The sequence below is a fragment of the Pararhodonellum marinum genome, from assembly GCF_015354735.1.
Lineage (GTDB): Bacteria > Bacteroidota > Bacteroidia > Cytophagales > Cyclobacteriaceae > Pararhodonellum > Pararhodonellum marinum.
This window is the reverse complement of sequence record NZ_JACEFJ010000001.1, coordinates 519,043-576,713: the sequence shown is the minus strand read 5'-3', so window position 1 is coordinate 576,713 and position 57,671 is coordinate 519,043. Positions and strand designations below refer to the sequence as shown.

The 57,671-nt window shown below is 39.8% G+C and carries 58 protein-coding genes (1 of these 58 running past the window's edge); 51 read left to right on the top strand and 7 right to left on the bottom strand.

All coding sequences use genetic code 11. From position 1 onward, the window contains the following. Positions 1-190 precede the first annotated feature (190 nt). Both H1A14_RS02465 and H1A14_RS02460 read left to right on the top strand, forming a co-directional pair. Complete coding sequence (locus tag H1A14_RS02465) at positions 191-412, top strand: antitoxin VbhA family protein (protein WP_194774604.1); 222 nt, start codon at positions 191-193, stop codon at positions 410-412. 195 nt (positions 413-607) lie between these two features. Continuing rightward, positions 608-1,012 carry a Fic family protein gene (locus H1A14_RS02460; protein WP_228527507.1) on the top strand — a complete coding sequence of 135 codons (405 nt, stop codon included), beginning with the start codon at positions 608-610 and terminating at the stop codon, positions 1,010-1,012. A gap of 299 nt (positions 1,013-1,311) precedes the next feature. On the opposite strand, the gene H1A14_RS02455 is transcribed toward H1A14_RS02460, so the two are convergent. Further along, positions 1,312-1,659, bottom strand: a complete 348-nt coding sequence (locus tag H1A14_RS02455) for a YciI family protein (RefSeq protein ID WP_194774603.1) — start codon at positions 1,657-1,659, stop codon at positions 1,312-1,314. A 98-nt stretch (positions 1,660-1,757) separates the two neighbouring features. Between H1A14_RS02455 and H1A14_RS02450 the strand changes: the two genes are divergently transcribed. From H1A14_RS02450 to H1A14_RS02410, 9 genes are all read left to right on the top strand, one after another. After that, positions 1,758-2,147, top strand: coding sequence for a winged helix-turn-helix transcriptional regulator (locus H1A14_RS02450; protein WP_194774602.1), 390 nt, complete (start codon positions 1,758-1,760; stop codon positions 2,145-2,147). Between the two features lie 547 nt (positions 2,148-2,694). After that, complete coding sequence (locus H1A14_RS02445) at positions 2,695-2,988, top strand: transposase (protein ID WP_194774601.1); 294 nt, start codon at positions 2,695-2,697, stop codon at positions 2,986-2,988. Between the two features lie 247 nt (positions 2,989-3,235). Further along, positions 3,236-3,451, top strand: a complete 216-nt coding sequence (locus H1A14_RS02440) for a hypothetical protein (protein WP_194774600.1) — start codon at positions 3,236-3,238, stop codon at positions 3,449-3,451. 224 nt (positions 3,452-3,675) lie between these two features. Then, entirely contained in the window at positions 3,676-3,846 is a 171-nt protein-coding gene (locus tag H1A14_RS23130; protein ID WP_317174843.1) for a putative toxin-antitoxin system toxin component, PIN family, read from the top strand. A gap of 183 nt (positions 3,847-4,029) precedes the next feature. Then, complete coding sequence (locus tag H1A14_RS02430) at positions 4,030-4,473, top strand: hypothetical protein (protein WP_194774599.1); 444 nt, start codon at positions 4,030-4,032, stop codon at positions 4,471-4,473. A gap of 171 nt (positions 4,474-4,644) precedes the next feature. Next, on the top strand, positions 4,645-5,283 hold the full coding sequence (locus tag H1A14_RS02425; RefSeq protein WP_194774598.1) for a SanA/YdcF family protein: 639 nt from the start codon (positions 4,645-4,647) through the stop codon (positions 5,281-5,283). A gap of 467 nt (positions 5,284-5,750) precedes the next feature. After that, on the top strand, positions 5,751-6,257 hold the full coding sequence (locus tag H1A14_RS02420; RefSeq protein ID WP_194774597.1) for a hypothetical protein: 507 nt from the start codon (positions 5,751-5,753) through the stop codon (positions 6,255-6,257). Positions 6,258-6,339: 82 nt separating this feature from the next. Continuing rightward, on the top strand, positions 6,340-7,047 hold the full coding sequence (locus tag H1A14_RS02415) for a hypothetical protein (RefSeq protein WP_194774596.1): 708 nt from the start codon (positions 6,340-6,342) through the stop codon (positions 7,045-7,047). Positions 7,048-7,679: 632 nt separating this feature from the next. Further along, positions 7,680-8,759 (top strand): methyltransferase, encoded by a 1,080-nt coding sequence (locus H1A14_RS02410; protein WP_194774595.1) that lies wholly within the window; start codon positions 7,680-7,682, stop codon positions 8,757-8,759. 312 nt (positions 8,760-9,071) lie between these two features. Here H1A14_RS02410 and H1A14_RS02405 read toward each other — a convergent pair whose 3' ends face one another. Next, positions 9,072-10,607 carry a DUF5060 domain-containing protein gene (locus H1A14_RS02405; protein WP_194774594.1) on the bottom strand — a complete coding sequence of 512 codons (1,536 nt, stop codon included), beginning with the start codon at positions 10,605-10,607 and terminating at the stop codon, positions 9,072-9,074. A gap of 413 nt (positions 10,608-11,020) precedes the next feature. On the opposite strand from H1A14_RS02405, the gene H1A14_RS02400 reads away from it, so the two are divergent. After that, positions 11,021-11,578, top strand: coding sequence for a cupin domain-containing protein (locus tag H1A14_RS02400; RefSeq protein ID WP_194774593.1), 558 nt, complete (start codon positions 11,021-11,023; stop codon positions 11,576-11,578). Positions 11,579-11,725: 147 nt separating this feature from the next. Here the strand turns inward: H1A14_RS02400 and H1A14_RS02395 are convergent, their stop codons facing one another. Beyond that, positions 11,726-12,415, bottom strand: a complete 690-nt coding sequence (locus H1A14_RS02395; protein WP_194774592.1) for a hypothetical protein — start codon at positions 12,413-12,415, stop codon at positions 11,726-11,728. Between the two features lie 485 nt (positions 12,416-12,900). On the opposite strand from H1A14_RS02395, the gene H1A14_RS02390 reads away from it, so the two are divergent. The 17 genes from H1A14_RS02390 (at position 12,901) to H1A14_RS02310 (ending at position 30,876) form a co-directional block, all read left to right on the top strand. Continuing rightward, positions 12,901-13,545: a DNA alkylation repair protein gene (locus H1A14_RS02390; RefSeq protein ID WP_194774591.1), complete on the top strand. Its 645-nt coding sequence runs from the start codon at positions 12,901-12,903 to the stop codon at positions 13,543-13,545. A gap of 90 nt (positions 13,546-13,635) precedes the next feature. Beyond that, on the top strand, positions 13,636-14,028 hold the full coding sequence (locus H1A14_RS02385; RefSeq protein ID WP_194774590.1) for a hypothetical protein: 393 nt from the start codon (positions 13,636-13,638) through the stop codon (positions 14,026-14,028). A gap of 553 nt (positions 14,029-14,581) precedes the next feature. Further along, on the top strand, positions 14,582-15,628 hold the full coding sequence (locus tag H1A14_RS02380; RefSeq protein WP_194774589.1) for an OmpA family protein: 1,047 nt from the start codon (positions 14,582-14,584) through the stop codon (positions 15,626-15,628). A gap of 337 nt (positions 15,629-15,965) precedes the next feature. Next, positions 15,966-16,787: an AraC family transcriptional regulator gene (locus H1A14_RS02375; RefSeq protein WP_194774588.1), complete on the top strand. Its 822-nt coding sequence runs from the start codon at positions 15,966-15,968 to the stop codon at positions 16,785-16,787. Between the two features lie 69 nt (positions 16,788-16,856). Next, positions 16,857-17,351 carry a VOC family protein gene (locus tag H1A14_RS02370; protein WP_228527506.1) on the top strand — a complete coding sequence of 165 codons (495 nt, stop codon included), beginning with the start codon at positions 16,857-16,859 and terminating at the stop codon, positions 17,349-17,351. A 243-nt stretch (positions 17,352-17,594) separates the two neighbouring features. Beyond that, on the top strand, positions 17,595-18,290 hold the full coding sequence (locus H1A14_RS02365; RefSeq protein WP_194774587.1) for a cyclase family protein: 696 nt from the start codon (positions 17,595-17,597) through the stop codon (positions 18,288-18,290). A 164-nt stretch (positions 18,291-18,454) separates the two neighbouring features. Then, positions 18,455-19,129: a class I SAM-dependent methyltransferase gene (locus H1A14_RS02360; protein WP_194774586.1), complete on the top strand. Its 675-nt coding sequence runs from the start codon at positions 18,455-18,457 to the stop codon at positions 19,127-19,129. Positions 19,130-19,190: 61 nt separating this feature from the next. Beyond that, positions 19,191-19,913: a TMEM175 family protein gene (locus tag H1A14_RS02355; RefSeq protein WP_194774585.1), complete on the top strand. Its 723-nt coding sequence runs from the start codon at positions 19,191-19,193 to the stop codon at positions 19,911-19,913. A gap of 98 nt (positions 19,914-20,011) precedes the next feature. Further along, positions 20,012-20,461: an NAD(+)--rifampin ADP-ribosyltransferase gene (gene arr / locus H1A14_RS02350; RefSeq protein WP_194774584.1), complete on the top strand. Its 450-nt coding sequence runs from the start codon at positions 20,012-20,014 to the stop codon at positions 20,459-20,461. A gap of 139 nt (positions 20,462-20,600) precedes the next feature. Then, a complete protein-coding gene (locus H1A14_RS02345; protein ID WP_194774583.1) occupies positions 20,601-20,966 on the top strand; it encodes a DUF4180 domain-containing protein in 366 nt (121 codons plus the stop codon). Positions 20,967-21,174: 208 nt separating this feature from the next. Then, entirely contained in the window at positions 21,175-22,239 is a 1,065-nt protein-coding gene (locus tag H1A14_RS02340) for a mechanosensitive ion channel family protein (RefSeq protein ID WP_194774582.1), read from the top strand. Between the two features lie 532 nt (positions 22,240-22,771). Continuing rightward, positions 22,772-23,524, top strand: a complete 753-nt coding sequence (locus H1A14_RS02335; protein ID WP_194774581.1) for an SDR family NAD(P)-dependent oxidoreductase — start codon at positions 22,772-22,774, stop codon at positions 23,522-23,524. Positions 23,525-23,938: 414 nt separating this feature from the next. Further along, entirely contained in the window at positions 23,939-24,964 is a 1,026-nt protein-coding gene (locus H1A14_RS02330; RefSeq protein WP_194774580.1) for a YrzE family protein, read from the top strand. 279 nt (positions 24,965-25,243) lie between these two features. Then, the gene (locus H1A14_RS02325) at positions 25,244-27,505 is read left to right on the top strand and encodes a glycosyltransferase family 4 protein (RefSeq protein ID WP_194774579.1); all 2,262 of its coding nucleotides are present in this window, start codon (positions 25,244-25,246) and stop codon (positions 27,503-27,505) included. An 85-nt stretch (positions 27,506-27,590) separates the two neighbouring features. Then, positions 27,591-28,601 carry a glycosyltransferase family 4 protein gene (locus H1A14_RS02320; protein ID WP_194774578.1) on the top strand — a complete coding sequence of 337 codons (1,011 nt, stop codon included), beginning with the start codon at positions 27,591-27,593 and terminating at the stop codon, positions 28,599-28,601. 56 nt (positions 28,602-28,657) lie between these two features. Continuing rightward, positions 28,658-30,124, top strand: a complete 1,467-nt coding sequence (locus H1A14_RS02315; RefSeq protein WP_194774577.1) for a glycoside hydrolase family 130 protein — start codon at positions 28,658-28,660, stop codon at positions 30,122-30,124. 71 nt (positions 30,125-30,195) lie between these two features. Then, the gene (locus tag H1A14_RS02310; protein ID WP_194774576.1) at positions 30,196-30,876 is read left to right on the top strand and encodes an SAM-dependent methyltransferase; all 681 of its coding nucleotides are present in this window, start codon (positions 30,196-30,198) and stop codon (positions 30,874-30,876) included. Between the two features lie 177 nt (positions 30,877-31,053). On the opposite strand, the gene H1A14_RS02305 is transcribed toward H1A14_RS02310, so the two are convergent. Beyond that, entirely contained in the window at positions 31,054-32,397 is a 1,344-nt protein-coding gene (locus H1A14_RS02305; protein WP_194774575.1) for a ferredoxin reductase family protein, read from the bottom strand. 412 nt (positions 32,398-32,809) lie between these two features. Here H1A14_RS02305 and H1A14_RS02300 point away from each other — a divergent pair, with 412 nt between their 5' ends. From H1A14_RS02300 to H1A14_RS02265, 8 genes are all read left to right on the top strand, one after another. Further along, positions 32,810-33,871: an endonuclease/exonuclease/phosphatase family protein gene (locus tag H1A14_RS02300; protein WP_194774574.1), complete on the top strand. Its 1,062-nt coding sequence runs from the start codon at positions 32,810-32,812 to the stop codon at positions 33,869-33,871. A 124-nt stretch (positions 33,872-33,995) separates the two neighbouring features. Further along, positions 33,996-34,571, top strand: coding sequence for a Crp/Fnr family transcriptional regulator (locus H1A14_RS02295; protein WP_194774573.1), 576 nt, complete (start codon positions 33,996-33,998; stop codon positions 34,569-34,571). Between the two features lie 78 nt (positions 34,572-34,649). Next, positions 34,650-35,003, top strand: coding sequence for a DUF4406 domain-containing protein (locus tag H1A14_RS02290; RefSeq protein ID WP_194774572.1), 354 nt, complete (start codon positions 34,650-34,652; stop codon positions 35,001-35,003). After that, on the top strand, positions 34,996-35,583 hold the full coding sequence (nudK, locus tag H1A14_RS02285) for a GDP-mannose pyrophosphatase NudK (RefSeq protein ID WP_194774571.1): 588 nt from the start codon (positions 34,996-34,998) through the stop codon (positions 35,581-35,583). Before H1A14_RS02290 ends, nudK begins: the two co-directional genes overlap by 8 nt. Before the next feature lie 97 nt (positions 35,584-35,680). Continuing rightward, complete coding sequence (locus H1A14_RS02280) at positions 35,681-36,238, top strand: DUF2911 domain-containing protein (protein ID WP_194774570.1); 558 nt, start codon at positions 35,681-35,683, stop codon at positions 36,236-36,238. 444 nt (positions 36,239-36,682) lie between these two features. Continuing rightward, positions 36,683-37,066: a hypothetical protein gene (locus H1A14_RS02275; protein ID WP_194774569.1), complete on the top strand. Its 384-nt coding sequence runs from the start codon at positions 36,683-36,685 to the stop codon at positions 37,064-37,066. A 4-nt stretch (positions 37,067-37,070) separates the two neighbouring features. Continuing rightward, positions 37,071-38,630 carry a GMC oxidoreductase gene (locus H1A14_RS02270; protein ID WP_194774568.1) on the top strand — a complete coding sequence of 520 codons (1,560 nt, stop codon included), beginning with the start codon at positions 37,071-37,073 and terminating at the stop codon, positions 38,628-38,630. A 273-nt stretch (positions 38,631-38,903) separates the two neighbouring features. Further along, on the top strand, positions 38,904-39,416 hold the full coding sequence (locus tag H1A14_RS02265; RefSeq protein ID WP_317174842.1) for a VOC family protein: 513 nt from the start codon (positions 38,904-38,906) through the stop codon (positions 39,414-39,416). 11 nt (positions 39,417-39,427) lie between these two features. On the opposite strand, the gene H1A14_RS02260 is transcribed toward H1A14_RS02265, so the two are convergent. Further along, a complete protein-coding gene (locus tag H1A14_RS02260; protein ID WP_194774567.1) occupies positions 39,428-40,222 on the bottom strand; it encodes a DUF4198 domain-containing protein in 795 nt (264 codons plus the stop codon). A 438-nt stretch (positions 40,223-40,660) separates the two neighbouring features. Between H1A14_RS02260 and H1A14_RS02255 the strand changes: the two genes are divergently transcribed. The 6 genes from H1A14_RS02255 (at position 40,661) to H1A14_RS02230 (ending at position 44,404) form a co-directional block, all read left to right on the top strand. Then, positions 40,661-41,467 carry a helix-turn-helix domain-containing protein gene (locus tag H1A14_RS02255; RefSeq protein ID WP_194774566.1) on the top strand — a complete coding sequence of 269 codons (807 nt, stop codon included), beginning with the start codon at positions 40,661-40,663 and terminating at the stop codon, positions 41,465-41,467. Positions 41,468-41,595: 128 nt separating this feature from the next. Further along, a complete protein-coding gene (locus H1A14_RS02250) occupies positions 41,596-42,147 on the top strand; it encodes a YybH family protein (RefSeq protein WP_194774565.1) in 552 nt (183 codons plus the stop codon). A 193-nt stretch (positions 42,148-42,340) separates the two neighbouring features. Next, on the top strand, positions 42,341-42,793 hold the full coding sequence (locus H1A14_RS02245) for an ester cyclase (RefSeq protein WP_194774564.1): 453 nt from the start codon (positions 42,341-42,343) through the stop codon (positions 42,791-42,793). A 291-nt stretch (positions 42,794-43,084) separates the two neighbouring features. Beyond that, positions 43,085-43,624 (top strand): DUF2975 domain-containing protein, encoded by a 540-nt coding sequence (locus H1A14_RS02240; protein WP_194774563.1) that lies wholly within the window; start codon positions 43,085-43,087, stop codon positions 43,622-43,624. 2 nt (positions 43,625-43,626) lie between these two features. Next, positions 43,627-43,857 (top strand): helix-turn-helix domain-containing protein, encoded by a 231-nt coding sequence (locus H1A14_RS02235; RefSeq protein ID WP_194774562.1) that lies wholly within the window; start codon positions 43,627-43,629, stop codon positions 43,855-43,857. 142 nt (positions 43,858-43,999) lie between these two features. Next, entirely contained in the window at positions 44,000-44,404 is a 405-nt protein-coding gene (locus tag H1A14_RS02230) for a hypothetical protein (protein ID WP_194774561.1), read from the top strand. Positions 44,405-44,611: 207 nt separating this feature from the next. Here the strand turns inward: H1A14_RS02230 and katG are convergent, their stop codons facing one another. After that, complete coding sequence (gene katG, locus H1A14_RS02225) at positions 44,612-46,846, bottom strand: catalase/peroxidase HPI (RefSeq protein ID WP_194774560.1); 2,235 nt, start codon at positions 46,844-46,846, stop codon at positions 44,612-44,614. 298 nt (positions 46,847-47,144) lie between these two features. Between katG and H1A14_RS23125 the strand changes: the two genes are divergently transcribed. From H1A14_RS23125 to H1A14_RS02185, 8 genes are all read left to right on the top strand, one after another. Further along, on the top strand, positions 47,145-48,113 hold the full coding sequence (locus tag H1A14_RS23125) for a GNAT family N-acetyltransferase (protein WP_228527504.1): 969 nt from the start codon (positions 47,145-47,147) through the stop codon (positions 48,111-48,113). Positions 48,114-48,253: 140 nt separating this feature from the next. Continuing rightward, positions 48,254-48,859: a dihydrofolate reductase family protein gene (locus tag H1A14_RS02215; RefSeq protein ID WP_194774559.1), complete on the top strand. Its 606-nt coding sequence runs from the start codon at positions 48,254-48,256 to the stop codon at positions 48,857-48,859. A gap of 144 nt (positions 48,860-49,003) precedes the next feature. Beyond that, positions 49,004-49,996: a quinone oxidoreductase family protein gene (locus H1A14_RS02210; protein ID WP_228527502.1), complete on the top strand. Its 993-nt coding sequence runs from the start codon at positions 49,004-49,006 to the stop codon at positions 49,994-49,996. Between the two features lie 4 nt (positions 49,997-50,000). Continuing rightward, positions 50,001-50,876, top strand: coding sequence for an RNA polymerase sigma factor (locus H1A14_RS02205; RefSeq protein WP_228527501.1), 876 nt, complete (start codon positions 50,001-50,003; stop codon positions 50,874-50,876). Between the two features lie 252 nt (positions 50,877-51,128). Next, positions 51,129-52,226 (top strand): serine hydrolase domain-containing protein, encoded by a 1,098-nt coding sequence (locus tag H1A14_RS02200; protein ID WP_194774558.1) that lies wholly within the window; start codon positions 51,129-51,131, stop codon positions 52,224-52,226. A gap of 12 nt (positions 52,227-52,238) precedes the next feature. After that, positions 52,239-53,624, top strand: coding sequence for a S41 family peptidase (locus H1A14_RS02195; RefSeq protein WP_194774557.1), 1,386 nt, complete (start codon positions 52,239-52,241; stop codon positions 53,622-53,624). A 154-nt stretch (positions 53,625-53,778) separates the two neighbouring features. Then, positions 53,779-55,182 carry an ATP-binding protein gene (locus tag H1A14_RS02190; protein ID WP_194774556.1) on the top strand — a complete coding sequence of 468 codons (1,404 nt, stop codon included), beginning with the start codon at positions 53,779-53,781 and terminating at the stop codon, positions 55,180-55,182. Next, a complete protein-coding gene (locus tag H1A14_RS02185; protein WP_194774555.1) occupies positions 55,175-56,854 on the top strand; it encodes an FAD-dependent oxidoreductase in 1,680 nt (559 codons plus the stop codon). Before H1A14_RS02190 ends, H1A14_RS02185 begins: the two co-directional genes overlap by 8 nt. Positions 56,855-57,236: 382 nt before the next feature. Here H1A14_RS02185 and H1A14_RS02180 read toward each other — a convergent pair whose 3' ends face one another. Further along, positions 57,237-57,671: the 3' portion of a DUF4249 domain-containing protein gene (locus tag H1A14_RS02180; protein WP_194774554.1), read on the bottom strand. Its footprint extends 405 nt past the window's final position; 435 of the gene's 840 nt are visible here — the last part of the coding sequence; the start codon falls outside the window, past its right edge; the stop codon is at positions 57,237-57,239.

Genomic DNA, 57,671 nt, shown 5'->3' with positions numbered 1-57,671 from the left:
AAGCGGGCGGTTTACTGCTAATAGAAATTTATTATCTTTCAATTACTTTGGTTTCGGTGGGCAGTTCTGTGGGTGTTTAACGCCCGCCAGCTGGTAGTCTTGACCGTTATGCACTATTCTAAAAAAGAGGGACCTAAGAATAAAATGACGGGAATTTTGTAAATTCGTCGAAGGATTAAAACCAAAACATATGTTTGCTACAATCGAAATTGACAGGAATAACCTGACGATAATGGGAGTGAAATTTTCAGATTTAAAGACATTAGAAAGCACGGCAAATGCTTTAGGAAGCAACATGTTTGAAGGTTTTATACCTACACCCAAAGGGGTTGAAATAATCAGGGATTATGTAACAGGGAAAATTTCATTGAGTGAATTGGTGAAGTTTGCGGAAGAAAAGGCTTATGTCTGATTCCTATAAGGACATAGACTTTGATTATACTTATGTAGATCCAAAACAGGGATTTTAAAAAACATTCCGGGAATTACAGACCCGGATGTATTGCTTTTTGTTGAAAGTGGAGCAGTAACAAAACGACTTCAGTAACTTTACAACAATCCCATTAAGATTAAAGGAATTGAAAACCTTTTTGATATTCACAAGCATTTGTTTCAAGATATATATGTCTGGGCTGGCAAAAAACGGGTTGTGGAAATAAGTAAGGATGGAAAACAATTTTTTCCCACCACCCATTTTGATAATGCCAGTAGCTACATTAATTCTTTAATAGCTGACTACAAGAAAATTCGAAAAAACAGAAGAAAAGAATTATCAGAGAAGTTAGCCGAAATTTTAGATAATGCAAATTATTTTCATCCCTTTAGAGAAGGTGGTAACGGACGTGCTCAAAGAGAGTTTTTAAGGTTGTTGGCCTTGGAAAAAGGGTTGATTCTGAACCTAAACCCTCCTGACAATAAAAGTGTATTTGAAAGATATATGAAAGGAACAATAGAGAGTGATTTAGAAATATTGAAAGAATTGATTTTTGATCTAATTGCCTCAAAAAAATGAAAAAGAACAGTGCATAACATCACCTTGGAAGACAGCGGGCGGTTCAGCGTAAATTGAAAGTTTAGTATCTTTAAGAAGTTTGGAGTAGGCTTGAAGAGAACGGCTTCGAATGCCTGCCTGGCGTCAGACAGGCCCGCCGTCTCCAAACTGAATCCCGTTAGCGGTCATCCTATTGACAACACTGCAAACATTAAACAAACAGACAAATAATATGCGTTATAACAGAAACCATCTTTCCCGTCTTCTGGCGAAAAAGATGGTCAATCGTAATGTAACTTCTGAATTTTGAACATCAGAAATTAATTTTCACGTTTCTGAACTTGACGAACTTCTAAGCTTCCGTCTTCATTAAAAATCGGACAACCTTTTGAAATTTCCACGGCATCGTCAATGTCTTTTGCATTTACGATTAAGTAGCCGCCAACCATTTCCTTTCCTTCAGCATACGGACCATCTGAAACTACTTTTTTTGAACCATTCACATGCTTGCCTGATACTTGAAGTGCATCGCCTCCAGCAAGAATTCCTTTTTCGGCCAGTCCTTGCATCCAATCATTCCACGTTTGAATGATGTCCATTGCGGCTTGTGAATCAGCAGTGGAAATATGAGTATCACCACCTCTGAATATAAATACGAATTTTTCCATTTTGTTTTATTTTTTAATGTTAGTATTGTTTAATTTTATAGAACAAATTTTGAAAGTAATTTTTATTACTACAAGTAGGACAAATAAATTAAGTAAGTATGAAAAACAATACTATAATTGATAATCAGAGAATTAACATAGAAAAAAAAATCGTTTTTGATGAAAAATCTTGCCCAGTAACTGCAACAATGCAAGTTTTAGGTGGAAAATGGAAAGCCATTTTAATTAATGCTATCTATCATACCTCTCCCGCAAGGTTTGGGGAATTGAAGCGAAGTGTAAAAAGAATTACGCAATCAATGCTTACTAAGCAGTTGAGAGAATTAGAAGATGATGGGTTAATACGCAGGAAAATTTATGCTGAAATTCCACCAAAGGTTGAATACACATTAACCGAGTTTGGGCTTACGTTGTCGCCAATAATGCAATCTTTGGCAGAGTGGGGTAAACAATACAGACTTAACAGTGAAAGAAAAAAGAAAAAGTAATGTTTCATTTAAAAGTATATTTGCTTATAAAATAAAATCCAGCGCTTTTGATGGCACATTTGCAATTTGCACAGACCAACGGTACAAAGCAACAATTCCAAAAGAGTCACCAAGTCAATGCACCCCAACAGACTAAACCAATAGACAAATAACATATAGACAAAAAAGGCGAACCGCTAACACTAAATATAGGTCATTGAGCAAATCGTGATAAAGCTGAAAATAATTACCTTTAAGAAAATATGTAGGCAATTGGTAGTTTGGAGCCTTGAACCGCCCATCGCCCTATATTCTTAACGTCAGACTGTCTAAAAACCCCACCTTGTGGTAAGATTGAATTTCACATTTTTTCTATGGGATATATAGGGTAATTTTTGTAAATTCTAGCATGAAATTCATATAAGCCTGTCTGCCTTTGGCAGGGCACCGACCGCACCCAGCTTGCACTTTTCCCCACCTGCCTGGACGATTCCCTTGAGTTTGATAATGAAACACGCCTAATCGATCTGTTTGTGAACGCCTTGACCTAAAGTCTTTTGGTTTTGAGATGGACTTTGTCGACAATGGCAGGCCTGCCTACCATCCCGGCGACCTGCTAAGGCTTTTTATCTACAGATATCTTAACATGATCAGAAGTTCCAGAGCACTGGAAAGGGAACGCAGACGCAACATCGAGCTAAGAGGAACGTGGAGCAAAAGGACACCTCTACAAACGGAGGCAGGCCATCATCGAACACAACTACGGAACAATCAAAAGACAGTAGAACTTCCACTTCATCATCACCCAAAAGGGAAAGGACAGGGACTCTTCGGATGTTGGGTTCATGTTTGTGGCCTATAATACTTCGGCAGGCTCAGTACAGGTCCATATTGGACTTTATAAGCATCCGAAAAAAGCTTATCCATCGATTTGAAATTACAGATTCCATAACTGCCAATTTCTAAAGCTCCACCCAAATTCAAGGAAATGGGCTTATATTTAGTCTATGCGAAAAGATAACGGAGGTTTTTGGACAAACTGCCGTTGTGGTGCATGATAAAATGGTCACCGATTTAAAAATTTCGTATCTTTAAGAAAGATTAAAAATATGGAAACTATTGGAATTGAGATATTGAATCCCAAAGCCAAAGACCTTTTGAAAGACTTGGCAAATTTGGATTTGATAAGGATTAAGAAAGACAAATCTGAGAATGCTTTTTCTGAAGTATTGAAAAAATTCAGAAGTAGGTCAGATGAAACCCCAAGTTTAGAAGAAATTACAAAAGAGGTTGAAGCTGTTCGCAAAGCCCGATATGAAAAATAGAAGGGTAATTTTAGACACTAATCTGTGGATAAGTTTTTTGATATCAAAGAGACAAAAGGAATTGGAAGTGCTTCTTGAATCTGGCGCAGTAACACTGATTTTTCCCAAGAATTGCTTGAAGAGTTTTTAGAGGTTTCGGAAAGGCCCAAATTCAAAAGATTTTTTAAAAATCAGATATCAAGACACTTCTGGCCCAAATTGAAACCTTTGGGGAATTAATAAATGTGGAATCAAAAATCGATGAATGTAGGGATCCAAAAGATAATTTTTTATTGAGTCTGTGGATTGATGGTAAAGCAGATTTCTTAGTAACAGGAGATTCTGATTTATTAGTGTTAGGGAAGATTGAAAACACACAAATAGTCTCATGGGCGGAATTTATTTCACAAGAATAAAAATCACGACACCACAACATCACCTTGGATACAGCGGGCGGTACCGAATAACTATGAAAATCAGTATCTTTGAAGTTGGGAGTAGGCTGGAAGAGAACGGCTCCGAATGCCTGCCTGACGTCAGGCAGGCCCGCCGTCTCCAAGCTGAACCACGTTGTAGCTTATGCATAGGAAAATAAAACCATGAACAACTATCAAAAATTTGGACTCATTTCGGGACAAGTTCTTATGGGATTAATATTTGGATTTGGAGGAGTTTTAGTTATTGCACTATTGATAGCTCTGTACGGTGAACTTAAAGGAAATCATGTGGACATGTTTTACAGTGTTTTATTGACAGTGTTTGTTGGATTTATTGGCATGCAGACAGGAATTGGTTATGATGGTTACAAATATTTGAAAGAGAAAGGCGAACAGAAGAATTTTATTAGATTTTTGTTACAAAGTGTTATTGGACTATTTTTAGGACTACTGATATGGTACTATTTGACTTTCTTCCATGCTGACAAAATGAAGAACTCCTGGGTAACTTATTTTACATTTTTTCTACCGATGACAGGAGCAATAATTGGGTTTAACCTTGGTCTATTAAAAAGACCAAATGACAACAGAAAAAAAAGTGTTTGACGCTCATGAGCTTTACCATTGGGTTTGTTTAATAGCGGGCGATACAGTCGCCCGAAGTGTATTCAAATTTATTATATTCGTGTAAGCGGACAAATCCGCTGGATTTATCCCCTACAACCAAACACTAAAACGCTATGGGCCATTTAAAATGCATTTCCTAATTCAGCAACTATGTCAAAAAAAACAATAGGACAGATACTTTTTTTAGGATTTATCCTGCTTTTTATAATCGTTTTAAGCATTGATTACGGGGTTGAAAAGCAAACAGAGAAACATATTTTCACAAATACTGAATCCATTCCTGAGAATAGCGTTGCCTTATTGCTGGGTACTTCAAAGTATTTAAAGTCAGGAAGAAAAAATCAATATTTTGAAAACCGAATTATTGCGACTGAATTGCTTTACAAGGCTGGAAAAATCAGAAAGGTTGTCATAAGCGGTGATAATAGCAAAAATGACTACAATGAACCACAAGACATGAAAGAAGAACTCCTTAAAAGAGGAATTCCAGAAAACAGCATCTATCTTGATTATGCAGGATTTAGAACATTTGACTCAGTTTATAGAATGAAAGAAATTTTTGGACAAAATCACTTCACAATAATCTCACAAGAATTCCATAATCAACGAGCGGTTTACATTGCAAAAAGATTAAACCTGGATGCCATAGGTTTTAATGCAAAAGATGTTGATGTCTACAATGGTTTAAGAACAAAGATTCGTGAGAAATTTGCTAGGGTTAAGGTAATGGTTGATTTCATTCTTAACACGAAACCTAAATTCTTAGGAGAAAAGATTACAATTGAATGACATTTTAACGGCTCATAACACCCGTTTGGCTGCAATGGGGGTTGTCTAGTAAATTGAAACTTCATTCCTATCTTGGTCTGTAAACTAGTTTGATAATGCTCCTGTCATTTTACTCGGACGACTAGCAAGAGACATAATTGCAAAAGGGACATGATTAGTAGCGCATTTAGATTATCGGAAGAAAGCACCTGAGCAATAGCTGTTTCCGTAGACCCTATTAATGAATTTGCTGTGAACTTTTACAAAAAATATGGATTTGAACCACTGCCAGATAGTGAAAAATTGTTCCTTCCAATGAGTACCATTAAACAAATAATTTAAAAAACGCACCACAATATCACCTAAGAAGAAATAAGATAGACATGGCTTTCGGAAAGGTAACTTTACCTAGCAAACTTAAGTTTCGGCGGACAGTTAATGAAAGCCCTACATTTCTTAGTCTACACGTTGAACAATATAACAAACCCATGATAAAGAAATTTCCGTTACTTATCTTCTATCTTACTATTCTAATTTTAACATCTATGGGCCAAAGTCAAAATGAATTTGCTGTAGGGGATTGCCTTAGCTTTAAGGCCAACTCAGGTGATTACTACGGATTTGTTGTTACCGAAACAAGTAAAAAAAAGAACGGGGCAAAAATAGGATTGACTCCTGTAATAATCAAAAGTAAAAATATGCCAACGGATGCAGATTTTAGGAATGGAAAAGTATTTATCAATGACGTTCTAAACGGATCGACAAACAAGAACGAAGAAGGATTCTTCGTCCTACATCTTTTCGAACCAGGATTTACAACTATTGCAGGACGTCTAACAAGGGTTGATAATATTGCATTAGATAACTCAAAATATATTACCGGTGGAGGGACTTCTGCTTCCTCTTTGGAACAGTTTGAACAAATGCTAAATATGATACCAGCATTTATCAAAATGGGATATAAAGAAGCTGAATTGAAAAGATATTTAAAATAATACAGCGTACAAATGGCGTTCGTCCGATGGGGTGTGACATGGATAAAAAATCAACATTCTACCTCGAATCAACCTTTTTGGTATGCTAACAGTTTTTTCTCCGAAACCCGCCCAAATACAAAACCCAAAAAGCGGCTATATTAGGTGCTACAATACAACAACAAGACGAATGACCAGAAAACAGTGGAAAACAACAATCGGGATTAACATACTGACAATTTTGTTGGTCCTATCTCCTTTTTTGCCAGGACCAAGTTTTTTGAGCAGACCGACAAACATAATTTTCAGTTTCGCACAACTTGGTAGTTTTATCGGACTTCTATTCATACCAATCGGACTTGTTTGGACATTTAATCAATTAGCCACAGAGAAAAAAAAAGTAATACCAGTTTTACTGTGGACAGTTCCGACTATAACCATTATTCTATCTATATGGGGTTCAGAACTCGCCAGAGAAATCAGTAGAACCATAGCAATTAACAACGCAGACAAATTAATTACTGCCATTGAGAAATTTAGGAAAAATAATAATCACTATCCAGACGACATTTCTGAGTTAAAGCCTGATTATATAAAAAACATTCCGGATCCTTGGATTATGGGAATATCAGGTTACTACTACGAAAAGAAAGAAGACCACTTTAAACTGACATTCTCTCAAAATGTAATTATGGGTTTCAATTTTGAAGTTGTGGTTTACGACCCAACAGAAAATCAAAGAGCGGAAGGTGGATTGGAAATTTTATATGAAACAGGTAAAGAAAAGTGGAAATACTATATATATGACTGAAAATAAAAGAATTACTGCCGAAAACAGCCATTTTTCAAAAGCGGGGTTCGTGCTTCTATGACAGTGATGTGCATCAAATCGATAGATTGGAATTGAGACCTATGGTGGCAGTTATAAAAAAGGGGGCAGACAGAAAAGCGATTGAAAAAGTGTTTTCTAAAATCAAGAGCAAAAAGAAATTTGATACCCAAAAATATGGTGGGACAGTAAAATTGAAAGAAGAAAAGGCCTCACAAAATTCACTGAAATAAATATCTTACTTTACGAGAAATAAAGAGCACTGGCACCAACCCAAAAAAATAACATAAGCCTGTTTACTGGCTTAACAGGTGTAATCTCAGTAGAATACCTACGTGTAAAACCACCATGTTGCATTGAATTCGGAAAAGGGCAACTCAAAGGCAAACTGATAGTGAACCTAAAAAAAAAATGAGTTCTGGAGAGAACATGTTACGGTCAAAATTGAAAATAATGTGGCAAACATTGAAAGTGAATGGACAGTAGGAAAAAAAAAAAAGAATATTGAATCACTTCCTGCAAAATTCGATGAAGTTAAGAGCAAGATGACCGAAACCCGGCATTTTCTTTTCGCCAATCCTCTTTCAATATAAAATTCTTCTAATCTTCAAAAAATGGTCAATAACACTTTACAAGTAAATAGGCCCGAACCTATCAAAGCGGGAATTGACATAGGATCATTTACACGTAAATCCGATATTCGAGAAACGATTCAGACATTGCTGGCAGGCAAGCAAATTTTAGTGGAAGAAATTTACAGCAATGGTTTGTATCTCCTTCGAGAACTGACTTCTTATCTCAAAAATACGCTGCCGAATGATTCTTTTCTCGAACAAAGAGCCTTTCGTGCGGAATTCAGAAAATTATCCCATCTCATTCTAATCCATGTTAAAGAACATAAACTCATGGTGAGAAAAGCACCGGTGATTGGGTGGTTAGAAAAATTGTATCCGGAATTGAACGAGTTTTTCTTGCCACTACCTCAAATTCAAGGGTTAAACAGTGCATGGCAATGGTATAAAAATGGAATTCATATCCCCGTTTTACGCAATAAAATCCACCCTTATTTTGGCGTTTATTTCCCTACTCGGTTTGAGCATTTAAATCTATTTGACAATTGGTTGAAACGGTATGAAGGACCAAAAAAAACAGCCGTTGATATTGGGGTTGGAAGTGGTGTACTATCCTTACTGATGGTGCAACACGGTTTTCAAAAAATATTTGGAACAGATATCAATCCCAATGCCATTATCGGATTATCAGAATCTATGGAAGGAACCAAATTAGCCAGAAAAATAGAAATTGATTTTGGGCATTTGTTTGGCAAATGGGAGAAACCAACCGAGTTAATTGTTTTCAATCCACCGTGGTTACCTGCCATGCAAGAATTGAACAAATTGGATGAAGCAATCTATTACAACGAACAACTCTTCCCCGATTTTTTTGAAGCAGCACACAAACGCTTACTTGCAGGTGGTAAAATTGTAATCCTTTTTTCCAATATAGCCCAAATCACACAGGTGACAACAGAACATCCAATCAAAAAAGAACTCCTTTCAGGTAATCGTTTTGTATTGGAAAAATGCCTTAAAAAATCAGTAAAAGAAGCATCCGAAAAAACGAAGAGAAACCAACATTGGCGGGGTAAAGAAGAAGTGGAATTGTGGGTACTGACATCCTCAACTAACGATTGATTGATAGGAGCATGACATATTCACGTTAAACTTTTCTCATCTCTCCTACTTGATGAGCGGACATACCATTTACAGGCAATTCAAAGCGGTATTACAAACTGGAACGAAAACCTGAAACTTGTATTCTAGCTTCTTATGATCTTGACCACCAACCACAAATAGAAGGCTACAACAAAAAAATAGACGCAAAATTTAAGGACTTGGAAATCAATTTGCTGAAGAGAATTACATTGAATTACCATTTTACTGGCATCATTCCGTACCTACACATAATTTTAAATTGATGTGTATTTTCAACAGAACAGACTTAGGTCAATCCATCTTTTGAAAAACCAAAGCTGTGTATGGAATAGTAGTCGTAAAATTATACGGGCCGGAATCGACTATTTTGGATTCTATCGAATTCATGTTCCAGGTATCTAAGATTTCCATGCTGTATTTCCCCGCACCTTCCAATGTAAGATTTATTTCCATCCCAGAATCAGCAGCATATGCCAGATAAACCTCACCTGACTTGGACAGGATGTGGACATTTGTTTCCAGGTTTTCAGGTTTTCCCAGTGAATTGATTTCCGGAGACATCTCGTGTATAGGCAGCTTTTCCATAAAACTTTTGAAAAAACTGATCCTTTCAGCACTTTGGCCTGGTAAAGTCCCACCTTTTGCCCACCACCTCACTTCGGTTTCAGAATCAGAATCATTTTGGAAAGTATCGCCATGGGTTCCATACACCCCACTCAAACCAGCCATCCAAAAATAACTGGACATCTGTTCTGCTGTCAGGTTGCCCCAACCACTGGGAACATCTCCCTCGTAGCGCATTTCGTCAAACAAAACAGGTTTTTGATACCTTTCCCTCCACTCAATGGCTTGGTAAAATCTGGCCGATTGGATGCTCACATGGGTAATCCAAGACTGGTTATGGTCATAAAAATGATCCTCTGTATCGTACCAGTTATGGATACCCCGAAGTCTTTGGTGTGGGTCCTCATTTTGTAGCATCGTTCCTATCCCTTCCCAATCTATGGCTTCCTTGAATTCAGGGATGTCCCACTCATTGGCCAATGACCACCACACATTCCGATAAGCAGATAGTCTGGCCATCAAGTATCGAACATACCTTTCGTTCCAGTCATTTCCCATTTTGTCATAACCCCATTGGTCATAAGGGTGAAAAAGTATCACATCGGCTTGAATTCCCATTTCCAAAAGCTGGGCTACTCTCCGATCAAAGTTTTGGAAAAATTCAAAATTAGGTTGGCTATAGTCATTCTCTTCACCTTCTCTTTTGAATGGATATGCCCATGGTTCGGTTTCATTTCCATATATGTAACTTTTCGGAAAAAAGCACATCCTGATTTTATTGAATGGGGATGAACCCAATGTTTCAATGGTTTTTTCCTGGATGCTTTGTTTGACACTTGTCCATTGATAGGCGGTAGTGCCGACTCCGTAATAGGGTGAACCGTCACTGTACTCTAGATAAAAAGTATTGATAACTTTTAAAGGCCCATGGTTTTCTGGAGAAGGTGCTACACATTCAAAGCTTCCTTCGGAATGCAATTGTGAGTCAGAACCGGATGTCTTATAATCCCAAATCCCTTGTGTTGGTGGAGAAAACCTGATCCGATAAACCCCATTCCCATCATAAAACCCGGGAACATTCACTGTTTCATCCCCATTGGTGAATACTGCATCCAAACTAACCTCCATGTAAGGGTTCCCTTCTTCAGGTCCTTTCATTTCGATCTCGAAGACGGACCATTGTTCTGTCTTTTGTAGTTCAGGATTGGTTTTGCATGACATAAAAATCATGACGAGTACGGAAAATAAGGTTAGGATTTTCATGTGATCTATTTTTTTTAAAAATAAAGAATTCAAGTAAAATAAACCCAAAAAAACAACTCTTCAAGAGATCGGATTCTTGAAAGGGCATGAATCTATCTACCACCGCGATCTGGCTTACTTGCCCTCTTAGCAGGGGGGCTTCAATGCGTGCCTCAGGGTAAGCCACTTGTTCTAGCGAATGTAAAATAAATCATAAAGAATAGGCCAAATCAGATCCACCGACTTTTCCCCTCAATACGCTACTCAAAGCACCGGGAGGGCATAACACCAACGGCGGGATTTGTCCTGACCATGATTTTTTTGTAATTTTAATAGATTAAAAGGTTAAGCGAAAAAAATTGCGCTTTTAATTCGCCACTGTTCTTACACGCGAGACGATGTATTTAATGACTCAAAATTAAAATACACGAACTATGCCAACGCAAGGACAAATACTAATCGACAACTTTACCGGGGATACCATTGAGTTTATCGAAACATCATCAGACACCAATGGAGAAAGAGTTACTTTAAAAGTGACCTTAAAAAGTAAGGGACAAACTGTGGATGACCATCTTCATATTTTGCAAGATGAATCTTTCGAAGTGTTATCAGGCACATTGACCTATCTTAAAGACGGAAAGAAGAACTACATTGGTGCTGGAGAAAGGGTTGTTTTACCCAAAAATAAACCCCATAACCATTACAATACTTCTGATGAACCGGCAGCATTTATCCAAACTATAACCCCTGCAATAGATGTAGATTATTTTATCGAAAACCTCTTTGGAATGATCAATGATGGCAAAGTCAAGGAAGGGAAGCTACCCTTTTTACAAGCCATGGTAACTGCAAAATATCTAGAAAGTCCGTCAAGACTTGCAGCCATACCTATGGGACTGCAAAATGTATTGATAAATACCATTGGACCGATGGCAAGGATTTTTGGATATAGAGCAATCTATAAAAAATACGCAGGGATTGAAAAGTAACCTTATCCTATCAGATGAATGGCTGTAAGTCATAGACCTATGAAGTCCCTCCTATTGCCCTATCCTTTACTTTCAGCTTTGAGCTTCTAGCCAATCATCTGATATCCCGTTTTTCTGTTTATCTGATACACCGTTAGCCGGTTCTTTCTACTTTTTTAAATCTTCCTCACTTTCCTCTTCTGCCATTTCATAATTTCCCTCAAATTCCTCAGCGATCAAGTCATCTTGACTTAACCAATATTCTGAAGTCAAAAGCTTAAAATTCTCTCCGTCCGTTGTAGTCAAGTCCCACAGGATATCTTCGGCTTCAGGAAATGGAGCGGTTCCTGTCATCTTATCCCCAAACAACCTTTTGATTAGATTACTGTCGGAAAGCCCTTCATTCAATAGTTTTAGCGTGACCTCTTTTGTCAAATCAATATCCCCGTTTTTTCCAAGTGGTGATATGGTACATTCAAATTGACTGGCCTTGGTATTGGGAAATTTCCCATTGAAAGCTTTGTACAGAAGTTGGTTGATGTGAAAAAGGGTTCCGTGAAGATGGATCTCGGGATATTCTTCAGCAATCTTATCCAGCAACATGTCATTGGAAATCTGTTCTATCTGCCCATGGGTCAGATCATCGCTAAGTTTATATTCCAGTAGGATGGCAGCCGCTTCATTAGGTTCAAAATCGGTGATCGCCATCATCAACAATTCTTTCAAAGTATCTTCACTCGAACTATCCGCATCGGGAAACCCGAAAAGGCCCAGAAGTTCAATATAATCTTCAGTTGACCAGTATCCTAAAACCTCATCTAAAGTTTTGAAGGAATTGATTTTTATTTGAAATTTCATATTTTTTTTAAATTTTGTACAAGTTAGTCAGTAAAGTTGATTAGGTAAGAGTTTAACTCAGATAAAATAAAACGAGGTCAACACCCAATAATTGGCAGGTGTTTATTTCCGCCAATTCCCTCTCAAAAAAACGACAGGGTGTGCGTATTCATCATATTTTTGAATGCTAGGCATTTGGCCGGTTGGAGCGGCTAACATTTGACCTGTTTACATATAGTTCCTGCTTTTAGGGATACACGCAACAGAGAACTGTAGCAGTTACGATCAATTCAAAGTATTATCCAAAATGCTTACCTTTATGAGATTGGAGAACATAATTTTCTTTTCATTCCCTATATTGGGACGATTCACCATTCCTATAAAAAATTCTTCAATTGATTTGACCTAAAAAGGTTATACTTCCTGATCAAAAGGGAAATTCGAAATAAAATTTCCCTGCATTTTGCAAATAAGTAGTGAGGTACAATTAATCCAAAGAATGAATTATGAATCTTTCTTCCAAAGCAAAAGACCTATATGCACAACTAGATAATAAAACCACCAAACTGGGCGACATACGAAAAATTGCAAAAGTGATTAAAAAGGATCACCCATTAGCCATGGAATTATGGTCCTATGGTGAATATTTACCCCGTCAGCTGGCAATCCTGATCATGGATCCAAAGCTTCTTTCACAGGTACTAATTAACAATCTTGATCAAGATATACTGAATCATGGGTCGGAGGAGAGCCTTCAATTGATGGACTGGTTGTTGGCTAACCAACTTTCCAAAGACAAGAAAACCATTGCCCTGATGCAATCCTGGGAAAACAGCACTTCTGCACTGCAAAGACGAACTTTCTGGTATTACCAGGCCCGTCTGCGCTGGGTGGGTCAGACACCCCCTCCTAATTCCGAATATCTACTTTCTTCCATTGAAGAAAAAATAGAAAGTGAAGATCCGGTAGTACAATGGGCTATGAACTTTACAGCAGCCCAAATTGGGATCTTTCAACCTCAATATCGCTCCCGGTGCATGGCCATCGGAGAGCAAACTGGCTTATACAAAGATGAGATCGTACCAAAAAACTGTACGCCCAACTATTTGCCTGAATTCATTTCCATTCAAGTAGCCAAGTTAAAGAAGTAAATTGTGCTTAAATTTATCCTTATGGAACACTTCAAAATCCTTTCCAAGCTAATTCTAATTTTCTTGTTGGTTGGTTGTAATCAAGATGATTTGTCTTTTGTAAATTTAAAGACCATAAATATTGGTGAGTACGAGTTGCAAGCCCCCGGGAATTTCAAATTAACAGAACAGCAAGGTTATGATTCGATGGTTGGAATTTTAGAAGGTTCAGGAATATCCATGTCTTATGATTATGGGATGTATACATCACCTGAACAAAATGTCTCAGAAGAGCACTTTACAGTGATCAATGAAGTTGAGGAAGGAATTCGAAAACAGATGTTGATAGCCAAAAACCCTCAAAGGGATAACACCTCAATCCATATTTCTTTCTCCGAAAATCCAGGTACAAATAATCCGCCCCCGCTAAAAATCTGGAGCAACAGTTTAACAAAAAGGCAACAAGAACTGGTCATCAAAATTTTTAATTCTATCACTGTTTAAAGATAGGGCCTTTAGACAGGTCTTGAAAGGTTTGGCCCCTTCATGGTCATGAGGACTAAAAGGTTTTAGAAGAAACTATCCTAAATTACCTGTGCCGAAAATCGCAAAGTCAAACCTCATTAGCCACAAGCAACAGCCCAAGATTTAAATAGTTAACACCTCCCCCAGTCTAAAAATTTTTGGTCATGCGATTTGAGATCTGAAATCAATGAATGGTTTAAAGCAACTTGAATGATCTCCATTCTTGCTGTTATGGAATTGCATCGTCTGAAAATACGGTTTGTTTGAATCTCGTCTTTGAATCGGTACCTTTTTTTTGATCTAGAGAAGGGCCCTTTTTGAGCCAGAAAAGGAAAATCTTCATTTTTCATGTATTCGATGACCAAAAATTTAATTTTAAATTAATCCTGGTTAGTACGAGGAGAAAAATGGTATTCCCATATTTGGAAACTATATGATTAATCAAAAAAACATTGAAATCAGTTTCTTTTAATAGTTTATGCTTTACTTTAGTCAGAATTTAATAACCGAATGAATCAATTAATTATTTAAAATGAAAAAGATTTTAACCCTCACTACATTAATTTTCACTTTAATTTCCTGTACAAAAGAAAAAGTAGTGGACCAAGCCACAGAAGAAAATGCAGATGATATTTCTGAAACACACAATCAAGCATTAAAATCTGAAGATGGGCATTTTTTAGATGAATTTGACTGGTCCAAAATCCCTACCTCAACAGCTGAAATTGGCTCATTTCCATACATTACAGCACCGGATGGTTTCATTGTTTTGCAAAAAGGGAAAAAAAGTATGTCCAAAGACGGGATGACTGTATTTTCAGATTATGGCAAACTTATAAGTTACAACGGTGAATATTTTTTTGATTCCGAAGGTAAAAAAGCCGAACTGAACTTTGGTATGGAGCAATCGAAATCTGACTTTAATCAATTCAAATTTGATAAAAGTGTTGACGACTATTTGCAAAGTCTGGCTGCCATGCAACTTTTCAAAGGCCAAATTCCCAGAGAAAAAATCGATAAGTTGAATGATATTGATAAAGGAACTGCTTACAATTTTATAATCGGTGATGTTTGGAATAAAAATCCGGTGAGTCACTATGCTTTGAACCATGCTAACGGTAAAGTTATTTTTCAAGTCTGGAGTAATTCAGCACAAAGCAAAATTGGTGTAATAGAAATTGAGGGCTTCAAACAGACCATAAAGGCACCTACCGCATCCGAGATGAAAGCTTCGTTAGACTTGACAGGAAAGGCAATTTTGTACATAAATTTTGATGTTGATAAAGCAACCCTAAAGCCTGATGGGCAAAAATTAGTAGATGAAATTGGCACATTGCTCAACTCAAATCCTGAATTAAAATTATTGATCGAAGGTCATACAGATAACACAGGCACTGAAAACAGAAATCTGCAACTTTCGACTGAACGAGCTAATACCGTGATGTATTCCTTGGCAGGTAAAGGCATAAATATCGAGAGGCTCAAAGCAAAAGGATATGGTTCGGAAAAACCAATAGTAGCCAATGATACTGATGAAAACAGAGCTCAAAATAGACGAGTAGAATTGGTTAAGTTTTAGGATTGTATCCATCCAATATACCCCAAATTTAGGTAGGTGTTGACTTCGTGATATTACAACCTAAGAAAACCAGCAAAAATGCGTATTGCGTACAGATCTACAAATGGTATCGCCTTTGATCCGTTGTAAGGGTCAACTTTTTGGATTATATTCACCATGCTAGCCAAATACACTCACGTATTAGTCAACGAGGGTGATGGGCTAACTTGAAGGTGGTCGAGAAGTAGGCAAGCTGTGCTTTTGATCAGCAGTCTCTTAGCTGAATTCAGCCCTTCGGAAATTCCCCTTGCGCCAGGGTAACAACACCTAATTCCATGCCATTAAACAGCCTACCTAGTTGAACTATCAGACATTTGCACCACATTCAGACCTAGATACAATAGTGAAATGCTATTGGACTTTAGAAGTGCCTGAACAAAAAGAGGTTCAAAGGCAACTGATTTTACCGGACGGCTGTGTGGATATGTGCTTTACACTTGGTGACGACATAAAAAGGTACATTTCGGAAACAGATTATATTATTCAGCCCAGACACATGTTGTTAGGGCAGATTACGGAACAATTCTATATTGAACCGACTGGACATGTGAACACTTTTGCCATTCGTTTTTATCCTTATGGCTTCGCCAATTTTATTGACAGGCCACTTAATGAACTCGGAAATCAAGAGACTCCCATAAGTGAATTATTTGATCCCGAAAAGTCAGAAAAACTAAGCCTTGAAATAATTCAAGCCAAAACCACCCATGAAAGAATAAATAGTATTGAATCGTTCCTTTTTGAAAGACTACGTGAAAAAGCGACGATTAACAAAATAGTGAAATCCACGGTTGACGCCATGTACTTATCAAATGGAAGTAAGCCATTGAATATTATCTTAAAAAATGATTTAACAAAGAGAAGACAGCTTGAAAGGAATTTTACAAAACAAATTGGTCTAAGTCCCAAGCAATTAAGTAAGGTAATCCGACTACAGGCAACCTTACAAATGTTGCTGAATAAAAATACAAGGAAACTTACAGACGTGGCCTATGAAAATGAATATTATGACCAAGCCCACTTCATCAAGGACTTCAAGGAATTCACCGGAATTACCCCGAAAGATTTTTTAACAGACGATAAAATGGCCCTTTCTTCACTTTTATACAAAAAAACTTAAGGTGTCGCAAAATTACAATTTTGAAACTTACCCTAAGTTTACCTTTGATTAAAATAATCATCGAAAACAATGAGAGTCAGGATCTTTCTTTTTACTACCGTTATTTTTGGACTATGTTTCCCTTCTTGCCAGAACCCGAGTAAAAAGGGTTCTGAAAAACAAACCATAGAACCAGCAAATCAAAATTCAAATACTATGAAAAGTCATGTTTCAATCTTTGAAATTCCAGCAAATGAAATTTCCCGCGCCATTGAATTTTATCAGGCAATTTTGGCCATTGATATTGAAAAAATCGATATGCCAGATATGCAAATGGGAATATGGCCTTATGAAGAACAAATGGTTACGGGCGTAATTATCAAAGCCGAAGGATATAAACCTTCAGCGGAAGGTGTAACCATCTATTTGAATGGTGGAGACAATCTCCAAGTAATTCTTGATAGGGTTGAAAAAAACGGCGGAAAAATTCTTGTACCAAAATCACTTCATGCCGATGAAAGTGGGTTCTTTGCTCAATTTCTTGACTCAGAAGGGAATAAAATGGGACTTCACTCCCTAGAATGAACGAGAGAAATAGCTACATCTTATCAGGCGAGACGACCAAGCAGACTTTATGCTATGAGAAATAGCGGAAGGAAATACACTACTACGGAATAAATATTTTTACGATGGGATAAAAACCCGGTTAAATTCAATAATTTGTATCTTTATGAAGTAAGCAGAAAGTCTGAAGAAAGCGGCTCAGAATACACTTCATCTCCAAGATGAATTCTGTTGGTAATATTAATAGATACCTTGACAAATTAAATGACAGAGATAATTGACCTTAGCCAGGAAATTTTTTCAGGAATGCCGGTCTATAAAGGCCTACCCAAAGTTAAAATGACCATTTATGCGACACATGAGCAATGGGAAAAAATCCCGAATCCAACAACCATCACCCCAAGTGTTTATAAATTGGAACTTGGCGAGCATACTGGAACTCACGTAGACGCCTTAAATCATATGGGCAGTCAGTTTGTTGGGCAATCGATAGACACTATGCCACTCTCCATGTTTTATACAGAAGGAATATGTTTAAACTTCTCTCACAAAGGGTTATCCGAGCTTATTGAGCCTGAAGAGATAGAAAATGCCTGTCACAAAGCAGGTATTGAAATTAAAAAAGGAGATACTGTTTTGCTATATACAGACCATTACAGAAAATTTTTTGGCACAGAAAATTGGCAGCATGGACCAGGCGTTTCCTCTGCGACTGCAACTTGGTTGGGGAACAAGAAAATTTCAGCATTTGGTGTTGAAACCATGTCCCCAGGAGTGCCTAAAGTTTCAAACAGAGAAGTTCATCAAATTTGTGGCGAATTAGGGTTTACTCATTATGAAAATATGATAAATCTTGATAAGTTGATTGGTAAAGGACGATTTCGTTTTATCGCTTTACCATTAAGAATTAGAGGTGGAACTGGCTCACCTGTGAGAGCAGTTGCAATTTTTGAAAAATAAGATGAAAAACATTTTCACCACCTCCCCTACTCCCCAACATGGTTTCATAAAATAATGGTACAGGAAAAATTAAATATACCTAAAAAGGTAAGTCGAAAAAATAAGGGATGATTCATTTTTAACAGTCCATTATGTTCACAGATAGTTCAGACCTATATGATTTGGTGTACAGTTTCAAAGACTATGAAAAAGAGTCGGCTGAAATCCTGCGAATAATTAAAGCAATTCGACCTGATTGTAAAACCATTCTTGACATCGGTTGTGGGACCTCTGAACATCACAGATATTTAAACAAGCATTTTTCCATTGATGGGATTGACCTAAATTCCAAATTCATTGAGACCTCAAAGAAAAAAAATCCTGCAGGACATTACAGGGTTGAAAACATGGTGCAGTTTGACCTTGAAAAGCAATATGATGTGATCATTTGCCTGTTTAGTTCAATTGGATATCTGCAAACAATGAACGAGATTATTGCTGCTTTAAAATGCTTCAATAAGCACCTAAATACAGATGGGCTCGTAATGGTTGAACCTTGGTTAAATAAAGATACCTGGCAAAATGGCAAAGTCCACATGATAACCATCGACAATGAAGACATCAAGATTTGCCGAATGAATACAAGTTATACCTCTGGCGACCTTTCAATATTAAATTTCCATTATTTAGTCGGCACTAAGGACCAAGGAGTTCAACATTTCCAAGAAGAACACAAGCTCCGGCTGACGTCAAAAGAAGAAATGTTAAAGGCATTTCAGCTAGCTGATTTTGACGTTACATTTGACGAAAAAGGATTATTTGGCCGAGGTATGTATCATGGAAAAAAAATTAAAATCTAACAATACTACTTCTTAAAATGATACATGAATAAGGTTGACAGATGCTAAATGGCAGACCACTATGAGAAATGAAATCATAAAAAACAGACTTCAGGACCCAAGAATCAATTATCGGGGAGAAAATGCATCAAGGCTAGATAACCTGACCGATGCGGTTTTTGGTATCGCGATCACCTTGCTTATTTTCAACCTGACAAACCCCAATTCCTTTGCAGACTTATTGACTTTCACCAAAACATTGCCTGCATTCTTGATCAGCATTTCCTTTATAGTCTTGATTTGGAATGAGCATTTGGAGTTTTCGGAAATATACACACTCAATGACACTAGACTGACCATCCTGAACACCGTATTCATCGCCTTGGTGATTTTTTATGTGTACCCGCTTAGGTTCTTAACTTTGTTTCTGACTAACTTTTTTTTCAATACAGATATAGAGGTGAATATTCAAGGGGACCAAGTGCCCTATTTAATGGTTTACTATGGTTTTGTAGCGTTTGCCTTATATTTTGTTTTGTTTCTCTTTTACCTGAGGGCTGTTAAAATTAAAAAAGCCTTAAAATTAAATAAATATGAAGTATTCTATACAAAGAGTCAGAAAAACAGGCTTTTAATCATGTTTTCCGTTCCACTAGTTTCAATTGTAATTACACTTGCGATCAATGAGTTTTCATTCATTTGGGCATCCGTGGCCGGTGGAGTAACCTATTTTCTTTACACACCCTTGATGATATGGTGGTACCGTAAATTCAAAAACAAAGCAAATGAATTTGCCAAGGCATGATATCGCAGATCCATCTTTACCGCTACCCCTGCTTTAGAAAAAAAAAATATGGAATGCACCTTGATTGTTACTCTCCCCGCTTACCATTATCCTAAACCATGGAACAAGACAACAACGAACAAAAAATAACCAATCAAGGAGCCACCCCATTTGCCCAGACTTTTTTTCACGGGACAAAGGCAGACTTGAAAGTTGGGGACCTAATCGAAGTTGGTTTCCACTCAAATTATGGACAAAAGAGAAAGGCAAAACATATTTTTTTGACGGCCACATTAGATGCTGCCATCTGGGGAGCTGAGCTTGCTTATGGTGAAGGAAAAGAAAGAATATATTTGGTAGAACCTACAGGAACCATTGAGGATGACCCTGACCTGACTGATAAAAAATTCCCTGGGAACCCATCCATGTCCTATCGGTCAACCCAGCCGTTTAAGGTTGTAGGTGAAATTTTGGTATGGAAAGGACATCCCATCGAGCAAGTCAATGCCATGAAAGCCGCATTGGAAAAACTAAAAGACCAAGGGATTGATTCATTGAATGATGCTTAAAACCATCCTGACAAGACTGTGCTTTTTTGCCGAATGGACATAATTGATGGGAAAGTTTAAGGATCCCGGAATTGGAAATATCAACAATTGGCCAATCTTAGAATCATCGAGGTGAAACTCTTAAATTCAGGCAATTGAAATGGAAATTCAAACTCACCATATTGGGAACACTAAAATAGCCCAAGTGACTTCGGATGATATCATTGTAAAAAATACTGAAGACGGATTGGACTTAATGGGAAATCTTTACTATCAAGGGTTTGATGGAATTGTTATTCAGGAGAAAAATATCACTTCTGGGTTTTTTGATCTGAAAACAGGGATTGCAGGAGAAATACTCCAAAAATTTTCGACCTATCGGGTCCGGCTGGCCATAGTTGGGGACTTTTCTAAATTCCCCGGTAAAAGCCTAAAAGGCTTCATTCATGAAAGCAACAAGGGAAAGCATATCAACTTTGTAAATTCAACAAATGAAGCCTTAAAAATTCTATCGGATACAAACTGACAATAAATCAAATAGGCCTTTCAAAAAATGGGCAGTAACGGTGGCTTAACGGCCCATTTATAGAAATTTGAAAGAGAAGCTACCCAAAAACAGGTGTGATAAATATGATACTTTCTATAAATGTGTAACACTTTTTCTTTGGGATGTTCAGAACTTTAAATCAAATAGACTTCATTCAATCAAAAATCACAGCTTACTTTAGAACAATATGGAAGCTTCGGACCCTTTGGAAGATCAAGAAATAGAGAACATCAAAAAGGATGAGAAAGTAAAAAGAGCCTTAAGCGAAACCTCTATTTCTGTACAGATGGAAAGCATTGATGCTTTAAAGAAGGAAGTACCCTTGATTGGCTTAACGGCTATCATTTTTTTGAGCTGTGTTGTCCTATACTTTCTTTTGGGCTGGGACCGATTGCCCATTTCTAGCAGCTATATCCCGCTGGCGCAAAAAATTGTACTCGCGGTCATGTTGATTTCTTTGGTATTATTAGCAACCAGGCTTGTAAAGAAAATATTTGACCGCAAAATAGACGATAAAACCAAGGTCTTCAATTTTAATCGTGTTGCGGACTTTTTTGGAGGCCTATTTATCCTTTTCATTTTACTTTCCCTGCTTTTTGCCAACTGGTACACGGCATTGGTTTCATTTGGTATTGTATCATTGATCCTTGGCTTTGCCCTGCAAAATCCAATTACGAGTTTTTTTGGATGGCTGTATATTCTTATCCGTAAGCCTTATGAAGTAGGTGAGCGGATACGGATAGGCAATGTGTTTGGTGATGTAATCAATGTCAGCTATCTGGATACCACCCTTTGGGAATTTAATGGAGATTATTTATCTGCAGACCATCCAAGTGGACGTATCATAAGATTTGCCAACTCCAAAGTATTCAGTGAATATGTGTACAATTATTCCTGGCCATTATTCCCTTTCATCTGGAACGAGCTAAGTTTCTTCATCTCCTATGATAGCGATTTTAAATTTATCGGTGCTACCATCAAACGCATTGTGGAAGTGAAAATTGGCGAAGCTATGGTGAGAAGGGTTACGCGCTTCAAGAAAATTTTGGCAGACACCCCTGTAGATGAGTTGGATGTAAACGAGTTTCCTTCGGTTATTTTCAGAGCCCATGAGAACACCTGGATAGAAGTGATTGTACGATACCTGGTTGAACCAAAGAATTCCGGTAAGGTCAAAAATGCGCTTTTTGAAACAGTGATGGATGAACTTAAGAAAAATCCGGAAAAAGTAAATTTCCCAAATTCAAAATGAGTTGATATTCAAACTTCTTTTTTTTAGCTGATTTAAGTTTTGAATTAATGTAAAGGAAGCTTTGTAAGCACCGGCTACTTGGTAAAAAAAGAAAGACTCCCTTTTCAAATACTTGCATATCCGCTTCTTTGCCAGTAACCCAATATTCTTCTTCAAACAGGTCTGAAGTCGGAAGACCTGCGGAGATGTACCGGACATTTCAGTTTGCCGGCGAGAATTGTATTGAATTACCTTTTTACTGGCATTTTGGCTAATACCAAAGAAGGTTTTGTGAACCAAAGAAATATTGCTTGGTTTCGCAAATGTTCCGTTAAAGAAATTCGTGTTTTTTACACAGGTCCACTTGCGGTTCCTTCTCCAGGTTGAAAATTCAAAAAAACTTTCTTATTTCATTTATCCCAAAATTAGGCAGGACCTGAAAAAATCATCTCTTGAATTTGCAATTCTTTGACAGATTTTTGTAACCCCCTCCCCTATTATTGCCTGCATCTTTGTATTGATAATTAACGGAATCACTTAAACCAATAACAAGATGGGAGTTTTAGAGAACAAAGTGGCTATTATAACCGGTGGTGCTTCAGGAATAGGTAAGGCCATTGCCCTTTTGTATGCAGCAGAGGGTGCAAAAATCGTTGTCTCAGATATTGATGAAAAGGGAAGCAATGAAACAGTTGATGATATCAAATCGAAAGGCGGTGAGGCTATTTTTGTGAAAGCTGATACCTCCAAGTCAGCAGATTGCAAAAATGTAGTGGAGCAAGCTGTTGAACAATTTGGCGCTTTGCACATCGCGGTGAACAATGCAGGAATAGCCGGACCCATGGGTCTAATTGGAGATTATCCTATTGAAGGGTGGGACAAAACCATTGCCATTAACCTTTCAGGTGTTTTCTATGGCATGCGGTACCAAATTCCAGCTATGATGGAGTCAGGTGGAGGCAGTATTGTAAACGTAGCGTCAATTCTTGGCAAAGTGGGTACGCCAAATTCTTCTGCCTATGTAGCTTCCAAACATGGTGTTATCGGCCTTACTGAAGCCGCAGCCTTGGAATATGCCCAAAAAAGTATCCGCGTTAATTCCATTGGACCAGGGTATATAGAGACACCTTTACTTACCAACAACCTAGATGATGACACTTTGAAATCATTGGTAGGATTACATCCTATTGGCCGATTGGGAAAATCTGAAGAGGTGGCGGAACTGGCCTTGTGGCTAAACTCTGACAAAGCTTCCTTCGTAACCGGTGCCTACTACAATGTAGATGGTGGTTACCTGGCGCAGTAATAGGAGAACAAAATAATGAGTGGTCATCCTATTCCATGGGTAAGTTTAAGCTTCCTGCTTTAAGAAAATTGTACAAAAACCAATTTAGAAAATACACAAAAGATTGGATCTTCAGGATGGCTACCTTCTGTGAAGCTATCTGCTTTTTACCATAGATTAAATACCACCAACCTTTGAATGCTTGCTTTTTGTAACTCACAAGTGAAGTCAGACTGCTAGAAACTTTGAATCTCAGCCATTCCCAAATCTTGTTTTTGTATAATTTTTTTATGGTAATATATAATAAGCTTCCGGTTTAGTTATATGATATTTAAAGTTGTTATGGCTAGAAATAGTTAAAAAATAAAAACTAAAAATATTTTCATAGTCAATGTCAAAGTAATATTTCTTACATGTAAACCAAAATTAAAGAATATGGAAACGACCAGCAATTTAAATTCTTACCACAAAGTGCCACCAAAAGGAATTTCATGGAGGGCAATTTTAGGAGGTACCGTTGCAGCCTTATCGATCATGTTGATTCTGAATTTGATCGGATTAGCAATTGGATTGTGGAGCATAGAGCCTACTGAGGAAACCAATCCATTAAGTGGGTTAGGAACCGGCTCAATCATTTGGTGGGTCCTGAGTAACCTAATCGTGCTTTTCATAGGCGGTTTTGTTGCAGCTCGAGTCGGAGTTTCATTCGCAAGTTTTAGCGGGGTGGTCCACGGAGTCATGACTTGGGCATTGTATTCACTTGTTTCTGCCTGGCTGCTAACTTCCGTGATAGGAAGTATCATTTCTGGTGTGGGGAATCTCGTTGGAGGAGTCCTTTCAGCCACAGGTCAAGTGGTAGAGAATCAACTGGGGCCGGTAGTAAAGGAACAATTTGAGAACCTGGAACTTTCTCTTGATGATGCCAGAGATGAATTTTATTCACTGCTGGAGGATACCGATAAAGATGAGCTCGATCCGGACTACTTAGAATCACAAGCACAAAGGTCTGCTTCAGATGCTCAAGAAGCAGCACAAAGCCCAGGCAGCAGAGATGCAAAAGTTGAAGGTGTATTGAGCCAGTCGAAAAACAGATTTGAGCAATCATTTGAAGCATTAGATAAACAAGCCTTAGTCAATATCCTTGTAGAGCGTACTGACATGAGCGAAAATGAAGCCAAGCAAACTGTTGAAAATACATTTGGTGAGTTTGAAAGGGCGAGGGAGGAATTTGAAGAATTTTTGCAAGAAGCAGAAGAAACTGCCAGGGCACAAGCCGAGAAAATTGCTGAGGCAGCAGGTGATGCTGCCATGTACCTTGCCATTGCTCTCATCCTTGGAGGGATCGCAGCAGCCCTGGGAGGCTATGTTGGCGTAAAGAATCTAAGGGAAGATTATTTTAGAAATGAACATTTGGTAGAGGAAAGGGAGGCAGCTTATGTCCGTGGAGAGGTAATAAAATGAATAGATGATCAGTAGAGCAAGAAGCTTTCCCGAAGCTTCTTGTTCTATATTTTTTATCTTCCTCTATGAAGGAATTTAAATAATTCCATGGTTTCCTTTCAAGAGAATTTATAAGAATGCAAATTTTTAGTGAAAATATTTAAGTATCGACTTATTTTTGTAATTTTATCATACTGTTTAGCAGTCTGAAACAATTTTTACTTTTTTTGATTGCCTCAAAACCTTATGAGATAGGGATTTTAACAGGATGTTTTATTTGAACAGATATTTAAGCAAACTATGAAACTTGTATTTATAGGTACTTACCCTCCCCGGGAATGTGGCATTGGTGTTTTTACCAATGACCTATTTAAATCAATGGTAAGCAATTCATCTCTTTTTGATTTTGATGATTTGGAAAAGGAGGATCAAGTGGAAGGATTTGTGGTGGCCATGAATGACCATGATTTGACTTATCAATATCCCAAGGAAGTAAAATTTTCCATCAGACAGGAGCACCAGCGCGATTATTTGAAAGCGGTGAAATTCATCAACTTGAGTGGGGCTGATGTATGCATCCTCGAGCATGAGTTTGGTATTTTCGGGGGGCAGAATGGCATGTACATTCTTCCTCTGCTCCACCGGTTAAAAATCCCATTAATCGTCACCCTGCATACGGTTTTGAAAAACCCCACTTACAACGAAAAAGCGGTTTTAAAACAAATCTGCAAAATGGCCCACAAAATTGTGGTGATGAGCCATAAAGCCATAGAATTTCTGACCCAGGTCTATGGAGTGGAAAAAGAGAAAATTGAACTGATAGAACACGGCGTGCCTGAAATTTTGTATAACCAGGAACAATGTAAAAAGCAATTTAAACTCGAAAACAAAAAATTCCTGCTCACTTTTGGCATTCTCAGTCGCAATAAGGGAATAGAAACCGTCATAAAGGCCTTGCCGAAAGTCATCGAAAAACACCCTGAGGTGGTGTATATGGTTTTGGGAAAGACCCATCCCAACGTCCTTTACCACTCAGGGGAAGAATACAGAAATTACCTGCATCTTTTGGTCAAAACCCTGAAATTAGGGAATCATGTTATTTTCTTGAATGAGTTCATTGACCAAAAGGAACTGTTTAAATATTTATCCGCCTCTGACATTTATATCACACCTTATCTCAATGAGGCGCAAATCACCAGTGGCACGCTGTCCTATGCCGTGGGTGTAGGTTCAGCAGTGATCTCTACCCCCTATTGGCATGCCGCAGAGCTGTTAGACGAAGGTAGGGGAAGATTGTTTGATTTTAATGATTCGGAAGGGCTTTCGGACATATTGATGGAATTATTGGATGATCCGGATGCATTAAAAAGCCTCCGGAAAAAAGCCAGTGAATATGGAAAAACCATCACTTGGTCCAAATCCGGGGAAAAATACCTGGACCTTGTAAAAGATACGCTGAACACAAAACCTGAAGTCATATCCCAATCCGAAACCTTAATAGATCCCTTGCTTTTGCCCACATTTTCGTTGGACCACATCAAGCGCCTTACGGATGACACAGGAATCATCCAGCATGCAAAATTTGGAATACCCAACCTGAAAGAAGGATATTGCCTTGATGACAATGCAAGAGCTTTGCTTATGGTCTTGATGGCATATCGGGAAACAAAAGATAAATCCACCCTCAACCTTGCCCCCATATACCTGAGTTATATCCATTACATGCAAAATGAAGATGGAACATTCAGAAATTTTCTTAGTTTCAGCCGCCAATTTCTTGATGAGGTGGGATCCGAAGATTCCTTTGGAAGGGCCATTTGGGCACTGGGCTACCTTTTGGGCAATGCTCCGAATGATGCGTATTACCAAACCGGAAAACTTGTTTTTTTTGATGCCTCACCAAATTTTGAAAAATTACAGTCGATAAGGGCCATTGCGAACACCATGCTGGGGATCAGTTATTATTTAAAAGCCAATCCAACAGACAATGCCATGACCGAAAGGCTCAGGAACCTTGCCGGCAAATTGTTGTCTCACTATGAAGCCAACCGGACCGAAAATTGGAAGTGGTTCGAAAGCTTATTGGCGTACGACAATGGCATATTGCCGCTGGCACTTTTACACGCAGCGGAGATTCTAAATGAAGACAAGATTACCGAGGTGGCCATGGAGAGCATGGATTTTCTGACTGAAGTTACCCTTAAGGACGGTTACCTTTCAATTATAGGAAATGAAAATTGGTATAAAAAAGGTGGAAAACGCTCTATGTTTGCGCAGCAACCCATAGATGCGATGGCCATGATTTTGATGTACCAACAGGCCTTTCGGCTTACCAAAGACCAAGCTTACCTTACCAAACTTTTCTCGTGTTTCATGTGGTTTCTTGGTGAAAATGACCTCAGAATGAGTTTGTTCGATTTTGATACCAAGGGATGTTGTGATGGCTTTGATAGCTACAGCATCAACCGCAATCAGGGCGCGGAAAGCTGTCTGGCTTATTTAATTTCCCATTTGATCGTATTACAGGCGTTTGAAGCTTACGAGGAAAAAGATTTAGCATAAGAAAACCTATTTACCGGATGAACGGCATTAGATTGCAGCCCTGGGATACCAGTAGATATAAGTTTATTGTTTTAATTACAACCCTATGAAAGTAGCCATGCTATCCCCTATTGCCTGGAGAACCCCGCCTGAAAAATACGGGCCATGGGAGCAGGTAGCATCAAACCTTACAGAGGGGTTGGTAGAAAAGAATATTGATGTCACCTTATTTGCTACTGGAAATTCCATTACCAACGGAAAGCTTCAAAGTGTGACTGATTCAGGATATGCCGAAGACGCAGCCACTGACCCCAAAGTGTGGGAAAGCCTTCATATCAGTCATTTGATGGAACAGGCAGATCAATTTGATTTGATCCACAACCATTTCGATTTTCTTCCCCTCACCTACTCCAGATTGATCAAAACACCCATGGTGACCACCATTCATGGTTTTTCTTCGTCCAAAATCCTTCCTGTTTATAAAAAATACAATAAGGATGCCTATTACGTTTCGATCAGTAACTCAGACCGACATCCTGAACTTGACTATTCAGCCACCATTTACAATGGGCTCAATCCAAATGAGTTTACCTTTCAGAAAATTCCAAAAAACTATTTGTTGTATTTTGGAAGGATCCACCCCGAAAAGGGTACCTTCGAGTCAATTAAAATTGCCAAACAAGCAGGTAGACAGTTGATTATTTCCGGTTTAATTCAGGATCAGGAATATTTTGACAATAAGGTAAAACCCTTTATCAATAATGATGATGTTGTTTTTGTCGGCAATTCTGGACCCTTGGAAAGGAATAAATTGATGGGTGAAGCCTATGCGTTGTTACATCCCATCAGTTTTAAAGAGCCTTTCGGTTTGAGTGTGGCCGAAGCGATGATGTGCGGAACACCCGTGATTGCCTTCAATCTGGGATCTATGCCCGAGTTGATCGTCGATGGGAAAACAGGTTTTCTGGTAAATACCATAGAAGAAGCTGCAGCAGCGGTGGCCAATGTACAATCTGTTGAAAGAAAGCATTGCAGACAATGGGCCATATCAAAATTCAGCCGGGAGGAAATGACAACAGGTTACCTTAAAGTCTACAGCAATGTGTTGAAGGTTTGATGGGTAAAGGCTTTGCCTTTGGAAGCTATATTGAGACGAATAGATAAGAATTTTAGATGGAAAGAAATACAGTGAAAAGGTTATTGGTTAAAAGAAACAGAACAAAAATCTTAAGGAATTCATCCAGGGTGATCACCCGACCGCATATTCCTGAAATAGGAAGAATCCGCAGAATAATTGATCGGGTAATCAACCTGACGGAAGATAGCGCTGAAGATTTGCTCTATCAGGTTAACCACCACTTTATAGAGCGACATAAAAACATAGATCGCATATTTTTGGAAAATTTCAGGAAGGTTTCACCTTACATAACAGGTGATCAAGCCATTTCGAGCACCCAAAAGCTGTTGATAGGGGCATTTTTTACCATGGAATACTCCATTGAATCAGCGGCCCTTTTCAATCCCTCTATGGTCCCACACCCCAATCAGGAAGGGCTTCCGGAGGGCTGTCTCCGTTTTGTGATGAGTCTCCGGGCTACTGGAGAAGGACATATTTCTTCCATCGTTTTTCGTAGCGGGGTGATTAAAGCAGACCGCACATTTCTGATCAATCCAGTAAGTGAATTCGTTGATACCCCAATCATCCAACATGACCAGTATTACGACAGTCATTTATTCCAGCTCAAGCTCAAAAGTATGAATGCCTGGAACAAAACAAGTGGGAAGGTATTTGCAAAACTGTCAAATTTGTTCACATTCGAAGAGTTAAAAGCCTGTATTGTAGCACTTCAAATAAATGCCGAAAATTCCATTGATGCCGAAGCGATAAAAAATATCTATTGGCTTGCGGATTCCAATTACTTTATCAAATTTGATCCACATCATGATATTTCAGAACATGTGATTTTTCCAATATCTGAGAATGAGAGCAGAGGAATAGAGGATGCAAGGTTTGTTAAATTTTTCTATGATGATGGCAAAGTGATTTATTATGCCACCTATACAGCATACAACGGAGTTTGCATTCTGCCGCAATTACTGGTAACCAAAGATTTTGTTAATTTTGAAATCATTACCTTAAACGGCAATGCGGCGCAAAATAAAGGCATGGCTCTTTTCCCACGGAAAATAAATGGCAAATATGTCATGTTGGCCCGAGTGGATGGGGAGAACAATTATATCATGTTTTCTGATCACCTTCATTTCTGGGATGAAGCGATTATGCTTCAGGAACCAGCGATGCCCTGGGAATTTTTTCAAATTGGAAACTGTGGTTCCCCGATTGAACTTACTGAAGGTTGGCTTGTCCTTACCCATGGCGTAGGGGCGATGAGACAGTATTGCATCGGTGCGATTCTGCTTGACCTTGAAGACCCAACTAAAATTATTGCACGGCTCGAGGAACCCCTGCTCACTCCCAACGAAGAGGAACGCGAAGGATACGTCCCTAACGTGGTTTATTCATGTGGCGCATTGATCCATTACAACATGCTTGTTATTCCTTATGCGATGTCTGATATTTCCTCCAATATTGCTACGGTAAACGTAAAGGATTTGATAGCTTGTATGAAGTTTTACTGATAATCATTCTTATTGCCACTGAAGGAAAAGATATCGAAAGCTAAAATCTCCTTCATAAAATATTGGATTTTATGTCCTTTGAATTAAATAGCGTTGTTCCTTGGGGTAGAAATTTTGACGAATACAGAAGTATGTTTGGCTTGACTTTGTCCGATTTGAGCCAGCAAATCATAAGTTTTGGAGATGGTCCATCCAGCTTTAACTTTGAAATGACAAAACGTAAACGAAAGGTTATTTCCTTGGACCCAATTTATCAATTTTCCAAAGATGAATTGAAACTAAGGATTTCGAAAACAAAAGATGAAATTCTAAAGCAGACCAAGCAAAATCAGGAAAATTTCACGTGGACGAAAATCAAAAGCGTTTATGATTTAGAACGTGTTCGAATGGATGCCATGACTAAGTTTTTGGAAGATTTTGAGTTGGGCAAAAGGCAAAACCGATACATTCCACACGAAATGCCGAATCCAACTCAGTATCCCGATTTATCATTTGACCTTGGATTAAGCTCTCATTTTCTGATTTTGTATTCCCAACTTGGTTTGGATTTCCACCTTCAATCCATTTCGGAAATGTTGAGGATTTGCAAAGAGATCCGCATATTTCCAATCCTTAATTTAAATGCCGTAAAATCTGAGGTAGTGGATGGTATCCTGGCGTTTTTTCAGAAAGATTTTTCGATAGGTATTGAATATGTTGATTATGAATTCCAGAAAGGCGGAAAACAGATGATGAAAATATCTAGAAAATAGATACAGCCATTGACCTCTGCTACATGTACAAGTTTATCCCAAATCAAAAATCCATCATCTTAGTCATCCTACATAAAAGTTATCTCAACCCAAAAAGCACTGCAATCACAATAAAAAACAAGCCAAGCAGATATCCTATTCCTTTTACCAACGTGTAAAACTTCTTATGCACATTTTTCATACAATTTTGAATCTTTCGCTATAAATAAGTCGCCAGTCAACACCTAATTCTCTGAGGTTCAATTCAGTAATGTCCATCATAGGCCCTGGCCCGCATAGGTAATAATTACAAGCATCTTTATCTTCGGGCAAATATTTCTCCAATAGTGCTTTATCGACTTCCCCGGACTCTCCAGACCAATCTTCATGCGGTTCCATCAGAAGATGTACTAAATTGAGATTCAGATCATTTTCCAGCAAATCCAGTTCTTCCCGAAAGACAATATTTTCGTAATCATTACTACCATAAATCAGCGTTACCGCTCTTTGATCATTGCGTGATTTTAGGGTTCTAAGCATGCTAATTCCTGGAGTAACGCCAATTCCTCCCATCACCATGAAAATATTACCAGTTGGCATAAGGGTAAATGACCCAAAAGGTCCCTCCAGATAGGCGGTGGTACCGGGTTTTATATTCTTCCATGTCTCAGTAAAATCGCCCGATTCTTTGGAGGTGAATGAGATGAAATCGCTGTCAGGGCTCGAACTGAAGGTAAAAGGATGTTGCTGAAGTGAAAATGGGGTCTCATTGATGGTAATCCATGCAAACTGACCGCTGATAAATTGCATTTTCGGTCCATGACGAGGCTTCATCACTAAGGTATAACTATCATGCCTTTCTGATTGAACTTCCATGATTTCGTAAGGCATTTTTTTATTAAACCAAGGGCGGATCAATCGGGTATGGATGACAAAATAACCGCAGCCCGCAAGAGCCGTGGACAGAAGTGCCTTCTTCCATAAAGGGTCCAAATAATGGCTTACCTGTACCGCATGAGCAACACCGATAAAAACCACTAACAATGCCAAAATTCCGTGAAGGAGACGCCACTTTTCGTAGCTCAAGCCGAAAGAAACCCTCCATAGACTGGTAAGGATCAAAAACGTAATGGCCACAGTAACGACAGAAAGTGCTACAGCCCTAGGTAAGTTGACCACAGGATTGTAGTAATTGATAAATTCTGAATTGTTGAGAATTAAAATCACTGGATGAGCGAGAATAAAAACAAACCCTACGATACCCAACGTTTTATGGAAATGAAAAATATTGTCGGGCCCGAACGTTGGTGCGACACGGGACAGCCTGCCAGTAAAAATAAATTGACTTCCCATGATTCCCAATCCGAGAAATCCCAAAGCAACTCCAAATTCCATCCAAAAGTCTCTTGCATCAGGAACATCTCCAAGTAATGAAATTCCAATGGGAACTAAGCTGAGGATGACAAATACCAGTATCCAGAAAATTCCTTTGCCATAACTATATGGTTGGATTTTTTCATTTTCTTGAGGCGGTGTTCTCATTATATTCGTTCGTTCTTTACTACTGATCTTCCAAATCCGAATCAGCCTTGGTCAAAACCACAAACTAAGACAATTGTAAACTTCACATTAATAATTTTTAAACAATTATAGAAAAGCATTTATAAATGGTAATTGTTAAAGATTTGATCCATCAAAGATAAGCTCGATGGGATCTAAAAGTAAAAACTTTCTTTCATCTGCGAAGTAGACCGAACCCAATAAGGCTGAAAAAAGAAAATTTTCGAGTCCACAAAAATCCTCTCAAAAGCTTATTTTACTTAACTTGAACCTTATTCACCAACTAGGAATCATTAATTTTAATTGAAGGCTCACTTTATAGGTTTGGTCATCGTTAACTTTTAAAAAAATTGATTAAAAATGATAGCCTATTTCAAAATTTTATTCTAGTCAAATGCGGAAATTTACGCTTGTGTTTTGTATTGTAGTACTATTGGCCACAGGTTTGCCTTTAATCAACACGGCAGCTTGGTGGATTAGAATATTTGATTTTCCAAGGTTTCAGATTGCTGTTTTAACTTTGCTGGCATTAATTCTCGCCTATTTTTATGTGGACTTCAAATGGAAATTCAAATTACCTCTGTTGCTGATTCTGGCAAGCGCACTGATATATCAGATTCAGTTCGTAGTGATTTACAGTCCCCTTTACAAAACTCAGGCAAAGGATAGCAATAAACAGTCAGTAGATAACAGCCTGACCCTTCTGGTTTCAAATGTACGAATGGAAAATGATGACAAAGAAAGTTTTCTTTCCCTCGTTAAAAAACATGATCCTGACCTTCTCCTGATTACAGAACCTGATCAGGTTTGGGCTGACGCTATCGGCAAGCTTGACGAGGATTACCCCTACTCCATCAATTATCCCCTAGACAATACCTACGGAATGATGCTATTGTCAAAATTCCCGCTGAATGAAGGTACTGTTAACTTTTTGGTGAGGGATGATGTGCCCTCCATTTATACCAAGATCATCCTGCCATCAGGTAGCATCATTGATTTTTATGGTGTCCACCCTGAACCGCCTAAGCCGGGTACCGATACCTATGAAAGAGATACGGAATTGCTGATCATAGGCAAGAAAATTAAAGAAACAGGAAATCCCACGATTGTAGCAGGCGACTTGAATGATGTCGGCTGGTCTGGTACTTCGAGGCTTTTCAGAAAATACAGTGAACTGGTTGATCCTCGGGAAGGAAGGGGTTTGTTCAACACCTACAGCGTTTATGTGCCTTTGCTTAGGTATCCTTTGGACCATATTTTTTACTCAAAGGAATTTGGACTGCTAAATCTTGAGAAATTGGAAGACATAGGTTCTGACCATTTTCCAATTTTAATCGCTTTAAATTATGAACCTGATGAGGACAACACAGAAGGTTTGGAGGAAACAGATGCAGAGGAAGAGGCGGAGGTTGAAGAAAAAATTGAAGAAGGCAAGAAGGAAAGTGATCAGAATTAAAAAAAAGCGGTCTAGATCAATTTGCTTCAGAATTAAGTGTAATGGGTCGAGCCCAGCGAACCCTGAGTAAAGTAATGTCACATTCAAACTGTGTAAAACTGTTTCCATGTTAAATTGATTTATCGTGAACACAGAATTAATATTTTCAAACATCTGCAAATACATCTCCCTGAACGAAGAAGAAAAAGCGCATTTTCTGGGTTTTTTGGAGGAGGCACATCTAGCCAAGAATGAATTTATTCTTCGGCAAGGAGATCTTTGCAACCATATAAATTTCGTCAATGCTGGAATATTGAGGGCCTATTATTGTAATCCCGATGGAAAAGAATCCACAGTGATGTTTGCCGTGAAAGACTGGTGGATTACTGACATGTATACTTTCCTAAATGGACTCCCGGCTATGGTCAATATTCAGGCGGTTGAAAATTGTAGCGTTTTAACACTGTCTAAAGAAAATCTGGATAAACTTTATGAAGACATACCAGCGTTCAATAAATTTTTCAGAATATTAATGCAAAATGCCTATTGCAGGGAGCAGCTAAGAACCATCGAAAACCTATCTTTACCCGCAAAAGACAGATATGATCAATTCACCAAAAAATACCCCCAAATAGCCCATAAAGTCACGCTTAAGCAAACAGCTTCTTACCTTGGCATCACGCCGGAGTTTCTCAGTTCAATCCGAGGGAATAAGAATTGATTCAGGATTGCTCAACATTTCTTAAGATATCTTATTTTTATTGGAAGAGGTAGTTCTTAGTTTTAGAAAAAAAAACTTATGCTGATTCTAATTGCCGGCCCATATCGAAGTGGAACCAATGATGACCCAAAGCTCATCTCTCGCAACCTTGACAACCTCGAAGCGATGGCTCTACCCATTTTTAAAAAAGGACATGTTCCCATTATTGGGGAATGGGTGGCTTTGCCTTTGATGAAACTTGCTGGGTCACAAAAGCCGGGCGATGATATTTGGAATGAAATCCAATATCCTGTCGCTCATAGCATTCTCGAAAAATGTGATGGGATATTGAGAATTCCCGGTGAATCCAAGGGAGCTGATCAAGATGTTAAAATAGCCATTGAAAGAGGATTAAAGGTCTACTACCATATTGATGAAATTCCACATGCCTAACCAACGCGTCAAAAACCTTAAAAAAGAGCTACTTTCTGACCATTGGTATCGGTTGGATAAAGTGACTTACGACTTCCAGTTGAACAATGGGCACTGGGTCACCCATTCCAGAGAGGCCTATGATCGTGGAAACGGTGCTACCATTCTGCTTTATAACAAGTCAAAAAAAACCGTAATCCTGACAAAGCAATTTAGGCTTCCTACCTTTCTTAATGGAAACCAATCCGGACTCCTAATAGAAACCTGTGCAGGTTTACTGGACAGAGACAATCCGGAGGACTGCATCAGGAAAGAGACTGAGGAGGAAACGGGGTATCGAGTAAGTTCTATTCAAAAAGTGTTTGAAGCCTATATGTCCCCTGGGTCAGTTACTGAAATCCTCTATTTTTTCATTGCCGAATATTCAGACGACATGAAAATCGGTGCTGGAGGCGGACTATTGGAGGAACAGGAAAATATCGAAGTCATGGAATTGCCATTCCAAGCTGCCTATGAAATGATACAAACGGGTGAGATAAAAGACGGAAAAACCATTATGCTTCTTCAGCATTTAAAAATTCAAGGAATCATCCGTGAATGAAACATCCCAATCTCTCTTTTTAAATTTAAATCTCCAAACACTTTTAAACCAACCATTTAATCCCTAATTTCTATTTCGATTTAAACTCGCTATCCATATGTTAAAAAAGGTTCTGATTGGTTTAGGAGCAATTGTTTTGTTGCTCATTTTGGTATTTGCTTATATGAATTACCGCAGCCGAACATTAAGCCCGGCAGGTAAAGCTGAGTTAGAGGTAAATGACTTAAAAGTGGAAATCAACTACAGTCGCCCATCTGTCAGAGAACGGGTGATTTTTGGAACAGAAGAAAGTGGTGCCATTCAGCCTTATGGTACCTATTGGCGATTGGGAGCCAACGAAGCCACTGAAATGACAGTCAATAAAGATATTACTTTCAACGGGGAGCCTTTAGCAGCTGGGACTTATAGATTGTATGCCATTCCCGGTCAAACTACTTTCCGCATTGGCGTAAATACAGAATTGGGAAAATGGGGCGCTTGGGAACCAGAATACAGCAAAGATGTATTAATTACTGAAGTTCCCGTTACTACTCTAGACGTGCCTGTGGAACAATTTACTACGCGGATAGAAGCTGGACCAGATAATGGTGCTACCGTTTATTTTGAATGGAGCGATGTTCAATTGGCCATTCCAATTGGTCAACCTAATGATTGAACTGTTATTTTTAGCATCAGGAAAAGTCGGTACAAAAGCGAAAATGAAGATAAGCAAGACTCCCTGAGAGACATTCAAATGTTTGAAAATTTCAAAGCATCGAGTCAACGAATTGGTGTAAAACCAAAGATCGATTATTTTTCTATGGTGGAGGAGAACACCACATAAAAGTGGAACTGCCATTTACCAACAAAACGAGTTATTACTTCTTTCAGGATAAGCTTTTTAAAGGCTTAATTCACTCAATGGTATGAATTGAGGCTAAAAATGCTGTTGTTTTAATAAAACGGTTTGAATGTCAAATGGCATTGCAAAGAACTTAATCCTTTTCTCACTGATTCAGTGGTAGTTAGGTGTAGCATCTAGGTTTTAAAAATTTGGTTTTTATTTAATTCTTCAGTAAATTTCTTCACGAGTTTTTCCTCAACCAAACCTGCTATCTCTATGAAAAGGCGTAATTTTATGCTGCTTGTCTCAGCAGGAGTAGTTGCCGTTTCTGTCCCTTTTGTTAATCAGGTTTATTTTGACATTCCTGACTATGACAAGGAATCTATTTTTCCCCAATTTCTTTCTCTCATTTGGGATGAAGAAAGCATTTCAGATATCGGTGCCAAATACGCTGCGAAATTTCCGGAGGAGAGCAGGGAGCGATCTCTTGCCAAAGCGCTCTTTTCAGATTCTGCCAGCCAATCTAAGGACAAATTGCTAGCACTGACCCAATCGGATTTTTTCAATGGAAACCTGGTGACCATTGATGGTTGGGTGCTTTCAAAAACCGAAGCTAGGCAGTGTGCACTTCATTATATAATGAATCAAACCAAAGCTTAGGGACATGCACATAGATGCCAGAAAACTGTCAGCGAATAACATCATTGAAGGGGATATATGCATTATTGGAACAGGTCCTGCGGGCTTAAGCATAGCATTGGACTGGATGAATACCCCTTACAAAGTTATTTTATTAGAGGCTGGCGGTTTTGAATACGACGACAGTGTTCAAGATATGCTTTCTGGTGATGCTACGGGTCAGCGTTACTTTCCACTTCGATCCACCCGTCTGGCTCAATTTGGAGGTACCTCAGGTCACTGGGCAGGAATGTGCTCCCCATTTGATGAAATCGATTTTGAAAAAAGGGACTGGGTGCCCAATAGTGAATGGCCAATTTCAAAAAAGGACCTAGAGCCCTATTATGAGCAGGCCCATTTCCCTTTAAAACTTGGGCCCTACAATTATGATTTAGGGTTTTGGCAAGAGCAATGGCCCAATCTGAATCCTTTTCCGCTGGACGAGAATGTAATTTGGAACAAGGTATGGCAACTTAGTAAAGTATCAGGTTGGAATGGTGGCCTAAAACAAGCTTACCAAGACCTCATTATCAAAGCGCCAAATATTCAACTTTATACCTATGCCACTTTGGTGGACATAAAGGGGAATGAACCAGTTAATTCGGTACAGGAAGTCGAGATAAATAACAGATCCAATAATACCCTTAAAGTTCGTGCGAAACATTATATACTGGCCATGGGGGCGATACAAAATGCCCGTATGCTTCTAGCATCCAATAGACAGGCGAAAAATGGCCTTGGAAATGACCATGACCTAGTGGGTAGGTTTTTTATGGAACATTTGGAAGTGGACACCGCTGAAATGTGGTTGTTAAAACCCTTTCCCACCGAATTGAATCATTTCAACCAGCAATTGATGTTCTGGAATGAGCTGGCACTTCGAAAAGAAGTCCTTCGCAATGAAAAAATTCTTAATGGAACTTGTGGACTTTCACCTACTGCCTATGCAAGGCATGTCACCCCAAGGATAGATGTGTGGCAAAACGAAGATCCCAGAGAATCTGTGGATAACATTTTCAAGAGTTGGGATGAGGCCGAAGAAAAAGCGAAAGCCCATAATCAAGGGGCCATCATGAGGGCCTTCACTTTCCAAACCAGAATGGAGCAATCCCCCAACCCCAATTCTCGTATTACGCTTAGTGAAAAGAAAGATGCGTTCGGTGTTCCTCTTGCAAATTTGAACTGGGAGCTTTCGCCATTGGACAAGAGAAGTCTTCGCAGGATCAATCAGATCATGGCCAAGGAGGTGGGAAAAGCCGGAATCGCTCGGGTTAAATTGAATGATTTTCTTATTGACGAGAGCGATGATAGCTTTCCAAAGTCGACCAATGGAGGATGGCACCATATGGGTACAACAAGAATGGGCGCGAGTCCAAATAAAGGAGTTGTGGATATCCACTGCCAAGTTCATGGAATAAATAATCTGCACGTGGCTGGTTCTGGCTGTTATGTAACATCAGGAGCGCCAAACCCAACTTTGACCCTGGTAGCTTTTGCCTTACGGTTGTCAGATCGAATTAAGGAGCGAATCAAACAGGAATCCTAGTTGGCATTTTCATTTATGGATTATTGAAGTTTAACTTTACCTGCAGGGAATCCTAACGCAAATGTAGGTTTAAAGAATAAGCGTAAAAGGATAAAGTGAAAATGGATTGTTCAATGGAAATCAGTTGGTTGATTCCCGGGTTTAACGGCCGAGCGAGGCCATCGAAATAAAACATGTATCATTTTTGGATTCCCTAAATAGAAAAAAACAGACTTGATTTCGATCTCTGACCAAGAAATAAAGGATAAAGTATAAAAATTGAAAACCCACAACATGAAAAAGTCAGCATTTATAATTCTAGGCCTTATTTTGTCATTTGGATTAGGTTTCTACCTTCAATCCATCGGCACCGAATTAGAGGAAGTCGAAATCAATCCACGTAACCTTCATTCAGATAAACAAAATAACACGACGATGAAAATAGGAGCATTTTCTGTAAGCCTCAGTGTTAAGGACCTTAACACTTCAAAAGCATTTTATGAAAAACTAGGCTTCACATCCTTTGCAGGTGACATTTCGCAAAATTACCTCATCATGAAAAATGAAAACAGTGTCATCGGCTTGTTCTATGGGATGTTTGAGGGGAATATTCTGACTTTTAATCCCGGTTGGGACCAAAATGCCCAGAATATAGATCATTTCGTTGACATAAGGGAAATTCAACAGCACCTAAAAGACAATGGCATACCCGTCAATCCGGAAGTGGACGAAAGCACCACTGGGCCAGGGAGCTTTATGGTAACCGATCCTGATGGCAATGTTTTGCTATTTGACCAGCACCGGTGAATGGGATTTGATTACCTCACCTCAAAAGTAAGGGTAGCCCAGTTTGATTCATAGTCAAGTTCAGCTTCTGCACTCTCCTCAATAAAGATGGTGGCCAGGTACCATTTCCCTTTTTGTTCTGCTTGGAGGTGGACAATACCTTCTTCATTTGTGAGGGTGGACTTTTCCCCCTCGGTATCCCTCTCCCCTACCTTGTAGGCATAATGAACCACCTGATCTGTAAGCGGTTTCCCTTTCCAGAACAACTGAAAGCTATGAACTTCTCCTTTCTTGGTCGCATATGGATTATTCAGAGGGACAAACTCGATAGGATAACCCAAGACTTTGCTATAGTCAACTGAAGTTTGTTTACCCACCTGCAAAAGCGCTTTGACGTGCTTGGAGTATTTTTCTTTGGCAGACTTTTCAGAGAGCCCTTTTTCCTTACGCTCAGCAATAAGGCCAGTTAATCCTTCATGTTCCAAATACGCCAAAAAATCCTCTGGACTCATTTCAAGTGTCCGTGGAAGGGTGGAGATTCCAGCAACATAGCTCCCGCTTGCACCCGTTTTCCAACGTAAAAAAGTGATGTCCCCATCATCATAATAATCCTTATCTGAAGGTTCATGGTAAAAATCTGGACCATGGATCTGTGCATTAACAATTCTGTCACGAGAAATGGTATTTTCGCTAAGGTCAAAAGTACCATTGAAAAGATAGAGTAAATTTTCCTTTTGAGGAGTCAAAAAGTAACTGTCAGTTTTCAAAAATAACTCGTGACCGCTAAGGAGGAGGATACAAAGAACAGCAAGGCTAATTTTTCTCATAAATTCTATAGAAGAATAAAACTTGAAATCTGATTGGTATGTCAATTTAAATATTGTGTATGCACAGCGTGATGCCAGCAAAATGGTAATTCAAGACAATTCTCGCCAGCAAATTGAAATGTCCGGTACGTCAGACTTCGGACTTCCAGCCCGTTTGAAGAAGAATATAGGGTTAGTGGCAAAGAAGCGGATAACCATTTTAAATATACTTAAACCTAACAAGTTTGTAAGGTATCATCACTCATTTGTATGAAAAAATTACTGGGGATTTAGCCAAACCCACTTTATAATTCGAATCCTGTTCAAAACGAGGCAAACCACATTTAATTGATAGAACAGCCCTCCTAATCTATTTTTTTTTATTAAATTAACCCCTATAAATCAATTAGATAGGTATAAACCAGTCCTTAATTTTGGCGGTTTCTTCGATTTTGGATCATGTTGTACAAAAAATTTCAGCCGGTTTCAGATTTGGATCCATACGTGGAGTGCCTGTTTGTTTGGGAAGGAGAAACGGATGAAAAACTAGTGGTACAAAGTCCCCCTTCTGGCTTCAATGCAATGGTCTTCAACTATAAAAATCCATATTGGGCTTATATTCAAGAGGAGCTAAAGGAGCAGGTTCCTTTGGCTTTTGCTTCTGGTCAATTTACCGGAAATTATCATTTGGAATTGCAGGGTAGCATCGGAATGATTGGCATTGTGCTGAAAGCCAATGCGCTTCATAATTTTTTTGGACTGCATATGGCAGAAATGGTCAACAAACGTCTGGCCATCGGAGATTTTTTAGGTCAATCTGGCAACAACCTTCACCATGAAATCAACCATACCATTTCTACCGAGGCTAGAACCAAAATATTGGAGGACTTTCTGGTATCTTATGTAGACAGGGCAAGGAAAAACCTCACCATCATTGATGAAACCATAGATTTTATTGATCAAAAAAATGGGATGTTGACCATCGATGAGGTTTTGTCTAGATTCAAAATCAGTCGAAGATACCTTGAAAAGAAATTTCAGGAAAAAGTAGGGATCACACCAAAGTTGTATGCCCGAATCAAAAGGTTTGGATACCTCTCCAACAAGATAGTCCACAACCAAAAAGTGGACTGGCAGGATATCGTTTTTGAAAACGGATTCCATGACCAGTCTCATCTGGCCAAAGACTTCAAGGCTTTCAATCAAATGAACCCTTCAGAATACTACCAAAATCACCGGGAATTGATCCGCTTCGTGGAAAAATAAACCCGTACGCATTTTTACAAGTAAATCGCATGTCAAACGGATAATTTTGGTCAATGGATTTCAGCAAGTGAATTTACATACGCGCTGAAATCGTGATTAAAATTTATCAACCAATTTTTATTTACATCATGAAAAAATTAAAATTAGACAGTATCGTCAACAATCCTTGGCTCCTTTTGGGAGCATTCATTTATTTTGCCTTGTCAGGTTTTCAGACCACAAAAACAAGTATTGATGGACCCAAGTTCGTGTACAAGGTGGACTTTGAACAGGAAAAACAGCAAATTATGCAAGTCATTGAAAATGAATCCGCCGCTTTTTGGAAAAAGGATTTCGATGCATATGCTGACTTATGGGTCCATGAGGACTATATCAGAACCTTGGGATGGTGGGCAGCAGGCGGAGTGACTGTGGTAGAAGGCTGGGAAGAAAGGTGCAAAAGAACCAAAAGCCATATGGAGAACAGTCCAGCTGAGAATCCAACTGCCACTGACGTCAGGAGAGCCAATATCAATCTCCGTATTTTCCATGATGTGGCTTGGCTGACATTTGACCAATATGGTGAAGATACCGGTGACCCTACCATGGATATGCCAGGCTTGAGCAGAGAAACAAGAATACTGGAAAAACACAATGGCGAATGGAAAATCGTGTATGTAGGTTGGCTATTAGAGGGTTAAATCAAAACACACTGTATTGCGCAAGCGAAATTTAATACTGAAATTACAATTGAGATAAAGATGAATATTTGCCTTCAGCTACAGGTGAGAAATTAATGGTTGCAAACTAAATCCGCTTCCTCTGCTGACCTTGCGCTACTAGTGAAAATTGAAGTATTTAAAAATTTAATCAAAAAACTAAAAAAAATATCTTATGAAAACTATCTCAAAATCAATGCAGGAAAGCCATGTGGCAGCACTCAGAAAGGGGATTTGTTTAGAGTTTTTCTCCGCTTATCAGGAAATGGAACTTGACCGGATGATGAACTTGTGTGACGCTCTGGGAATCGTTTCATTTGTACCTCTCGGCCGTGATTATGAAGGAAAGATCCATGAAATCGGCAAAGGGGTCTGGACTGCTTTGATGGATGCCTTTCCTGATCTGGATAATACGGTTATAGATCTGGTTTACCTGGAAAAAGAGAATACCGTGACTTGCAATGTGGATATTTTTGGAACCCAAAAGAAAAACTTTGCCGGACTTGAAGCTAAAGGCAAGCGTTTTTATTCTGAACATATTTTTATTTTCCAGTTCACTGACGAAGATAAAATTAAAGACATAAAGGTAGATTGGAACCACCACAAATTTGTGAGCCAATTGTCTTAAAATAAGACTTATTTCCAAGCCTTTCATTTTGAAAGCAATCTGTTTTTAAACTTTTTGACAAACCATAAAAGTTTGAAACAATTACTAAAAAACCCTAGGCAATGCCTTGGGTTTTTTTGTTTCTTCATGCTTCAGGCTGTAAGCTTAGAAGCTTTCTGTTTTTTTTGGATTAAATTCCAAATTTAACAAGCCATAAAACTGTTTAATTTTTTTTTTTGATAGAAATTAAATTTTTATTGTTTATCAATAAATTTTTATTGAAATTTGGTTCGATATTTAAACTATAAAAAAATGGAAGAAAACAATAAAGTTGGTTGGCAAATCATGCATGTCATTTCTTGGATAATATTTATTGGTCTTTGTATCAAGACCGGGTCCATCCTTATTTCATTTCTGGTCAGTTTGTTTGTTAATCCAGCGGGTGGTTCAGACCTTTTTTTAGGGTTGGATCTTTCTGCCTTACACAATTATCACTTATGGTACTATGTCTGCTTGGTCTCCATACTTGTTTATGTCACGGGAAGGAAGGCCTATATTTTTTATCTGGTGACTAGATTTTTTTCAAAAATAAATCTCACCCATCCTTTCAGTCAGGAAGTATACCGTCTGATATCTAGCATCAGTTATGTGGCCTTTGAGATCGGGATTTTTTTGATAATATCCAATGCCTTTGTAAGGTGGTTATCCAAACGAGGCGTGATCTTTTCCGATATGCATGATTATTTGGGTTCGGTTGGTGAATTTCTTTTATTGGGAGGGGTAATATTTGTCATCGCTCAGGTGTTCAAAAGAGGCATAGCCATCCAATCCGAAAATGAACTAACCGTATAAAGATGCCAATAATCGTTAATTTGGATGTGATGATGGCCAAGCGGAAAATTTCCTTGAATGAGCTTTCGGCAAAGGTTGAATTGACTTTATCCAACTTATCCATACTAAAGACAGGCAAAGCAAAAGCCATTCGGTTCAGTACCCTAGAGGCAATTTGCAAAGCTTTGGATTGTCAACCTGGTGAAATTTTGGAATTTGTAGATGATGAAAACGAGAACTCGTCTATTATTTGAAATGGTATTTACAACTCTGGTAACCATTTCTTTCACAGTCAATTGAAGACCAAATGGTTAGTCATTACTTAGGCAATTTGACCAAATTGTATATGTTTAACAAAACTTCTTTAACTCAAAAGTAGCCTCTAATACTGTTTTTATGCAATTAATCAAACCACCACTGCTCTTGATTTTTATGTTTTTCCTTTCTTTCACAAGTTATTGCCAAGAAGACGGCAAAATTAAAATCAGAGCTTACGATGGCTTCATCATGACCGGCTATGTGGACCAAGGGGGATTTTTGAATTTCACGGGACCCAATGCAAACATGACCAAAGGCCATTCAAAGTATGTGCTTGGCATGCTTCCCTCACTCCGGTTCAAGCAAGACAATTCTACACCCAAAAACAGTTTTATCACTCCAAATCTTGGTATTGGATTTACTTATGGGTATAAGATTTATGCCATCCAAATTCCGTTGTATTACAATCCTAAATCCGCTACCCAAGACGGGAGATGGCATGTTGGCCTTGGGCTGGGCGTGCACCTCAATCATATGAAATAAATCGTACCTTTTGAATTCGATCAATTGGCTGTATGCCCAAGAGAGTAACTGAAGTTGAATTATCGATTGGATTTAAAAAACCTTCCCCAAGGCTGATTATTCAAAAAAGTCTCTACATGCATCCAAGGATACTTTCCAATGGAATGGGCAAAAAAAAGGATGGCCCATAAACGGACCACCCTTTTCCACTATCAAATCAACTTAAAATCAATTCAAATCAAATCGATCCAAATTCATTACCTTATCCCAAGCTTTTACAAAATCCTTCACAAATTTAGTTTGGCTGTCTTGGCTTCCGTAAACTTCGGCTAAGGCCCTGAGTTCTGAATTGGAACCAAATATCAAATCGGCTCGGGTACCGGTCCATTTGATATCTCCTGAATCTCGATCACTACCCACGAAAATCTCCTTAGCATCATTGGTAGGCTGCCAGATGGTACCTATATCAAGGAGATTGACAAAAAAGTCATTGGTCAGTGAACCAGGTTTTTCTGTGAAAATTCCATGCTTGGAACCATCATAATTGGTACCCAGTACCCGCATTCCACCCACCAAAACAGTCAGTTCAGGTGCTGTTAAGGTCAGTAGCTGGGCTTTATCGATCAACAAATCCTCAGTCAAAATCTTGAACTCCGTTCTTCGGTAGTTTCTAAAACCATCTGCAGCTGGCTCAAGGTAGGCAAACGAATCGACCTCTGTTTGTTCTTGGGTAGCATCTGTCCTTCCTGGGGTAAAGGGTACCTTTATGTCAAGCCCTGCGTTTTTGATAGCTTTCTCCACACCTGCACAACCTGCCAATACAATCAGGTCAGCCAGTGATATTTTCTTGTTTCCTCCATGAGCGCCATCGAATTCATCCTTGATCCCTCTTAAGACATCAAGTACTTTGGCCAATTGCTCTGGATTGTTCACTTTCCAGTTTTTCATTGGCTCCAACTGTATTCTGGCACCATTTGCCCCTCCTCTTTTGTCAGAACCTCGGAAGGTGGAGGCAGAAGCCCATGCGGTCGACACCAACTCACTTATGGTCAACCCAGACTCAAGTACCTTGGATTTTAAATTGGTAATGTCATTTTCATCTACCAATTGATGATCAACCGCGGGAACGGGGTCTTGCCAAATCATATCCTCTTCAGGTACCTCAGGTCCCAAATACCGGGCTTTTGGTCCCATATCCCTGTGGGTCAACTTGAACCATGCTTTGGCAAAAGCATCAGCAAATTCATCGGGATTTTCGAGAAAACGTCTGGAAATTTTTTCATATTCAGGATCTAGCCTCAAAGAGAGATCCGTCGTCAACATGGTAGGTTTGTGTTTTTTGTCTGGATCATACGCATCGGGAATAAAAGCCTCAGCATCTTTGGCTACCCATTGCTTGGCACCTGCAGGACTCTTGGTCAACTCCCAATCAAATGCAAAAAGATTTTCAAAGAAATTGTTGCTCCATTGGGTAGGTGTTTTGGTCCATATTACCTCAGGACCACCTGTGATGGTATCTGGACCTTTACCGGTACCAAAGGAGTTTTTCCATCCAAAACCTTGTTCCTCAATGGATGCTCCTTCAGGCTCCGATCCAATAAATTGACTCGGGTCAGCTGCTCCATGGGTCTTTCCAAATGAATGCCCCCCTGCGATAAGTGCCACTGTTTCCTCATCGTTCATGGCCATGCGAGCAAATGTTTCCCTGATGTCAACCGCTGCAGATATTGGGTCACCATTTCCATTCGGCCCTTCTGGATTGACATAAATCAATCCCATCACCACTGCTGCCAGTGGGTCTTCCAAATCCCGCTCGCCTGAATACCGCTTATCACCTAACCATTCCGTTTCTGAGCCCCAATAGACATCCTCTTCAGGCTCCCAGGTATCCTCTCGTCCACCTCCAAACCCAAAAGTTTTAAAGCCCATGGACTCAAGGGCTACATTACCTGCCAAAATCATAAGATCCGACCAGGAAATCTTACTGCCGTATTTTTGTTTGATTGGCCACAGTAACCTGCGTGCTTTATCCAAACTGGCATTGTCCGGCCAGCTGTTAAGCGGCGCAAACCTTTGCTGTCCCGCTCCGGCTCCGCCCCGGCCATCTCCGATTCTATAGGTACCTGCACTGTGCCAAGCCATCCGGATAAAAAGTCCGCCGTAATGTCCAAAATCCGCCGGCCACCAGTCCTGTGAATCAGTCATTAGCTCATGTAAGTCCCTTTTAAGTCCTTCATAATCCAGGTTTTTAAATTGCTCGGCATAATTGAAATCCTCACCCATGGGATTGGATAAGGAGGAATTTTGACGGAGGATGTTTACCCTCAATTGATTGGGCCACCAATCCCGGTTTCGGGTACCACCTCCAGCGGACTGTTTCATAGCCCCACCGGAAAATGGGCATTTGCCACTGCTTGTGTTCATGTCGTAGACCTTTCCGTCTTGATGTGAATTGTTGTCCATATTGGGTTTTGTTTTATATGTTGAGTTGATAAGCGAATTTACCAAAATTTTGCTGTATACGAATATTTTTTCGATAGATAAAATCTATGGGACTTGGCGTCTGACTATATACTTGAACCATTAGGAAATTACGCTTATACAACCTGATCACAAAGAGGCTGACTGTCAGCACATCGTAGTTTTATTGGCCAATTCCATCAGTTTTTCTATGGGCTGCCTCAATTAAAATTAAATCAATAAATTTGATGAAATGGATCAATCATTTTCTCCACTAATGGTTGAAAAATCAGGAAATCCCATGAAAACAACATTTCCAACTCTAAAAACAGATGAATTGCTTCTGAGACAAATAACCGATGAAGATTTGGAGTCGCTATATCTAGGTCTTTCGCATCCCGAAGTCATCCGATATTATGGGATCAGTTTCCGAAGTAAAGAAGCGACAAAGGAGCAGCTTGCCTTTTACCGTGATCTGGAAGAGAATGGCACAGGCTTATTTTGGGCGATCTGCTCTCCTGATAATCAGGCTTTTTTAGGAACAGCAGGGCTTTACGGGTGGAGTAAAGAACACCATAAGGCTGAAATTGGCTTTTGGCTGTTGCCGGAATATTGGGGCAAAGGCTTCATCAAAACAAGTCTACCCCTGGTTTGTCGATATGGGTTTGAGCAATTGAATTTGCACCGAATAGAAGCGTTCGTGGAATCAGAAAACCAAAACAGCAAAAAGGTTCTGGAAAAACTGGGGTTCAACCAGGAAGGAACCATGAAAGATTGTGAGGTGAAAAACGGGAAATTCATTAGTCTGGAGATCTATGCAAAGCTGGCCAAATCCCGAGTCGACATCCTACCTTTTCAAGAGGCGTTTAGGCCTCAACTGATTTCCTTATGGGAAGCCTCAGTTTTGGCCACACACCATTTCTTGAAACCTGATGACTTTTTAGCCATAAAAAAAATGGTCGATAAAATTGATTTTAACAGCTTATCTGTCTTTTGCTTGGTGAAAAATGAAAAGGTTTTGGGTTTTCTTGGGGTGGACGGAAAAAAAATAGAAATGCTCTTTCTATCTCCTGAGGTTTTTGGCAAAGGTCTCGGAAAAAGGTTACTGGATTTTGCCACCCATGAATTGCAGGCAGATGAAGTCGATGTCAACGAACAGAATACCCAAGCAGTGGCTTTTTACAAAAAAATGGGATTTGAGATAATCAACAAAACAGACAAAGACGGGCAGGGCAAAAATTATCCCTTGCTCAACATGAAATTACGGTAAATTCAAACCACCATTCCCGAAGGCCACCTCTTCAATTCTTCCAAAAGTTTGTCGCAATCCCCCCTCATTTAGTCAAAATTGCCATTGAACAAATCCATCTTTTATTTTGAAATTTGTATCAAAGACAAATAACCCAACCCATGAGAAAACTGAAGCTTCAAATGCAAATGACCCTAGATGGTTTCGTGGCCGGCCCCAATGGAGAAATGGATTGGGTCACGATGCCTTGGACAGCAGACATCGATGATTTTGTTTCCGAAATCATGAAGGAGGTGGACACGATACTATTGGGTCGAAAGCTTGCTGAGGGTTTTATCCCTTACTGGGCAGGCGTAGCCTCAGATCCGAAAAATCCAGAAAGGACTTCCGGGCAAATGTTTACAGATACCCAAAAGCTTGTATTCAGCAAAAGCTTATCGCATTCGGACCCAAAGGTAAAATCCTGGCCAAATACCACTTTGGTGAAAGAAGATTTGATGAAGGAAATCCAAATGTTAAAAAAACAAGCAGGAAAGGATATTTTTGCCTACGGAGGCGCACAATTTGTCTCCAATTTGATCAAACACAACCTTGTTGACGAATTTTTCCTTTTTTATAATCCAGTTGCGCTATCCACTGGTTTGTCTATTTTTGGGGCTTTGTCAAAACCAGGTCCACTCCATTTAGTGAGTTCTAAGTCATTTGAATGTGGAATTGTAGTCCATCATTACTTTTCGAAATCCTCTGAAACCAACTTAAATCTATAACTTTTCACCAAGAAATTTTTCCGATTTGCCTGGTGTTAGGACTCAAAAGGACCTCAGTTTTGATGAACCCATAAAATTTATTCCGTTTTTTCATCCGTTTTCATGGACTTAATTGTCAGAGGGTAAACAAAAACAAAACATCCTATGACAAAGTCAATGAAACAGGTCGTATTCCAAGAGTTTGGAAAACCTGAAGTGTTAAACACGGTGGAGGTAGCCATACCCCAGGCCGGACCTGGAGAGGTAATCGTAAAAATCCATGCCAGTGGCATCAATTTTTCCGATAGCCTCAGAAGAAGAAATGCATACTTTCAACCTACCCCTCTGCCGTATGTGCTGGGTTCGGAAGCAGCTGGGGAAATCGTGGCCGTTGGGGAAGGGGTCAAAGCTCCCTTTCAATTAGGCACCATGGTGCTGGCCATTTTGCCTTATGGAGGTGGCTATTCAGAATACGTGACAGCCTTAGCGCAGTATTGCATCCCCTTACCCGAATCCATTGATCCAAAATCCGCTACGGCTATTTTTGTACAAGGCTCCACTGCCCAATTGATGGTAAGTCAGTTGGCAGGAAAAATGGAGGGCAAAACCGCATTGGTCAATGCTGCTGCAGGAGGTGTGGGTTCTCTTTTGGTACAGTTGCTCAAACTTCAAGGTGCCAAGGTAATCGCTGCCTGTAGCACGACTGAAAAATTGGCTTTTGCCACAAAACTCGGTGCAGATGCCGGCGTAAATTATACAACGCCCAATTGGAGTCAAAGCCTTTTGGATTTCAATTCCGAAAAGCAGGTAGATGTGGTTTTCGAAATGGTCGGTGGTGAGGTATACAATGAAAGCCTCAAATGCCTCAAACCCGGCGGTAAGCTTATTGTGTATGGTTGTGCCAGTGGGATTCAGGGACACATCCATCCAGAATACTTTGTGGACCACTCCCTGAGCCAATTTGGATTTAACCTGGCCTATCAAATCGGAAACCATATGGGAATTTGGCAGGAACAAATGGGAAAAGTCATCCAACTCATGGCTGAAGGAAAATTGGAAATTGCTACCTCCCACTCCTTTTCATTAGACCAGGCAGCAGAAGCACACCGGCAGCTCGAAAACAGAAATACCACTGGAAAAGTTATTTTGATACCCTGAAACCATGCAATTGGCAGCCTTTGGAACCTGCCAATTGCTTACCTTTATTTCTATGGACGATATCCTAAACAAAGCCTTGGAGGGAGACATCAATGCCTTCCAGCATTTATTCGGTGCTTTTCAAAACCAATTGAAATCCTATCTTTACAGACTCACGGCCAGCCGCAATGATGCGGAAGACCTGACGCACGACACTTTTATCAGGGCATTTGATAAACTTTCTTCATTTAAGGGGGAATCCACCTTGAAGACCTGGGTATTTCAGATTGCTACCCATCTTTGTTTGAATCAATTGAAAAAGCGGAAAAGATGGACTCTGAATGTAAGTGAACTGGCCAAGCAACTGGTATTGGAAAATGAAGGGCTGAGAAAGAGCATCAGCCGGATCCATGAAGTTTCTCCTGCGGCAAGCTATGACATCAAAGAGCACATTGATACTTGCTTCACCTGCATTTCCAAAAATTTACCTGTGGAAAACCAAGTTGCACTTCTTCTAAAAGATGTTTACGATTTTTCGATTTCGGAGATAGGGCTGATCTTGGAAAAATCTGAAGGGGTAGTAAAATACCTGGTGCAGACCGCTAGAAAAACAATGACCGATATATTTGAAAACCGATGTGCCCTGATCAACAAAAACGGGATTTGTCACCAATGTTCTGAGCTGAACGGGTGGTTTAATCCCCGAGAAAACCAACAGCAGGCCTTGATGCAACTGGACCTGGTGAAAGGCAGCCAAAAATACAACAGGACCAAACTGTACCAACTCCGGGCCAGCCTGGTCAAAGCCATAGACCCCTTACAGGCCAATGGCAATGAATTGCAGGAAATTTTATTAAAATGTAACCGGATGGCCATGGGTGAAGTCGAGCTTGAAAACTAATAAGTGATGAAGAAAATTCTCCCTTTGATCGTTGTATCCCAATTTTTATGTACTACACTCTGGTTGGCCGGAAATGAAGTATTGCCTGATTTGTCCAAGATTCTTTAGACCTTTCTAATGATTACTTCTACCACAACAATAGTATCATGAATTTTTAGACCTGTTTTGGGATTGTGTTTTTTGTGTCGAAAAATATTTTCATTTGGCCAAAATAATTGAATTGTTATCCACAGCCTGTATATTTAAACTGTTATGAAAAACCTCCTCTTTTGTTTTTTATTAGTGTGTTTAATCCACCCAGGTTTTGCCCAAACCACAGACAGCATTACCCTTCAGCATAAGGAAAGTATCCCTTATGAACAAGCCATCCTTGAACATGTTGGCGATTTCCCGGAAGAAACCCAGCTGGCATTGGCTTTTATTGAAGATGGCCAAGTCAGCTACACCGGAGTGATCCTAAAAAGCAGCGGACTTCAGACTACTGAAAACTCCCGTAAAATCTTTGAAATCGGTTCGATTACCAAAGTGTTTACGGCTACCCTTTTGGCACAGCTTGTTGAGGAAGACAGATTTAACCTATCAGATAATATCAACCCCTACTTGCCTTTTGAACTTAAAGACCAGATTCCCATTGCTTTCCAGTCCCTTGCCAACCATACCTCAGGCTTGCCGAGAATGCCTTCTAATTTCGTGCTCTCAGCCTTACTGAATCCCGCCAATCCATACAAAGATTACGGTGAAAAAGAACTTCAAACTTATTTGCAAAACAACCTGGAGTTGGTGTTTGAACCTGGGACCAAGAGCGACTATTCCAATCTTGGAGCTGCCCTATTGGCTTACACGCTGGTGCAATCCGAAAAGAAAAGTTATGAAGAATTGCTCAGGGATTATATTTTCGGGCCCTTGGGAATGGATCAATCCACCGTGCAACTGGATAGTTTAAATGGTGAATTGGTTCCTGGAAGGGATTTTAAAGGAGATTCTACTTCAAACTGGAACCTTAATGTCATGGTCGGAGCGGGGGGAATTTTATCCTCGGTAGAAGACCTTTCTCGATTTGCCTTGGCTCAATTTGACCCAAACTATAAAGCCTTTGCCCTTACCCAGACTGTCACCTTTAAGGCCCAAAACAATTCGGAGGTGGGATTGGGCTGGTTTTTGGTTCCGCAGGATTCCGGTGCTACCTACCTTTGGCACAATGGCGGTACCGGAGGCTATCGATCCTCGATGGCCTTGGACCTGGAAAACCACCAAGGAATTGTCATTCTTTCGAATGTTTCCTCTTTTCACGAAAAATCCGGACAAATTGATGCCCTCTGTTTTGCACTCATGAAGGCTTTGAAAGATTGATTGCCGGTAACCATGTTGAAATACGCATTTGTGATTCTGTTATTGATTTTTGGGATAAAAACGTGCCCCTGCCAGTCTATTTATAAATCCGCCCTCGTGTCAGATCTTGAATTTTTGCAAGAAGCGGTAACCCAAGGTCATCCCAACAATTACCATTCTGATCAATCCTTTGGCATTTCCAACACCTTGGACAGAGCCCGGTCTTATGCCAATGACACCTTGTCTTATTACAAATACCGTGTGTTTTTGGCTCAGGCCCTTCAGGAATTGGGCTGCCTCCACACGACGATTCAACATGTTCCCAAATTTGAATTCGAAAGAAAAACCAGCTTTTTCCCCCTTAATGTGGTCTTGCTTCAGGATAAGTTGTATTTGACCCAGCAAAACAAACAGGTTTTGAATTGGAAAACAGGAGCTGAAATCAAAAGCATCAACGGAATACCCTCTTCTCAACTGGTGAGAGACCTGCTCGGTTTCGGAGCAAGTGATGGCGGAGGAAAAGCCTTCTCTCATGCCTATGTCAACCGGGTCATGAGCAGCCTTCTGGCCCTGTATCTTGAATACCCAGAGCAATTTATCATCACCTTGAAGGATGGAACTGAAGGTGCTTTCAAATCGATAGATCAACCTGTCCAACAACCGGTAATTCCATTCCCCTATGCTCCCAATGAAGCAACGGCCAATGCACAACTATTTCTATTAGAAGAAGCTGCTATACTTAAGATCAGCTTCTTCGAGAATTCAGATGCGGCTTTCTTTAGAAGAGTTTTCCACCAATTGAACAAAAAGCAAATACGGCATTTGATCCTTGACCTGAGAGGCAATCTAGGGGGAAAGCGCAAAGCAGCCAGCAAACTTACTCAATGGCTGGTAGCAGAACCTTTTTCCTACAGCATTTTGCAGCCCAATCTGGATCCCAAACCTTATTTTAATGAACGGGCAAAAAGAAATCTGGCCCTGGCCAAGCTGCGGTACAACATATGGAATGTATTTAAAGGAAGGAAAACTGATCTGGGCAGGGAATTTACCTACAAGTACAAACCTAAAAACCAAAGGTTTCAGGGAAAGGTATTTGTGATAACAGACGGATTCACAGCCTCATCTTCCACCATGGTCACCTCTTGGCTTAGGCAGCACAGTGACGCCGTTTTCATCGGTAGACAGGCCGGCGGGGGATACAACGGCAACAATGGAGGCAGTTTTCCGGAAATCACTTTACCCCATTCCGGTATCCGGATCAAATTTCCGGTTTTCCGGCTTATCCTCGACCCAGATGCTGAACAAAGGACGGGTATTGTTCCAGATCATAGTCTCACTATTTCCATTGAAAATTATCTACAACAAACGGATGCAGATCTGAAATTCATTCTTGAAAATCTGACTCAACAAACCGAGTAGAAAAAAATTTAGGGTTCAAGTGTTGTTAAAAAAGAAGAATTCCGATTTCTGAAGGGTAGCCTTAGAAAAATTGAATCAATAAGTTATGAAATTAGGGTATCAAAAACCTTCAAACCTCATTTTAAATCCCTATTTTAACGGAAATTCTTATTGAATGGAAAAGGAGCAAATATTGTCCAGTTTAATGGGTTTCGCGGTTTTTGATGGGGTGCCTTCGGAACAATTGGAATGGTTGATCAGCAAGGGCGAAATCAAGCGGTATCGTTCCGGAGACCTGATCTTTAGACCTGGAGACCCTATTGAAAATACCGTGGTGGTACTGGAAGGCAGATTCAGGATCATGTCCAACAACGGGCAGCAAGAACGTCTTATCACCGAAAAATCAACCGGTGAAGTCACCGGTTTCCTCCCCTTTTCCAGAGCAAAAACCGCCATGGGCAATGCAAGGGTACAGGAAGACACGACGCTTATTCTTTTACACCGAAGTCTGGAAAAAGAAATGCTGCAAAACCATTATGAATTAAGCCAGGTTTTGGTGCATGAAATGACTTCAAGAATCAGGGAATTTACCAACATCCAAAAACAGACCGAAAAAATGTCCGCCCTTGGCAAGTTGTCTGCAGGTCTGGCCCATGAGTTGAACAACCCGGCTTCAGCCATCGTCCGAAGTGCCAAAGAACTTAAGACAAACCTGACTTCTCTTCCTGAAAAATTCAAAAAGGTGATTTCAATCAAACTTACTTCTGAGCAGGTAGACCACATCAATGAGTTGCTGCTTTCTAAAATCCAGCAAAAACCAGCGCCTATGGGTCTGATGGACAAACAGGAAAAAGAAGATGAGTTGCTGGATTGGATGGATCAGGAGGGACTCGGACCTGACATGGACATGATTGCCACGCTGGTGGAATTTGGATTTACAGAGGAGGATATGGAGGAATTGGCCAGTCAGGTCAATCCGGAAGATTTTCTCTCTGTGCTAGGCTGGATCAATGACAATCTGGTCATCGAAGAGGTGGTCAATGAAATCGGAGATGCGGCCGAAAGGATTGCGAAACTCGTGCAGTCTGTCAAGAACTACACCCATATGGACAATGCCCCTGAGCGGCAGTTGGCGGACATTCACAATGGCATTCGAAATACCCTGACCATGCTCGGATACAAACTGCGCAAAGAAAAAGTAAATGTGCAACTGGATCTGGATCCGAATCTTCCTGAGATCCCGATTTATGTGAGCGAGCTCAATCAGCTTTGGACCAATATCCTGGACAATGCCATAGACGCCATCAAACAGGTGGATCATCCCGCATTGACCATTCGCACCCATTCCAACAAAGAGTTTGTCTCCATTTCCATCTCCGACAACGGAATTGGCATTCCCAAGGACATTTTGGACAGGATTTGGGAGCCTTTTTTCACAACCAAGGCCATGGGGGAAGGTACAGGGCTGGGACTGGATCTCGTGCATCAGATCATGGTCAAGCACCAAGGTTCCGTCAAAGTCAATTCCCAACCTGGCCTAACCGAATTTGAATTTTGCTTTCCAATAAATCATGAGTGAACTTGATAAAAAAAGCTTGCCGATAGTATTTTCCATCGACGACGATCCCCAGGTATTGAGTGCCATTAAACGGGATTTAAGAAAGAAATACAGCCAAACCTATCGGATTTTGAGTACTCCTTCGGCCAATGAAGCCTTAGAGAGCCTCACTTCACTGAAAAACAAAGGAGAGCAAATTGCGCTCTTCCTGAGCGACAACCGCATGCCTGAAATGGAAGGGGTGGATTTTCTTGAAAAGGCAAAAAAAATCTTCCCGAATGCCAAAAGGGTCTTGCTGACCGCCTATTCCGACACCCAGGCTGCCATCAAAGCCATCAATGACCTCCAACTCGATTATTACCTGCTCAAACCTTGGGATCCGCCGGAAGAAAGGCTTTATCCCGTATTGGATGACCTTTTGGATGACTGGCAAGGAAATTACATTCCTTCATTTAAAGGCCTTAAATTGCTGGGCCTCCAATTTTCTTCCAAAACCCATCAGATCAAAGATTACTTGTCCAGCAACCTGTTTCCTTACCAATGGCTGGACTATCAACTATCCGCAGAAGCCAAAGAGATCAAGGAAGCCAATCAAATCCTTGAAAGAGAATTTCCTGCTTTGATCTTTGAGGATGGCACGGTTCTAAAGCAACCCAGCCTGCAGGAAATTGCGCTGAAATTAGGGCTGAATGCCAACGCGAGCTTACCGTTTTACGATGTCACCATCGTAGGTGCTGGACCTTCGGGGCTTGCTGCTGCTGTATATGCCGCATCGGAAGGATTGAAAACCCTTTTGATAGAGAAAAAAGCTGCTGGTGGCCAGGCAGGAACAAGTTCAAGGATTGAAAATTACCTTGGTTTTCCGAATGGCCTCAGCGGGTCGGATTTGGCAAGAAGGGCGATTACCCAGGCCACCCGGTTCGGGACAGAATTCCTCAGCCCTCAGGAGGTACAACAAATAGAGTTCCTTTCCCCCTACAAGCGCATTCACCTAAAAGGTGGCGAAGTCATCCATTCAAAAAGTATGGTCATCACCACCGGAGTAAATTACCGAATGCTCGAAACCAAAGGACTTGAGGAACTGAATGGTGCCGGGGTCTATTATGGTGCGGCCAATACAGAAGCTTCTTTTTGTACCGGGAAGGATGTTTTTATCATTGGAGGGGGCAACTCCGCCGGACAGGCTGCCATTTACCTGAGCAAGTACGCGACCAAGGTGGTCATCCTGATCAGGAAAGACTCCCTGCAGGAAAGCATGTCTTCTTACCTAATTGACCAAATTGCCGAAACGCCCCAAATTGAAGTTTGGGGAAATACTGCCCTTGAGGAAGCCCTGGGGGTTGGTTCCCTGGAAACCATCAAAATAAAGAACCTATTGACCGATGAGGTGAGCGAACACAAAGCCGCAGCCTTGTTTATTTTTATCGGAGCACAGGCAGTTTCTCACTGGCTTCCAGAAGAAATCCTCAAAAATGACAAAGGTTTTATCGTCACGGGCAATGAACTTTTACAACATCAGGATTTTAAAAAACGCTGGAATTTGAGCAGGTCACCCTATTTATTGGAAACGAGCGTGCCCGGGGTATTCTCAGCCGGCGATGTCAGAGCGGGCGCCATGAACAGAGTTGCATCAGCCGTGGGAGAAGGCGCCATGACCATCAGTTTCGTCCATAAATACCTGGCTGAGATCTAAAAATAAATCCGTGAAATCTGTGAGCCATACATTTTTTCCCAAAAAAAATTCTGTGGAAATCTGTGAAACCTGTGAGCCCATCCCAGAGTTCTCTATCACTCCACACCGGCCACTTTAGAGAAATGATATCCGTTTTTTACCCAAAAAATATCTGTGAAAATCCGTGAAATCTGTGAGCCAAACATTTTTTACCCGAAAAAATCTGTGAAAATCTGTGAAATCTGTGAGCCAAACATTTTTTACCCAAAAAAATCTGTGAAATCTGTGAGCCCAACATTTTTTATCCTTAACAAATCCTTGCAATCTGTGAGATAAATGCAATCGTATTCCTTGCCTTTACTTTCCCATTACTTTTGCAGATTATATAAGTTGCCATACCAAGCTACTCATCTTGCTCATCTATCGTCACACTGGCAGTCACAAAGGGGGTCGTCAGGAAAAAACCCAGCACCGGGCTGCCGTTTTGCACGCTTTTGATGTTGGATTCGGGGTTTTGTGGGGGTGGACTGAACAGCCCTCCATCATTGAAAATCAGACTTACCAGCTGATTGTAATAGTTGAACATCTCCCGGTTCAACCTGAATAATTCCAACCTAACCCGATCGTTCTGGCCAAAGACAAAGCCGCTTAACTCAAATCCATTGTCCAGAATAGAAGTGCCAAAAGAATCATCAAAAAGAAGGTAATCAGACCTTCTATTTAACAAGGTATCGTTTTTAATGACCCTCACCCGATAAAAATTATCTTCTGTAAACGGAATTTTACCATACACTTTGACATAATATCCTTCCTCCCGAAATATTCGTTCCTCTTTGAA

What these genes read in the sequence shown, in the direction of transcription:
- H1A14_RS02465 (WP_194774604.1), top strand. Translation starts at nt 191, where the DNA reads ATGTTTGCTACAATCGAAATTGACAGGAATAACCTGACGATAATGGGA.
- H1A14_RS02455 (WP_194774603.1), bottom strand. Translation starts at nt 1,659, where the DNA reads ATGGAAAAATTCGTATTTATATTCAGAGGTGGTGATACTCATATTTCC.
- H1A14_RS02450 (WP_194774602.1), top strand. Translation starts at nt 1,758, where the DNA reads ATGAAAAACAATACTATAATTGATAATCAGAGAATTAACATAGAAAAA.
- H1A14_RS02445 (WP_194774601.1), top strand. Translation starts at nt 2,695, where the DNA reads ATGGACTTTGTCGACAATGGCAGGCCTGCCTACCATCCCGGCGACCTG.
- H1A14_RS02440 (WP_194774600.1), top strand. Translation starts at nt 3,236, where the DNA reads ATGGAAACTATTGGAATTGAGATATTGAATCCCAAAGCCAAAGACCTT.
- H1A14_RS02430 (WP_194774599.1), top strand. Translation starts at nt 4,030, where the DNA reads ATGAACAACTATCAAAAATTTGGACTCATTTCGGGACAAGTTCTTATG.
- H1A14_RS02425 (WP_194774598.1), top strand. Translation starts at nt 4,645, where the DNA reads ATGTCAAAAAAAACAATAGGACAGATACTTTTTTTAGGATTTATCCTG.
- H1A14_RS02420 (WP_194774597.1), top strand. Translation starts at nt 5,751, where the DNA reads ATGATAAAGAAATTTCCGTTACTTATCTTCTATCTTACTATTCTAATT.
- H1A14_RS02415 (WP_194774596.1), top strand. Translation starts at nt 6,340, where the DNA reads ATGCTAACAGTTTTTTCTCCGAAACCCGCCCAAATACAAAACCCAAAA.
- H1A14_RS02410 (WP_194774595.1), top strand. Translation starts at nt 7,680, where the DNA reads ATGGTCAATAACACTTTACAAGTAAATAGGCCCGAACCTATCAAAGCG.
- H1A14_RS02405 (WP_194774594.1), bottom strand. Translation starts at nt 10,607, where the DNA reads ATGAAAATCCTAACCTTATTTTCCGTACTCGTCATGATTTTTATGTCA.
- H1A14_RS02400 (WP_194774593.1), top strand. Translation starts at nt 11,021, where the DNA reads ATGCCAACGCAAGGACAAATACTAATCGACAACTTTACCGGGGATACC.
- H1A14_RS02395 (WP_194774592.1), bottom strand. Translation starts at nt 12,415, where the DNA reads ATGAAATTTCAAATAAAAATCAATTCCTTCAAAACTTTAGATGAGGTT.
- H1A14_RS02390 (WP_194774591.1), top strand. Translation starts at nt 12,901, where the DNA reads ATGAATCTTTCTTCCAAAGCAAAAGACCTATATGCACAACTAGATAAT.
- H1A14_RS02380 (WP_194774589.1), top strand. Translation starts at nt 14,582, where the DNA reads ATGAAAAAGATTTTAACCCTCACTACATTAATTTTCACTTTAATTTCC.
- H1A14_RS02370 (WP_228527506.1), top strand. Translation starts at nt 16,857, where the DNA reads ATGAGAGTCAGGATCTTTCTTTTTACTACCGTTATTTTTGGACTATGT.
- H1A14_RS02365 (WP_194774587.1), top strand. Translation starts at nt 17,595, where the DNA reads ATGACAGAGATAATTGACCTTAGCCAGGAAATTTTTTCAGGAATGCCG.
- H1A14_RS02355 (WP_194774585.1), top strand. Translation starts at nt 19,191, where the DNA reads ATGAGAAATGAAATCATAAAAAACAGACTTCAGGACCCAAGAATCAAT.
- arr (WP_194774584.1), top strand. Translation starts at nt 20,012, where the DNA reads ATGGAACAAGACAACAACGAACAAAAAATAACCAATCAAGGAGCCACC.
- H1A14_RS02345 (WP_194774583.1), top strand. Translation starts at nt 20,601, where the DNA reads ATGGAAATTCAAACTCACCATATTGGGAACACTAAAATAGCCCAAGTG.
- H1A14_RS02340 (WP_194774582.1), top strand. Translation starts at nt 21,175, where the DNA reads ATGGAAGCTTCGGACCCTTTGGAAGATCAAGAAATAGAGAACATCAAA.
- H1A14_RS02335 (WP_194774581.1), top strand. Translation starts at nt 22,772, where the DNA reads ATGGGAGTTTTAGAGAACAAAGTGGCTATTATAACCGGTGGTGCTTCA.
- H1A14_RS02330 (WP_194774580.1), top strand. Translation starts at nt 23,939, where the DNA reads ATGGAAACGACCAGCAATTTAAATTCTTACCACAAAGTGCCACCAAAA.
- H1A14_RS02325 (WP_194774579.1), top strand. Translation starts at nt 25,244, where the DNA reads ATGAAACTTGTATTTATAGGTACTTACCCTCCCCGGGAATGTGGCATT.
- H1A14_RS02320 (WP_194774578.1), top strand. Translation starts at nt 27,591, where the DNA reads ATGAAAGTAGCCATGCTATCCCCTATTGCCTGGAGAACCCCGCCTGAA.
- H1A14_RS02315 (WP_194774577.1), top strand. Translation starts at nt 28,658, where the DNA reads ATGGAAAGAAATACAGTGAAAAGGTTATTGGTTAAAAGAAACAGAACA.
- H1A14_RS02310 (WP_194774576.1), top strand. Translation starts at nt 30,196, where the DNA reads ATGTCCTTTGAATTAAATAGCGTTGTTCCTTGGGGTAGAAATTTTGAC.
- H1A14_RS02305 (WP_194774575.1), bottom strand. Translation starts at nt 32,397, where the DNA reads ATGAGAACACCGCCTCAAGAAAATGAAAAAATCCAACCATATAGTTAT.
- H1A14_RS02300 (WP_194774574.1), top strand. Translation starts at nt 32,810, where the DNA reads ATGCGGAAATTTACGCTTGTGTTTTGTATTGTAGTACTATTGGCCACA.
- H1A14_RS02290 (WP_194774572.1), top strand. Translation starts at nt 34,650, where the DNA reads ATGCTGATTCTAATTGCCGGCCCATATCGAAGTGGAACCAATGATGAC.
- nudK (WP_194774571.1), top strand. Translation starts at nt 34,996, where the DNA reads ATGCCTAACCAACGCGTCAAAAACCTTAAAAAAGAGCTACTTTCTGAC.
- H1A14_RS02280 (WP_194774570.1), top strand. Translation starts at nt 35,681, where the DNA reads ATGTTAAAAAAGGTTCTGATTGGTTTAGGAGCAATTGTTTTGTTGCTC.
- H1A14_RS02275 (WP_194774569.1), top strand. Translation starts at nt 36,683, where the DNA reads ATGAAAAGGCGTAATTTTATGCTGCTTGTCTCAGCAGGAGTAGTTGCC.
- H1A14_RS02270 (WP_194774568.1), top strand. Translation starts at nt 37,071, where the DNA reads ATGCACATAGATGCCAGAAAACTGTCAGCGAATAACATCATTGAAGGG.
- H1A14_RS02265 (WP_317174842.1), top strand. Translation starts at nt 38,904, where the DNA reads ATGAAAAAGTCAGCATTTATAATTCTAGGCCTTATTTTGTCATTTGGA.
- H1A14_RS02260 (WP_194774567.1), bottom strand. Translation starts at nt 40,222, where the DNA reads ATGAGAAAAATTAGCCTTGCTGTTCTTTGTATCCTCCTCCTTAGCGGT.
- H1A14_RS02255 (WP_194774566.1), top strand. Translation starts at nt 40,661, where the DNA reads ATGTTGTACAAAAAATTTCAGCCGGTTTCAGATTTGGATCCATACGTG.
- H1A14_RS02250 (WP_194774565.1), top strand. Translation starts at nt 41,596, where the DNA reads ATGAAAAAATTAAAATTAGACAGTATCGTCAACAATCCTTGGCTCCTT.
- H1A14_RS02245 (WP_194774564.1), top strand. Translation starts at nt 42,341, where the DNA reads ATGAAAACTATCTCAAAATCAATGCAGGAAAGCCATGTGGCAGCACTC.
- H1A14_RS02240 (WP_194774563.1), top strand. Translation starts at nt 43,085, where the DNA reads ATGGAAGAAAACAATAAAGTTGGTTGGCAAATCATGCATGTCATTTCT.
- H1A14_RS02235 (WP_194774562.1), top strand. Translation starts at nt 43,627, where the DNA reads ATGCCAATAATCGTTAATTTGGATGTGATGATGGCCAAGCGGAAAATT.
- H1A14_RS02230 (WP_194774561.1), top strand. Translation starts at nt 44,000, where the DNA reads ATGCAATTAATCAAACCACCACTGCTCTTGATTTTTATGTTTTTCCTT.
- katG (WP_194774560.1), bottom strand. Translation starts at nt 46,846, where the DNA reads ATGGACAACAATTCACATCAAGACGGAAAGGTCTACGACATGAACACA.
- H1A14_RS23125 (WP_228527504.1), top strand. Translation starts at nt 47,145, where the DNA reads ATGAAAACAACATTTCCAACTCTAAAAACAGATGAATTGCTTCTGAGA.
- H1A14_RS02215 (WP_194774559.1), top strand. Translation starts at nt 48,254, where the DNA reads ATGAGAAAACTGAAGCTTCAAATGCAAATGACCCTAGATGGTTTCGTG.
- H1A14_RS02210 (WP_228527502.1), top strand. Translation starts at nt 49,004, where the DNA reads ATGACAAAGTCAATGAAACAGGTCGTATTCCAAGAGTTTGGAAAACCT.
- H1A14_RS02205 (WP_228527501.1), top strand. Translation starts at nt 50,001, where the DNA reads ATGCAATTGGCAGCCTTTGGAACCTGCCAATTGCTTACCTTTATTTCT.
- H1A14_RS02200 (WP_194774558.1), top strand. Translation starts at nt 51,129, where the DNA reads ATGAAAAACCTCCTCTTTTGTTTTTTATTAGTGTGTTTAATCCACCCA.
- H1A14_RS02195 (WP_194774557.1), top strand. Translation starts at nt 52,239, where the DNA reads ATGTTGAAATACGCATTTGTGATTCTGTTATTGATTTTTGGGATAAAA.
- H1A14_RS02190 (WP_194774556.1), top strand. Translation starts at nt 53,779, where the DNA reads ATGGAAAAGGAGCAAATATTGTCCAGTTTAATGGGTTTCGCGGTTTTT.
- H1A14_RS02185 (WP_194774555.1), top strand. Translation starts at nt 55,175, where the DNA reads ATGAGTGAACTTGATAAAAAAAGCTTGCCGATAGTATTTTCCATCGAC.